This window comes from Actinoplanes sp. NPDC026619 (assembly GCF_040638295.1).
Taxonomy (GTDB): Bacteria; Actinomycetota; Actinomycetes; order Mycobacteriales; family Micromonosporaceae; genus Actinoplanes.
The window spans coordinates 109,207-164,669 of sequence record NZ_JBEZYA010000024.1 but is presented as its reverse complement, the minus strand read 5'-3'; the positions used below and the strand labels follow the sequence as shown (position 1 = coordinate 164,669).

At 70.2% G+C, this 55,463-nt stretch carries 54 protein-coding genes and 1 pseudogene (2 of these 55 only partly in view); 31 read left to right on the top strand and 24 right to left on the bottom strand.

Going from position 1 to position 55,463, the window contains the following annotated elements:
• Positions 1 to 808, bottom strand: partial view of a LacI family DNA-binding transcriptional regulator gene (locus AB0E90_RS39490; protein ID WP_360417279.1) — the 5' portion only. The gene continues 182 nt to the left of window position 1, outside the view; only the first 808 of its 990 coding nucleotides appear in the window; the start codon lies at positions 806 to 808; the stop codon falls past the left edge of the window.
• 169 nt (positions 809 to 977) lie between these two features.
• Between AB0E90_RS39490 and AB0E90_RS39485 the strand changes: the two genes are divergently transcribed.
• From AB0E90_RS39485 to AB0E90_RS39470, 4 genes are all read left to right on the top strand, one after another.
• Entirely contained in the window at positions 978 to 1,883 is a 906-nt protein-coding gene (locus tag AB0E90_RS39485) for a sugar ABC transporter permease (protein ID WP_360417277.1), read from the top strand.
• 116 nt (positions 1,884 to 1,999) lie between these two features.
• Positions 2,000 to 2,803, top strand: a complete 804-nt coding sequence (locus AB0E90_RS39480; RefSeq protein ID WP_360417295.1) for a carbohydrate ABC transporter permease — start codon at positions 2,000 to 2,002, stop codon at positions 2,801 to 2,803.
• A 25-nt stretch (positions 2,804 to 2,828) separates the two neighbouring features.
• Complete coding sequence (locus AB0E90_RS39475; protein ID WP_360417276.1) at positions 2,829 to 4,178, top strand: sugar ABC transporter substrate-binding protein; 1,350 nt, start codon at positions 2,829 to 2,831, stop codon at positions 4,176 to 4,178.
• A gap of 50 nt (positions 4,179 to 4,228) precedes the next feature.
• Positions 4,229 to 6,205, top strand: coding sequence for a beta-galactosidase (locus tag AB0E90_RS39470; RefSeq protein WP_360417274.1), 1,977 nt, complete (start codon positions 4,229 to 4,231; stop codon positions 6,203 to 6,205).
• A gap of 57 nt (positions 6,206 to 6,262) precedes the next feature.
• Here AB0E90_RS39470 and AB0E90_RS39465 read toward each other — a convergent pair whose 3' ends face one another.
• A complete protein-coding gene (locus tag AB0E90_RS39465) occupies positions 6,263 to 7,132 on the bottom strand; it encodes an NADP-dependent oxidoreductase (protein ID WP_360417293.1) in 870 nt (289 codons plus the stop codon).
• Positions 7,133 to 7,153: 21 nt separating this feature from the next.
• On the opposite strand from AB0E90_RS39465, the gene AB0E90_RS39460 reads away from it, so the two are divergent.
• Positions 7,154 to 7,993, top strand: a complete 840-nt coding sequence (locus AB0E90_RS39460) for an AraC family transcriptional regulator (RefSeq protein WP_360417272.1) — start codon at positions 7,154 to 7,156, stop codon at positions 7,991 to 7,993.
• Positions 7,994 to 8,008: 15 nt separating this feature from the next.
• Here AB0E90_RS39460 and AB0E90_RS39455 read toward each other — a convergent pair.
• Positions 8,009 to 8,257: pseudogene (locus tag AB0E90_RS39455) on the bottom strand (hypothetical protein); the annotation flags it as partial.
• Between the two features lie 258 nt (positions 8,258 to 8,515).
• On the opposite strand from AB0E90_RS39455, the gene AB0E90_RS39450 reads away from it, so the two are divergent.
• Entirely contained in the window at positions 8,516 to 8,893 is a 378-nt protein-coding gene (locus tag AB0E90_RS39450; RefSeq protein ID WP_360417271.1) for a nuclear transport factor 2 family protein, read from the top strand.
• A 36-nt stretch (positions 8,894 to 8,929) separates the two neighbouring features.
• Positions 8,930 to 10,198 carry an MFS transporter gene (locus AB0E90_RS39445; RefSeq protein WP_360417269.1) on the top strand — a complete coding sequence of 423 codons (1,269 nt, stop codon included), beginning with the start codon at positions 8,930 to 8,932 and terminating at the stop codon, positions 10,196 to 10,198.
• On the opposite strand, the gene AB0E90_RS39440 is transcribed toward AB0E90_RS39445, so the two are convergent.
• On the bottom strand, positions 10,199 to 10,768 hold the full coding sequence (locus AB0E90_RS39440) for a helix-turn-helix domain-containing protein (RefSeq protein WP_360417268.1): 570 nt from the start codon (positions 10,766 to 10,768) through the stop codon (positions 10,199 to 10,201). It abuts the gene before it with no gap.
• A gap of 93 nt (positions 10,769 to 10,861) precedes the next feature.
• Here AB0E90_RS39440 and AB0E90_RS39435 point away from each other — a divergent pair, with 93 nt between their 5' ends.
• The gene (locus tag AB0E90_RS39435; RefSeq protein WP_360417266.1) at positions 10,862 to 11,785 is read left to right on the top strand and encodes an NADP-dependent oxidoreductase; all 924 of its coding nucleotides are present in this window, start codon (positions 10,862 to 10,864) and stop codon (positions 11,783 to 11,785) included.
• Here AB0E90_RS39435 and AB0E90_RS39430 read toward each other — a convergent pair whose 3' ends face one another.
• Positions 11,786 to 12,385, bottom strand: coding sequence for a TetR/AcrR family transcriptional regulator (locus tag AB0E90_RS39430; RefSeq protein ID WP_360417264.1), 600 nt, complete (start codon positions 12,383 to 12,385; stop codon positions 11,786 to 11,788).
• 170 nt (positions 12,386 to 12,555) lie between these two features.
• Between AB0E90_RS39430 and AB0E90_RS39425 the strand changes: the two genes are divergently transcribed.
• Positions 12,556 to 13,911 (top strand): DUF1996 domain-containing protein, encoded by a 1,356-nt coding sequence (locus AB0E90_RS39425; protein ID WP_360417262.1) that lies wholly within the window; start codon positions 12,556 to 12,558, stop codon positions 13,909 to 13,911.
• Between the two features lie 42 nt (positions 13,912 to 13,953).
• Here the strand turns inward: AB0E90_RS39425 and AB0E90_RS39420 are convergent, their stop codons facing one another.
• Positions 13,954 to 14,595 (bottom strand): MBL fold metallo-hydrolase, encoded by a 642-nt coding sequence (locus AB0E90_RS39420; RefSeq protein ID WP_360417260.1) that lies wholly within the window; start codon positions 14,593 to 14,595, stop codon positions 13,954 to 13,956.
• 67 nt (positions 14,596 to 14,662) lie between these two features.
• On the opposite strand from AB0E90_RS39420, the gene AB0E90_RS39415 reads away from it, so the two are divergent.
• Positions 14,663 to 15,154, top strand: coding sequence for a MarR family transcriptional regulator (locus AB0E90_RS39415; protein WP_360417258.1), 492 nt, complete (start codon positions 14,663 to 14,665; stop codon positions 15,152 to 15,154).
• Here AB0E90_RS39415 and AB0E90_RS39410 read toward each other — a convergent pair.
• The gene (locus AB0E90_RS39410; RefSeq protein WP_360417256.1) at positions 15,145 to 16,026 is read right to left on the bottom strand and encodes an SDR family oxidoreductase; all 882 of its coding nucleotides are present in this window, start codon (positions 16,024 to 16,026) and stop codon (positions 15,145 to 15,147) included. The genes AB0E90_RS39415 and AB0E90_RS39410 overlap by 10 nt on opposite strands.
• A gap of 88 nt (positions 16,027 to 16,114) precedes the next feature.
• Here AB0E90_RS39410 and AB0E90_RS39405 point away from each other — a divergent pair, with 88 nt between their 5' ends.
• The gene (locus AB0E90_RS39405) at positions 16,115 to 16,684 is read left to right on the top strand and encodes a helix-turn-helix domain-containing protein (protein WP_360417254.1); all 570 of its coding nucleotides are present in this window, start codon (positions 16,115 to 16,117) and stop codon (positions 16,682 to 16,684) included.
• 3 nt (positions 16,685 to 16,687) lie between these two features.
• Here the strand turns inward: AB0E90_RS39405 and AB0E90_RS39400 are convergent, their stop codons facing one another.
• A complete protein-coding gene (locus tag AB0E90_RS39400) occupies positions 16,688 to 19,003 on the bottom strand; it encodes a bifunctional diguanylate cyclase/phosphodiesterase (RefSeq protein WP_360417252.1) in 2,316 nt (771 codons plus the stop codon).
• Between the two features lie 203 nt (positions 19,004 to 19,206).
• Between AB0E90_RS39400 and AB0E90_RS39395 the strand changes: the two genes are divergently transcribed.
• A complete protein-coding gene (locus tag AB0E90_RS39395; RefSeq protein ID WP_360417249.1) occupies positions 19,207 to 21,045 on the top strand; it encodes an arabinofuranosidase catalytic domain-containing protein in 1,839 nt (612 codons plus the stop codon).
• 347 nt (positions 21,046 to 21,392) lie between these two features.
• Here the strand turns inward: AB0E90_RS39395 and AB0E90_RS39390 are convergent, their stop codons facing one another.
• Positions 21,393 to 22,178: a DUF1684 domain-containing protein gene (locus AB0E90_RS39390; RefSeq protein WP_360417247.1), complete on the bottom strand. Its 786-nt coding sequence runs from the start codon at positions 22,176 to 22,178 to the stop codon at positions 21,393 to 21,395.
• Positions 22,179 to 22,237: 59 nt separating this feature from the next.
• Between AB0E90_RS39390 and AB0E90_RS39385 the strand changes: the two genes are divergently transcribed.
• The gene (locus AB0E90_RS39385; protein WP_360417246.1) at positions 22,238 to 23,740 is read left to right on the top strand and encodes a class I SAM-dependent methyltransferase; all 1,503 of its coding nucleotides are present in this window, start codon (positions 22,238 to 22,240) and stop codon (positions 23,738 to 23,740) included.
• A gap of 19 nt (positions 23,741 to 23,759) precedes the next feature.
• On the opposite strand, the gene AB0E90_RS39380 is transcribed toward AB0E90_RS39385, so the two are convergent.
• Positions 23,760 to 25,094: a beta-1,3-glucanase family protein gene (locus tag AB0E90_RS39380; protein ID WP_360417245.1), complete on the bottom strand. Its 1,335-nt coding sequence runs from the start codon at positions 25,092 to 25,094 to the stop codon at positions 23,760 to 23,762.
• An 85-nt stretch (positions 25,095 to 25,179) separates the two neighbouring features.
• Positions 25,180 to 26,214 (bottom strand): LLM class flavin-dependent oxidoreductase, encoded by a 1,035-nt coding sequence (locus AB0E90_RS39375; RefSeq protein ID WP_360417244.1) that lies wholly within the window; start codon positions 26,212 to 26,214, stop codon positions 25,180 to 25,182.
• A gap of 180 nt (positions 26,215 to 26,394) precedes the next feature.
• Between AB0E90_RS39375 and AB0E90_RS39370 the strand changes: the two genes are divergently transcribed.
• Both AB0E90_RS39370 and AB0E90_RS39365 read left to right on the top strand, forming a co-directional pair.
• A complete protein-coding gene (locus AB0E90_RS39370) occupies positions 26,395 to 26,622 on the top strand; it encodes a hypothetical protein (protein WP_360417243.1) in 228 nt (75 codons plus the stop codon).
• A 15-nt stretch (positions 26,623 to 26,637) separates the two neighbouring features.
• Positions 26,638 to 26,838 (top strand): VOC family protein, encoded by a 201-nt coding sequence (locus AB0E90_RS39365; protein WP_360417241.1) that lies wholly within the window; start codon positions 26,638 to 26,640, stop codon positions 26,836 to 26,838.
• On the opposite strand, the gene AB0E90_RS39360 is transcribed toward AB0E90_RS39365, so the two are convergent.
• The 4 genes from AB0E90_RS39360 to AB0E90_RS39345 form a co-directional block, all read right to left on the bottom strand.
• Complete coding sequence (locus tag AB0E90_RS39360; protein WP_360417239.1) at positions 26,835 to 27,341, bottom strand: hypothetical protein; 507 nt, start codon at positions 27,339 to 27,341, stop codon at positions 26,835 to 26,837. The two genes, AB0E90_RS39365 and AB0E90_RS39360, sit on opposite strands and share 4 nt — an antisense overlap.
• Before the next feature lie 134 nt (positions 27,342 to 27,475).
• Positions 27,476 to 27,880 (bottom strand): DUF6855 family protein, encoded by a 405-nt coding sequence (locus AB0E90_RS39355; protein ID WP_360417238.1) that lies wholly within the window; start codon positions 27,878 to 27,880, stop codon positions 27,476 to 27,478.
• Positions 27,881 to 27,926: 46 nt separating this feature from the next.
• A complete protein-coding gene (locus tag AB0E90_RS39350; RefSeq protein WP_360417235.1) occupies positions 27,927 to 28,751 on the bottom strand; it encodes a GNAT family N-acetyltransferase in 825 nt (274 codons plus the stop codon).
• 46 nt (positions 28,752 to 28,797) lie between these two features.
• Positions 28,798 to 29,913, bottom strand: coding sequence for a MerR family transcriptional regulator (locus tag AB0E90_RS39345; protein ID WP_360417234.1), 1,116 nt, complete (start codon positions 29,911 to 29,913; stop codon positions 28,798 to 28,800).
• A 118-nt stretch (positions 29,914 to 30,031) separates the two neighbouring features.
• Here AB0E90_RS39345 and AB0E90_RS39340 point away from each other — a divergent pair, with 118 nt between their 5' ends.
• Positions 30,032 to 30,949: an MBL fold metallo-hydrolase gene (locus tag AB0E90_RS39340; protein WP_360417233.1), complete on the top strand. Its 918-nt coding sequence runs from the start codon at positions 30,032 to 30,034 to the stop codon at positions 30,947 to 30,949.
• A 42-nt stretch (positions 30,950 to 30,991) separates the two neighbouring features.
• Here the strand turns inward: AB0E90_RS39340 and AB0E90_RS39335 are convergent, their stop codons facing one another.
• Positions 30,992 to 31,225, bottom strand: coding sequence for a hypothetical protein (locus tag AB0E90_RS39335; RefSeq protein ID WP_360417232.1), 234 nt, complete (start codon positions 31,223 to 31,225; stop codon positions 30,992 to 30,994).
• 211 nt (positions 31,226 to 31,436) lie between these two features.
• Between AB0E90_RS39335 and AB0E90_RS39330 the strand changes: the two genes are divergently transcribed.
• Positions 31,437 to 32,303, top strand: a complete 867-nt coding sequence (locus tag AB0E90_RS39330) for a helix-turn-helix transcriptional regulator (RefSeq protein ID WP_360417291.1) — start codon at positions 31,437 to 31,439, stop codon at positions 32,301 to 32,303.
• Entirely contained in the window at positions 32,300 to 32,509 is a 210-nt protein-coding gene (locus tag AB0E90_RS39325) for a DUF397 domain-containing protein (RefSeq protein WP_360417230.1), read from the top strand. The genes AB0E90_RS39330 and AB0E90_RS39325 overlap by 4 nt, the downstream gene beginning before the upstream one ends.
• Positions 32,510 to 32,524: 15 nt before the next feature.
• Here the strand turns inward: AB0E90_RS39325 and AB0E90_RS39320 are convergent, their stop codons facing one another.
• Positions 32,525 to 33,535, bottom strand: a complete 1,011-nt coding sequence (locus tag AB0E90_RS39320; protein WP_360417228.1) for a LacI family DNA-binding transcriptional regulator — start codon at positions 33,533 to 33,535, stop codon at positions 32,525 to 32,527.
• Between the two features lie 66 nt (positions 33,536 to 33,601).
• On the opposite strand from AB0E90_RS39320, the gene AB0E90_RS39315 reads away from it, so the two are divergent.
• The 10 genes from AB0E90_RS39315 to AB0E90_RS39270 all read left to right on the top strand — a co-directional run bounded on the left by AB0E90_RS39315 (position 33,602) and on the right by AB0E90_RS39270 (position 46,644).
• Positions 33,602 to 35,170, top strand: coding sequence for an alpha-N-arabinofuranosidase (locus AB0E90_RS39315; RefSeq protein ID WP_360417226.1), 1,569 nt, complete (start codon positions 33,602 to 33,604; stop codon positions 35,168 to 35,170).
• A gap of 9 nt (positions 35,171 to 35,179) precedes the next feature.
• Entirely contained in the window at positions 35,180 to 36,508 is a 1,329-nt protein-coding gene (locus AB0E90_RS39310; RefSeq protein WP_360417224.1) for an ABC transporter substrate-binding protein, read from the top strand.
• Positions 36,509 to 36,639: 131 nt separating this feature from the next.
• The gene (locus AB0E90_RS39305) at positions 36,640 to 37,452 is read left to right on the top strand and encodes a sugar ABC transporter permease (protein ID WP_360417222.1); all 813 of its coding nucleotides are present in this window, start codon (positions 36,640 to 36,642) and stop codon (positions 37,450 to 37,452) included.
• Positions 37,449 to 38,273, top strand: a complete 825-nt coding sequence (locus AB0E90_RS39300) for a carbohydrate ABC transporter permease (RefSeq protein ID WP_360417220.1) — start codon at positions 37,449 to 37,451, stop codon at positions 38,271 to 38,273. The genes AB0E90_RS39305 and AB0E90_RS39300 overlap by 4 nt, the downstream gene beginning before the upstream one ends.
• A gap of 4 nt (positions 38,274 to 38,277) precedes the next feature.
• Entirely contained in the window at positions 38,278 to 40,476 is a 2,199-nt protein-coding gene (locus tag AB0E90_RS39295) for a family 43 glycosylhydrolase (RefSeq protein WP_360417218.1), read from the top strand.
• A gap of 68 nt (positions 40,477 to 40,544) precedes the next feature.
• Positions 40,545 to 41,498: a glycoside hydrolase family 43 protein gene (locus AB0E90_RS39290; RefSeq protein WP_360417216.1), complete on the top strand. Its 954-nt coding sequence runs from the start codon at positions 40,545 to 40,547 to the stop codon at positions 41,496 to 41,498.
• Positions 41,499 to 41,514: 16 nt separating this feature from the next.
• Positions 41,515 to 43,191 carry an ABC transporter substrate-binding protein gene (locus tag AB0E90_RS39285; RefSeq protein WP_360417214.1) on the top strand — a complete coding sequence of 559 codons (1,677 nt, stop codon included), beginning with the start codon at positions 41,515 to 41,517 and terminating at the stop codon, positions 43,189 to 43,191.
• On the top strand, positions 43,188 to 44,072 hold the full coding sequence (locus AB0E90_RS39280) for an ABC transporter permease (RefSeq protein WP_360417212.1): 885 nt from the start codon (positions 43,188 to 43,190) through the stop codon (positions 44,070 to 44,072). The genes AB0E90_RS39285 and AB0E90_RS39280 overlap by 4 nt, the downstream gene beginning before the upstream one ends.
• Positions 44,069 to 45,058, top strand: coding sequence for an ABC transporter permease (locus tag AB0E90_RS39275; RefSeq protein WP_360417210.1), 990 nt, complete (start codon positions 44,069 to 44,071; stop codon positions 45,056 to 45,058). Before AB0E90_RS39280 ends, AB0E90_RS39275 begins: the two co-directional genes overlap by 4 nt.
• Positions 45,055 to 46,644 carry an ABC transporter ATP-binding protein gene (locus tag AB0E90_RS39270; RefSeq protein ID WP_360417208.1) on the top strand — a complete coding sequence of 530 codons (1,590 nt, stop codon included), beginning with the start codon at positions 45,055 to 45,057 and terminating at the stop codon, positions 46,642 to 46,644. Before AB0E90_RS39275 ends, AB0E90_RS39270 begins: the two co-directional genes overlap by 4 nt.
• On the opposite strand, the gene AB0E90_RS39265 is transcribed toward AB0E90_RS39270, so the two are convergent.
• Complete coding sequence (locus AB0E90_RS39265; RefSeq protein ID WP_360417206.1) at positions 46,633 to 47,022, bottom strand: helix-turn-helix domain-containing protein; 390 nt, start codon at positions 47,020 to 47,022, stop codon at positions 46,633 to 46,635. The two genes, AB0E90_RS39270 and AB0E90_RS39265, sit on opposite strands and share 12 nt — an antisense overlap.
• A gap of 73 nt (positions 47,023 to 47,095) precedes the next feature.
• On the opposite strand from AB0E90_RS39265, the gene AB0E90_RS39260 reads away from it, so the two are divergent.
• Positions 47,096 to 47,959: an aldo/keto reductase family oxidoreductase gene (locus AB0E90_RS39260; RefSeq protein ID WP_360417204.1), complete on the top strand. Its 864-nt coding sequence runs from the start codon at positions 47,096 to 47,098 to the stop codon at positions 47,957 to 47,959.
• Here AB0E90_RS39260 and AB0E90_RS39255 read toward each other — a convergent pair.
• The 4 genes from AB0E90_RS39255 to AB0E90_RS39240 form a co-directional block, all read right to left on the bottom strand.
• A complete protein-coding gene (locus AB0E90_RS39255; RefSeq protein ID WP_360417202.1) occupies positions 47,954 to 48,298 on the bottom strand; it encodes a hypothetical protein in 345 nt (114 codons plus the stop codon). The genes AB0E90_RS39260 and AB0E90_RS39255 overlap by 6 nt on opposite strands.
• Positions 48,291 to 48,491: a hypothetical protein gene (locus AB0E90_RS39250; protein WP_360417200.1), complete on the bottom strand. Its 201-nt coding sequence runs from the start codon at positions 48,489 to 48,491 to the stop codon at positions 48,291 to 48,293. Before AB0E90_RS39250 ends, AB0E90_RS39255 begins: the two co-directional genes overlap by 8 nt.
• Before the next feature lie 36 nt (positions 48,492 to 48,527).
• Positions 48,528 to 49,775 (bottom strand): vanadium-dependent haloperoxidase, encoded by a 1,248-nt coding sequence (locus AB0E90_RS39245; RefSeq protein WP_360417198.1) that lies wholly within the window; start codon positions 49,773 to 49,775, stop codon positions 48,528 to 48,530.
• A gap of 98 nt (positions 49,776 to 49,873) precedes the next feature.
• The gene (locus AB0E90_RS39240; protein ID WP_360417196.1) at positions 49,874 to 51,337 is read right to left on the bottom strand and encodes a benzaldehyde dehydrogenase; all 1,464 of its coding nucleotides are present in this window, start codon (positions 51,335 to 51,337) and stop codon (positions 49,874 to 49,876) included.
• A gap of 193 nt (positions 51,338 to 51,530) precedes the next feature.
• On the opposite strand from AB0E90_RS39240, the gene AB0E90_RS39235 reads away from it, so the two are divergent.
• A complete protein-coding gene (locus AB0E90_RS39235) occupies positions 51,531 to 53,204 on the top strand; it encodes a sulfatase-like hydrolase/transferase (RefSeq protein ID WP_360417194.1) in 1,674 nt (557 codons plus the stop codon).
• A 136-nt stretch (positions 53,205 to 53,340) separates the two neighbouring features.
• Here the strand turns inward: AB0E90_RS39235 and AB0E90_RS39230 are convergent, their stop codons facing one another.
• Complete coding sequence (locus tag AB0E90_RS39230) at positions 53,341 to 54,033, bottom strand: phosphotransferase (RefSeq protein ID WP_360417192.1); 693 nt, start codon at positions 54,031 to 54,033, stop codon at positions 53,341 to 53,343.
• Positions 54,034 to 54,102: 69 nt separating this feature from the next.
• On the bottom strand, positions 54,103 to 55,128 hold the full coding sequence (locus AB0E90_RS39225; RefSeq protein ID WP_360417190.1) for a PQQ-binding-like beta-propeller repeat protein: 1,026 nt from the start codon (positions 55,126 to 55,128) through the stop codon (positions 54,103 to 54,105).
• Positions 55,129 to 55,397: 269 nt separating this feature from the next.
• On the opposite strand from AB0E90_RS39225, the gene AB0E90_RS39220 reads away from it, so the two are divergent.
• Positions 55,398 to 55,463, top strand: partial view of a glycosyl hydrolase gene (locus AB0E90_RS39220; RefSeq protein ID WP_360417188.1) — the 5' end (the start) only. 1,401 nt of this gene lie beyond the right edge of the window; only the first 66 of its 1,467 coding nucleotides appear in the window; the start codon lies at positions 55,398 to 55,400; its stop codon lies beyond the right edge, outside the window.

Below are 55,463 nucleotides of genomic sequence, written 5' to 3'. Positions count from 1 at the left end.
GCAGGTCGTCGAAGCCGATCACGCTGACGTCGGCCGGCACCCGGCGCCCGTTCTCCTGCAGGGCGCGCAGCACGCCGAGCGCCATCTGGTCGTTGGAGGCGAACACGGCGGTGCACTCCGCGACGGCCGCGAGCTTCAGCCCCGCGCGGTACCCGGATTCGGCCGACCAGTCGCCGCGCAGCACCTCGGGGACCGGCCGCCCGGCCTCGGCGAGCACCGATCGCCAGGCCCGCTCGCGACGCTCGCTGGCGAAGGACTCGGCCGGCCCGGTCACGTGCCAGACGGTGTGATGGCCGAGGCGGATCAGCTCGCGGACGGCCTGCCGGGCGCCGTCGGCCTGGTCGGTGTCGACGACCGGGTAGCGGTTGCCGGCGTCGGAGTCGACGACCACCACCGGCACGCCGACCGGCAGGGTCAGGTTGGCGGAGTCGAGGAGGTGCACTTCCATGATCACGATGATGCCGTCGACCGCGAGCTCGCCGAGCCGGGTGAACGCGCCGAGCACGCCGTCCTGGGTGGGGATCGCGACCGGGATCAGGGTGATCGCATATCCCTCGCGGGCCGCGTGCGACGCGATCGCCTCGACGGTGCGGCTGTTTCCGGTGGTGGCGAGCGTGAAGACGATCACGCCGAGGGTGCGGAACGCGCCGCGTTTGAGGGCCCGCGCCGCGCTGTTGGGGCGGTACCCGAGTTCCTTCATCGCGGCCAGCACCTGCTGGCGGGTGGATTCGACGACGCTCGGGTGGCCGGTGCTGACCCGGGAGACGGTCTGCGACGACACGCCGGCGAGCCGCGCGACGTCGGCCATCGACACCCCGCGACGTCGCTGCGGACCTGCGGCCGAGTCCCTTGACGATCTATCCACGCGGTGAAACTATCACCACGATGTTTACGTAAACATAACTCCGGTCACCTGCAGGCAACATTGCTGTGTATGGCCTATGTTTGCGCAAACATCCCGACAAGGATGAGGTCCCATGACAGCACCACCGATCGCGGCGCCTGCGAGTGTGCGCCGGCGACGCCGCCCCTCGTTCCGGGGTTGGCAGTTCGTCGGGCCGTTCATGCTCGTGTTCGCGCTCGTGTTTCTCGCCCCGATCGCGTACTCGATCTACCTGAGCCTGTACCGGAACAGACTCATCGGTGGCAACTCGTTCGTCGGGCTCCAGAACTACAAACAGGTCGTCAACGACCCGAACTTCTGGTCGTCGGTCGGCCGGGTCTCGCTGTTCCTGGTCGTCCAGGTCCCGATCATGCTCTTCCTGGCGCTGCTGATCGCGCTCGCGATCGACAGCGGCCGGCTCTACGGCGCCGGGTTCTTCCGGGTCGCCGTCTTCCTGCCGTACGCCGTGCCGGCCGTCGTCGCCGCCCTGATGTGGGGCTTCATCTACGGCTCCCAGTTCGGCCTGATCGGCAACATCAACGACGCGCTGAACGTGTCACTGCCCGACCCGCTGAAGCCCAGCCTGATCCTGGCTTCCATCGGCAACATCGTGACCTGGGAGTTCGTCGGCTACAACATGCTGATCTTCTACTCCGCGCTGAAGGTCGTGCCGAAGTCGCTCTACGAGTCGGCCGAGATCGACGGCGCCGGACAGTACCGGATCATCTGGTCGATCAAGCTCCCCGCGATCCGGGGCGCCCTGGTCATCGCCACGATCTTCTCGATCATCGGCAGCTTCCAGCTGTTCAACGAGCCGGCCATCCTGCGGGCCTCGGCGCCGAACGCGATCACCACCTACTTCACGCCGAACTTCTACGCCTACTCGCTGACCTTCTCCGGGCAGCAGTTCAACTACTCGGCGGCCGTGGCGGTCGTGATGGCCGTGATCACGATGATCGTCGCCTACGTGGTCCAGCTCCGCGGAACGAGGGACCTCTGATGACGACAACCACGGTGCCCGGCTCCGCCCGTACACCCGCAGATGAAGTGACCGCGAGCAAGCCGCCCAAGCGCAAGCGCCAGGGCAGTGTGATCCTGACCGTCCTGACCTCGCTCATGGCGCTCTACGCGCTGGTCCCGCTCGCCTGGCTGGTGATCAACGCGACCAAGACCCCGGAGGGGCTGTTCAGCTCGTTCGGGCTGTGGTTCGACGACGGGCACTTCGCGCTCTTCGACAACATCAAGACCACGTTCACGTACGACAACGGGATCTTCTCGCGCTGGCTCGGCAACACTTTGCTGTACGTCGTTCTCGGCGCGGGCGGCGCGACGTTCCTCGCCGTGCTCGCGGGTTATGGCCTGGCCAAGTTCCAGTTCTTCGGCAAGAAGGCCGTCTTCGCGATCGTGATCGGCGCGGTGGCCGTGCCGCCGACCGCCCTCGCGGTACCGACGTTCCTGATGTTCAGCAAGATCGGCCTCACCAACACCCCGTGGGCCGTGATCATCCCGTCCCTGATCTCCCCGTTCGGGCTGTACCTGATGTGGACCTTCGCCGCGCAGGCCATCCCGACCGAGATGCTCGAGGCCGCCCGGGTCGACGGCGCGAGCGAGTTCCGCACCCTGTTCCGGATCAGCGTCCCGCTGCTGGCCCCGGGCATCGTCACCACCCTGCTTTTCACGATGGTCTCGACCATGAACAACTACTTCCTCCCGTTGATCATGCTCAAGAACCCCGACTGGTACCCCCTCACCGTCGGCCTCAACGCCTGGAACGCGCAGGCCGGCACCGCGGGCGGCGAGGCGGTCTTCAACCTCGTCATCACCGGATCGCTCATCACGATCGTGCTGCTGCTCGCCGCGTTCCTCATGCTGCAGCGCTACTGGCAGTCCGGCCTCGCCGCCGGCTCCGTCAAGGAATAGCCCTCCCGAAAGAAAAGGACCCTCCATGTCCAGATTCCGCACAGTCGCGGCCGTCGCCTCAGCGGCCGCACTGGCCCTGTCGATGGCAGCCTGCGGCTCGTCCGACTCCTCGTCGTCCGGCGACAGCTCTTCCGGCAGCAAGACCATCTCCGACGCCGACGTGACGGCGGCCCTCGAGAAGGGCGGCAACCTGACCGTCTGGGCGTGGGAGCCGACGCTCAAGCAGGTCGTCGCGAAATTCCAGGAGAAGTACCCGAAGGTCAAGGTCGACCTGGTCAATGCGGGCACCGGCGACAAGCAGTACACCGCCCTGCAGAACGCGATCGCGGCCGGCAAGGGCGTCCCGGACATCGGCCAGATCGAGTACTACGCGCTGCCGCAGTTCGCCCTCGGCAAGTCCCTGACCAGCCTCGGCACGTTCGGCGCCGACGGCATCAAGGCCGACTTCACCCCCGGCCCGTGGAACTCGGTCAACAGCGGCGGCCAGGTCTACGGCCTGCCGATGGACTCCGGCCCGATGGCTCTCTATTACAACAAAGAGGTCTTCGACAAGTACAAGATCGCGGTGCCGACCACCTGGGACGAGTACCTCGACGCGGCCCGCAAGCTGCACGCGGCCGACCCGAAGGCGTACATCACCAACGACACCGGCGACGCCGGCTTCGTGACCAGCATGATCTGGCAGGCCGGCGGCAAGCCGTACACCGTTGACGGCACCAACGTCACGATCAACTTCACGGACGAGGGCACCGCCAAGTTCGTCAAGGTCTGGCAGACGCTGATCAGCGAGAAGCTCGTCGCGCCGGTCTCGTCGTGGAGCGACCAGTGGTTCCAGGGCATCGCCAGCGGCTCGATCGCGTCGCTCGCGACCGGCGCCTGGATGCCGGCCAACTTCCTGTCCAGCGCCCCCGGCGGCTCCGGCAAGTGGCGCGCCGCCGAGCTCCCGCAGTGGACCGCCGGCGCGACCGCCAGCGCCGAGAACGGTGGCTCCTCGCTCGCCCTGATGGACAAGGGCACCGCCGACAAGGCCCTGGCCTACGGCTTCCTGAAGTACGCGACCGACGGTGACGGCGTGCAGACCCGCGTCGACAACGGCGCCTTCCCGGCGACCACCGCCCAGCTGTCCGACTCGAAGTGGCTGAACACCGAGTTCCCCTACTTCGGCGGCCAGAAGGCCAACGAGATCTTCGCGAAGTCGGCGAACAACGTCGTGACCGGCTGGTCGTACCTGCCGTTCCAGGTCTACTCGAACAGCATCTTCAACGACACGGTCGGCAAGGCGTACGTCTCGGGCACCACGCTCACCGACGGCCTCAAGGCCTGGCAGGACCAGTCCGCGAAGTACGGCACCGAGCAGGGCTTCACCGTCAAGTGACACCCGGGGGCCCGCCTCCCGGGGCGGGCCCCCGTTTTAAGGAGATCGTGTTGAGTTCCCCCCGATGGCTGCGTCGCGCCGGTGCACCGCGCTTGGAGTTCGGCGCCGACTACAACCCTGACCAGTGGCCCCGTGCCGTGTGGGACTCCGACGTCCGGCACATGCGCGAGGCCGGCGTGACCATCGTGTCGCTCGCGATCTTCTCCTGGGCCAAGATCGAGCCGGCCGACGGCGTCTACGACTTCGCGTGGCTCGACGACGCGATGGATCTCCTGCACGCCAACGGGATCTCGGTCGACCTGGCCACCGCGACCGCCTCGCCGCCGCCGTGGCTGACCGCCGCGCACCCGTCCATCCTCCCGGTCGACCGGGAGGGGCACACGATCTGGCCCGGTGGCCGCCAGCAGTGGCGCCCGACCTCGCCGATCTTCCGTTCGCACGCGTTGCGCCTGGTCGAGGCGCTCGCGTCCCGCTACTCCGACCACCCCGCGCTCGTCGCCTGGCACGTCTCCAACGAGCTGGGCTGCCACAACGTCTACGACTACTCCGACGACGCGGCGGCCGCCTTCCGGGTGTGGCTGCGCGACCGCTACGCGACGCTGGACGAGCTCAACGACGCCTGGGGCACCGCGTTCTGGTCGCAGCGTTACACCGACTGGGCCGAGATCATCCCGCCGCGGCTGGCCGCGACCCACCCGAACCCGGGGCAGCAGCTCGACTTCAAGCGGTTCTCCTCGGACGCGCTCAAGGATTACCTGGTCGCCGAGCGCACCCTGCTGCGCGGCATCACCCCGGACGTGCCGATCACCACGAATTTCATGGTGATGGGCGAGACCAAGGGGATGGACTACGCCGACTGGGCGGCCGAGGTCGACTTCGTCTCCAACGACCACTACCGCCAGCCCGGCCCGCAGTCGCTCGACGAGCTGTCCTTCTCGGCCAACCTGACCGGCAACATCGCCGGCGGCCGGCCGTGGTTCCTGATGGAGCACTCGACCAGCGCGGTCAACTGGCAGCCGATCAACGTGCCCAAGAAGCCCGGCGAGCTGGCCCGCGACTCGCTCACGCACGTCGCGCACGGCGCCGACGCGGTCTGTTTCTTCCAGTGGCGGCAGTCCCGGGCCGGCGCCGAGAAGTACCACTCGGCGATGCTGCCGCACGCCGGCGCCGACAGCGACCTGTTCCGGTCGGTCGCGGCGCTCGGGCATCAGCTGGCAACGTTGTCCGAGCTCGCCGGCACGCCGCGCACCCGGGCCCGGGCCGCCATCGTGTTCGACTGGCCGTCGTGGTGGGCGTCCGAGCTCGACTCGCACCCCACCGACCGGCTGCGCTACCGCCAGGAAGCCCTGGACTGGTACACCGCGTTCCTCGGCCTCGGCGTCCGCGCCGACGTGGTGCCGCTGTCGGCGCCGCTGGAGGAGTACGACGTGGTGATCGCCCCGGTCCTGCACGTCATCCCGGCCGACCTCGCGAAGCGCCTCGACGCGTACGTGTCGGCGGGCGGTCACCTGGTCACGACGTACTTCTCCGGGGTCGTCGACGAACATGACCACGTGTGGCTCGGCGGTTATCCGGGCGCGTTGCGCGACCTGCTCGGCATCCGGATCGAGGAGTTCGCCCCGCTGCTCGACGACGAGAGCGTCCAGCTCACCAACGGCACCGTCGGCACGCTGTGGACCGACCGGGTCGACCTGGCCGACGACGCCACCGAGGTGCTCGCCGCCTACGAGTCCGGCGAGATGGCCGGCCGCCCGGCGGTGACGCGCCGTGCGGTGGGGGCGGGCTCCGCGGCGTACGTCTCGACCCGCCTCGGACCTTCGGGTCTGAGCCCGGTCCTCGGCGCCCTGCTGGAGCGGGCCGGGGTGGACAGCGAGCTGCCGGCCGCGTTGCGTGGCCGCGTCGAGCTGGTGCAGCGGGGCGAATTCCGCTTCGTCATCAACCGCACCGACGTCCCGATCGACATCTCGTCCCTGGGATCGGCCGAGTCCACTCTCGCCGCCAGGGGAGTGGCGGTGATCCGCGCCTGACCGTTCCAGGCGCACGGAACGACCCGGCGGCCGCTCGCCGGGTCGTTCCGCGTTTTCCTACGGCACAATGATCGTCTTGCCGCGGAGCCGGCCGGCCTCGGCGTCGCGGTGCACCGACGCCAACTCGGCGAGCGGCCGCCGAGCGGCGATGTCGAGCCGGACCACACCGGCGTCGATGAGCCCGACCAGCGCGGCGAGCTGCGTCGTGTCGTTGCGGGCCACGAAGTGCGACGTCGTCACCGGTAGATCGGCGTCGGCCGGGCCGGTGGCTTCGACCGGGCCGGTGACGGAAACGATGACGCCGCCCGGCCGCACGGCGGCGACCGGGGCCGGACCGGGCACCAGGTGGAGGAGCACGGCGACCGGCTCGGCCACCGTCAACGGCGCGGCCGTGTAGTCGATGACCTCGTCCGCGCCGAGACTCCGGACCGTTTCGGCGCTGCGCGGGCTCGCGGTGGCGATGACGTACGCCCCGGCGTGCTTGGCCAGCTGCACCGCGAAGCCGCCGACCCCGCCGACCCCGCCGCCCGCGCCGTTGACCAGCACCCGCTGGCCGGGTTCGACCTGGGCGTGGTCGAACACCGCCTGCCACGCGGTGAGCCCGGCGATCGGAATGGCGGCGGCATCGGGCAGCGGGACCGTCGTGGGCGCGGCGACCAGGGTGCCGGCGGGGGCGGTGACGTACTCGGCCGCCGTTCCGCCGGTGTCGACCCGGCCGATGACCCGGTCGCCGGTTGCCACCACGGTCCCGGCCAGGTCGATGCCGAAGGCGTACGGCAGATCAACCCGCAGGAATCCACGGCGGATCCCGATGTCGGACGGGTTGAACGAGGTCGCGGCCACCTTGATCAGCACCTCGCCGCCCGCCGGCAAGGGGACTTCGTCGAGGCGGATCACGTCGGCGTCGCCGTACTCATGAATTCGCATTGCCTTCACGACGATGAAGCTATGCCCGACACCCCCGCGGTCCGGCTGGGGCCGGGCGACGTCGTGTTCCGGCCGCACGGTCACGGCCACACGCTCGCCGGCGGTCCGGCCACCCCGGTCACCGGGCCCGCCTGCCACCCGGACGACCCGGGCGTGCCCCCGAGATTCGACGGAGAGCCCACCGCGGTCCTGCTGTGCGGCGCCTACCAGGTCGATCCGGTCCGGGTGCATCCGCTGCTGCACGATCTGCCCGCGCTGGTGCGGCTCCCGCCGCTGGGCGCCCCGGTCGATCTGCTCGCCGCCGAGCTCGAACAGTCGCGCCCCGGCGCCGACGCGATCATCCCGGCGCTGCTGGACACGCTCCTGGTCCACATCCTGCGCCGGTGGCTCGAGCAGAACCCGGCGCACGCTGGCTGGCCGGCCGCCCTGAACGACCCGGTCACCGCGGCCGCCCTGCAGGCGATGCACCGCGACCCGGCCCGCCCGTGGACGGTTGCCACCCTCGCCGCCGGGGCCGGCCTGTCCCGCGCGCCGTTCGCCCGCCGCTTCGCCGCCCTGGTCGGCCGGCCCCCGCTGACCTACCTGACGTGGTGGCGGATGACCACTGCCGCCCGGCTGCTGCACGAGTCCGACGCGCCGCTGAGTCTGATCGCCGGCCGGGTCGGTTATTCCTCGGAGTTCGCGTTCGCCAACGCCTTCAAGCGTCAGTACGGGATAGCCCCGGGCCGTTACCGCTCCTCACCCGATCCGCCACGACCCGACCGGGTCGGCGTAGAGGCCGCCCGGAGCCCATTCGATCGAGCCGGCCGGCGACAGCACGTCGAACACGATCTCGCCGGACCGCTCCTGCCCGGTTCGTAAATCGTTCGTGGAGTCCAGCACCGTGGTGTCGCATCCGGAGTACGTGCCCGAAACGGCGTCGGCGGTGGTGCCGTTCGCCCCGACGAACGTGAAGTCCAGCGGGTTGACGGTGCCTTGGCCGGAGCGCTGCGCGACCGTCACCTCGACGACCAGGTAGACGCCCTGTTCCGGGTCCGGAAAGTAGTGTTTGCACGGCTTCCGGTAGGTCTTCGCGAACCTGATGGTGCCGTCCTGGACGCCGCGGGCGGGATCGGTGACAGTCATGGTGGAGCCGAGTGGCACGCCGTACCCTCGGTCGGCGCTGCCCACCTTCGGCCCGGGCCGGACCGGAGCGCCGTCGCCCAAGCCGCCGAACGCGGCGGCAAACAATCCCACGCCGACCGCCAGCGTGACGACGGTGACGATCACGGGCAGCGGGTTCCTCCGCCGGGGCGGCGTGAGCTGATCGTCTGACACGCGCTGCTCAACGGAGCTCGCCGGGTGCGCGACGTCGCCCGAACGGCCATCGTGGGACGATAGAGAGTGGAACTCACTCATCAAGAAGTCTTCCAGCGGTACATCTACGCCGGCGCGATCAGCCGGAACCCGGACGCGGTCGCCGAGCTGTTCACCTCCGACGGCGTCTACGAGGTGCCGCTGGAGCCGCGCCGGCTCGAGGGCCGCGAGGCGATCCGGGCCGGCATCGTCGATTATCAGCGGCAGCCCGAGGGCCTCGGCACGGTGAACATGGAGCTGTCCCGCGCCGTCCTGCACGACACCACCGACCCGGCCGTCTTCATCGCCGAGATCGACACCGTCCTCGACCGGCCGGACGGCACCCGCGGCACGATGTCGCTGGTCCAGATCTTCCGGGTCCGCGGCGACCGGATCGCTCACCTCCGCGATTACTTCACCCTCTAGGTTTCGATAGCTGCATTATGCAGCTATGCTGGTGGAGTGTTCAAGCAACCCAAGGCCGTCTACGCGGTCGCCTTCGCCTGCGTCGTCAGCTTCATGGGGATCGGCCTGGTCGACCCGATCCTGCCGGCGCTGTCCAAGCAGCTGGAGGCCACGCCCAGCCAGGTCAGCCTGCTGTTCACCAGCTACCTCCTGGTGACGGCGGTGGCGATGCTCTTCACCGGCTGGGTCTCCAGCCGGATCGGGGCCAAGCGCACCCTGGTCACCGGCCTGGCCGTGATCGTGGTCTTCTCCGCGCTCGCCGGCCTGTCCGGCTCGATCAACGGCATCGTCGGCTTCCGGGCCGGCTGGGGCCTGGGCAACGCGATGTTCATCGCGACCTCCCTGGCGGTGATCGTCGCCTCCGCCTCCGGTGGCTTCGCCGGCGCGATCATCATGTACGAGGCCTCGCTCGGTCTCGGCATCGCGGCCGGCCCGCTGATCGGCGGCCTGCTCGGCAACATCAGCTGGCGCGGCCCGTTCTTCGGTGTCGCCGTGCTGATGGCGATCGCGCTGCTGGCCACCGTCGTGCTGCTCGACCCGACGCCCAAGCCCGACCACCGCACGTCGGTCCTCGCGCCGCTCAAGGCGCTGCGCCACCGCAGCCTGCTCACCATGAGCCTGACCGCGGTGCTGTACAACTGGGGCTTCTTCACGATGCTCGGCTACGCGCCGTACCCGATGGAGCTCAGTGCGATCAAGCTCGGCTTCGTCTTCTTCGCGTGGGGCCTGCTGCTGGCGTTCTTCTCGATCACCGGCGCGCCGTGGCTTCAGCGCAAGTTCGGCACGGCGCCCTCGATGTACGGCGCGCTGACCGTCTTCGCGCTGCTGCTCCTGTTGATCGGCATCCTCACCGACAACCGCTGGGCGGTCATCGTCTGCGTGATCGCCTCCGGCATCGTCGCGGGCATCAACAACACCCTCACCACCCAGGCGGTCATGCTGGTCGCGCCGGTCGAGCGGCCGGTCGCCTCGGCGGCGTACGGTTTCGTCCGGTTCATCGGCGGCGGCCTCGCACCCTACTTCGCGGGCAAGATGGTCGACCACTGGAACATGCACGTCCCGTTCGTGGTCGGCGCCGTCGCGGTGCTCGTCGGCGTCGGGATCCTCAGCACCGGCCACCGCATGCTGGCCGTCGCCGACGCCTCCATGGCCGGTGGCGGGCACGGCACGCCGGACGAGGTGGCCGGCGAGGTCGCCGACGAGTTCGGCGGCGCCCCCGACGCGATCGACTTCGAGAAGGAAGCTTCGCGCAGCACGCAACGGTGATCAGTGTGGCCGGAGGCCGTCCATCAAGAGGTTCAGCAGGCGGGCGGCCTGGGCTTCGCGCGCCGGTTTCGAGGCGACGGTGAAGATGCCGACGAGGGCGGCGGCGATGTCCTCGGCGGTGACGTCGGGGCGGAGGTCACCGGCCACGCGGCCGGCGTCGAGGATCGTGGTGATGGCGGTCAGCAGTTCGGCGCGGGTGTCGGCGTGGGCGATCTCGCCCGCCTGGATCATCGAGAGCAGCGTGTCGAGCATGCCGTTCTTGGCCGCGATCCAGTCTCCGAACAGGTCCGTCCAGCGCCGCATCGCCGCGGCCGGCGGCATCTGGCCGAGCAGGTCGCGGGCGCCGGTGGTGAGGCGCACGACCTGGTCGCGGTAGACCGCGTCGACCAGCGACTCGCGGGTCGGGAAGTGCCGGTAGAGCGTCGCGATGCCGACGCCGGCCTCGCGGGCGATCGCGCGCATCGACGGCTCGCCGCCGGCCGACATGAACACCCTGGTCGCCACCGCGAGCAACTGGTCGCGGTTGCGGGCCGCGTCCGCTCGCGGCGCGCGGGTTTCCGCCTCAGTCAAAACGGATCACGCTCCGGTTGTGCTAGGTTCGATCAAGCAAACGGAGCATAGTCCGTTTCACCCACGGAGCGGAGCGGTCAGATGCCGGCGAGCATGAGCAAGGCGGTCCAGCTCGATTCCTTCGGCGGACCCGAGGTCCTGAGCGTTCGCGAGGTGCCCGCGCCGCAGGCCGGCCCGGGGCAGATCCGGGTGCGGGTCACCGCGGCCGGGCTGAACCCGATGGACTGGATCATGACCGCCGACGCGGACACCGCCGCCCGGTTCGGCCTGAGCCTGCCGGCCGGGTTCGGGACCGATTACGCGGGAGTGGTGGACCAGGTCGGTGACGGGGCGACCGGGTTCGCGGCCGGCGACCGGGTCTTCGGTTCCGCCCTGTCGCGCGCGGTCGCCGGCTTCGTGGTCGTTGACGCGGCCGGGAGCGTTGCGGCGAACGAGGCCCATCGCACTCCGGACGGCGTCGACGACCCGACCGCCGCCACGCTGGCGATCGCCGGCCGCACGGCGGCCGCCGCCCTCGCCGTCGTCAGCCCGGGGCCGGGCGACACGGTGCTGATGGGTGGCGCGGGCGGCGGGGTCGGGGTGTTCGCGGTCCAGTTGGCCCGGCTGGCGGGGGCGCGGGTGATCGGGACGGGATCGGCGACGTCGGCCGACTTCCTGCGCGGCCTCGGGGCCGAGCCGGTCGCCTACGGTGACGGCCTGGCCGACCGGGTGCGGGCTCTCGCCGGCGATGGGGTCACCGCCGCGATCGACCTGCACGCGACGGAGACGGTCGACGCCGCCCGGGCGCTCGGCGTCGAGGACAAGCGGATCTGCACCATCGCCGCCCAGGTCGACGGGGTCATGGCGGCCAACGGCGCGAGCGCCGCACCCGGCGCCCTGGCGGAGATCGCCGGCCTGGTCGCGGCGGGCCGGCTGCGGGTGCCGATCGCGGCGACCTTCCCGATCGAGGAGATCTGCGCCGCGGTCGAGCTCCAGGCGGGCCGGCACGCGCGCGGCAAGATCGTGATCGATATCTGATCAGCTGCCGGTGACCGCGCGCAGCAGGAAGTCGACCAGGCGGCGGGCGTGGTCGGCGGTGTTCGCGGCGAGCGCCGCGCGTTTGCCCGGCGGGGTGCTCAGCGCGTGCATCATCGCGCCGCCGGCCAGGGTGTCCAGCAGCAGCGTGACCGACGTGCCGGGGGGCAGCTCGCCGCGGGCGATGCCGCGGCGCACGATCGCCCGGGCGGCGAGGGTCTGCGCCGTACGCATCGCTTCGTAATTTTCGCCGACGCCCGGGATCGCCCCCGCCTCCAGGGAAAGGCGCAGCGCGGCCCGGCTGGCCGGGCCCGAGTAGAGGTCGAGCATCTGCGTGGCCAGCTCGACCATGTCGCCGTGCAGGGTGCCGGTGTCGACGTCGCTGACCCGCAGCAGCCCGGTGGTCAGGGCGTCGGTCAGCAGTGATTCCTTGCTGCTCCAGCGCAGGTAGAGGGAGGCCTTGCCGACGCCGGCCCGTTTGGCGACGACCTCCATGGCGAAACCGGCCCAGCCGAGCTCACCGAACACGTCCAGGGCGGCGCGGGCGATCCGCCGGTCCACCTCCGGATCGCGGGGCCGCCCCGGCGCGCTGGTCGTTGTCATAGGACCACTCTATTTCCTGAACGAAACCCGTCTCGGTGAGGAAGCGCTTCCCCGGCAGAACCGCTTGTTTCAACACATGATGCTGATCGTTACGGGTCGATGTTGAGAAAGCGCTTCCCGAGCGTCGATACTCCCTGCACTCCTTATCCCCGTTCCCCAAGGGAGTGTTGATGCATTCATCCCCACGAATCCGCGTGCTCGCGGCCGTGACCCTCACGGTCGCCGCCACGCTGTTCATCGCCCCGGCCGTCGCCGAGGCGGCCACCGTCACGGTGCAGGCCGAGGCCTACGCCGCGCAGTCCGGCGTGCAACTGGAGAACACGGCCGACTCGGGCGGCGGCCAGAACGCCGCCTACCTCGCCAACGGCGACTGGATGCGGTACGACGGCGTCGACCTCGGCGCCGCCGGCTCGCTCACCGTGCAGGCCCGGGTCGCGTCGGCGACCGGCACCGGCACCATCGAGCTGCGCACCGGCTCGCAGACCGGCCCGGTGCTGGCCACCCTTGCCGTCGCCAACACCGGCGGCTGGCAGGCGTGGACCACCCAGACCACCACCGTGGCCAGCCACCCGACCGGCGCGCAGACCGTCTTCGCGCTGCTCAAGAACTCCACCGGCGGCGACTTCGTCAACATCAACTGGTTCTCGTTCGGCGACGGCACGTCGACCGACGGGCCGGGCTGGGTCCCGATCGACCAGGCCGCCTGGAACGCCCAGCTGGCCCAGTTCAGCGCGCTGGTCCCGAAGCCGGTGCCGGCCGGCAATACCCGCGTGTCGGAGTTCAACGCCTCCTGCGTGTACAGCCACTCGCACCCGGACGACCCGATCATCTTCCCGGGGATGCCGGGCGCGTCGCACATGCACACGTTCCTCGGCAACGACAAGACCGACGCCAACACCACCACCCAGACGCTGCTCGCCAACGCCGGCACCAGCTGCAAGCCGGCGCCGGACCTGTCGGCGTACTGGATTCCCACCCTCTTCAACGGCGACCAGGCGATCGAGCCGAAGGACGTGGTCGTCTACTACGGCTCCCGGCTCACCGACCCGAGCGTCACCAAGCCCTTCCCCCAGGGCTTCCGGATGATCGCGGGCGACGCCAAGCTGCAGACGCCGACACCGGAGGGCTCGGTCAACGCGTTCTACTGCGCCGGCCCGGGCGGTCAGATCGGCCGCAGCGCCGACGGCAACTGGCCGATCTGCGCCTCCACCGCGGTGCTGATGTTCCACCTGGTCTTCCAGGACTGCTGGGACGGCAAGCACCTGGACAGCCCGACCCACAAGGCGCACGTCTCGTACAGCTACACCGGCACCTGCACCGGTGACTACCCGATCGCGATCCCGAACCTGTCCTTCCTCATCTCCTACCCGACCCAGGGCTCGGCCAACGGCTTCCGGCTGGCCTCGGGCATGGCGTCGTCGATGCACGGCGACGCGTTCTTCGCCTGGGACAACCTGGCCCAGAGCCAGCGGGTGAAGAACTGCCTGGTGCAAAAGGCCAAGTGCAACACCGAGGGCAATTTCTGACGTACGGCCGGGGCCGGCGCCCTCTGACGCCGGCCCCACTTTTCAGATCTCGGTCGACTCGCCCCAGGGCAGGTTCTCCAGGGGCAGGCCGGCCAGCCCGTTCTCGCCGAGCAGCATGCGGTACGAGTTCTGGCCCAGCTCGCTGAGCATCAGCTCGTGGATCTGGATCGCGCGCCCCGGCCGCACCGCCCGCACGAAGTCGGCGGCGTCGCCGAGCCTGGTCCACGGCCCACTGGTCGGCAGCAGCAGCGTCTCGACCGGCGCCGCCGGCGCCACATAGGAGTCGCCCGGGTGGAAGACCCGGCCCTCGACCAGGTAACCGACGTTGTCCGGCCGCGGGATGTCGTCGTGGATGAGCGCGTGCCGCTCGCCGTGCACGGTGACGCCGAAACCGGCGGGTTCGATGCGGTCGCCGGCCGTGACCGCGACGACCCGCCCGTCGCGCTCGCCGAGCTTGTCCACGACCGCCGCCGTGCCGAACACCCGCAGGCCGGGCCGCCGATCGAGCTCGGCGGCCAGCGCGGCGTCGTCGAAGTGGTCGAAGTGCTCGTGCGTGATCAGGACCGCGTCGGCGGCGGCGATCAGCTCCGCCGCGTCCGGCGTGAACGTGCCGGGGTCGATCAGCAGCGTCCGGTCGCCGTCGGTGAATGTGACACAGGCGTGAGCGTGCTTGGTGAGGCGCATCGCGGGCTCCATCTATACAGCGGTGTTGTACAACTCAAACTATACAACGGTGCTGTATATTCTCCGCATGGTGCCGGACGAGGACTTCGCCGAACAGCTCAGGCACGCGATCGGCCGCTTCGTGCGCGCCACCCGCGCCCGGGCCGACACGGTCCCGGCCACGCATGCCGCGGCCATGGGCGCCCTCGATCGCGAGGGCCCGCAGACCATCGCGGGGCTGGCGGCCGGTCGCGGCGTCAAGCACCAGAGCATGAGCCGCACGATCGGTGAGCTGGAAGCACTCGGCCTGGTCGGCCGGGCCCCGAACCCGGCCGACGGGCGGGCGTTCCTGATCACCATCACGCCGGCGGGGGCGGCGGCCCTGGAGGCCGACCGCGCTTCCCGCCGGCACTGGGTGGCGGATGCCATCGCGGCCGAGCTGACCGCCGACGAGCGCCGCATCCTGCTGGCCGTTCCGGGCCTGCTCAACCGCCTGTCCGCGGCGGGCGAGGCCAGCCGCCTTTCTGCAGCGGGCGAGGCCGGCGGCGTTTCGGTAGCGGGCGAGGCCGGTCAGGGCTGAATGTTCTCCAGATCGGCCAGCAGGCTCGGGTGCGTCGGCTCCCAGCCGAGGGCCTCGCGGGTGTGCGCGCTGGACGAGGGCTGGTCGGTCGCGAAGACCGGGCCGAGCGGGCCGTAGGTCTCGGCCGGCACCGACTGGACCGGCAGGCCGAGCCGCCGGCCGATGACCGCGGCGATGTCGCGCACCGCGTCGCCCTCGTCGTCCACGGCGTGCCAGGAGCTGTCGGCGGGCGCCTTCTCCAGGGCGAGCCGGAACAGCACGGCCGCGTCAAGCGCGTGCACAGCCGGCCAGCGCTGGGCGCCGTCGCCCGGGTAGCCGGACACGCCGCTCTGGCGCGCGATGTTGGTCAGCAGACCGGCGAAACCACCGTTGCCCTCGTTGTGCACCGTGCGCGGCAGGCGCACCGCGGTGGCCCGCACCCCGCGCTCGGCCAGGCCCAGGGTCGCGATGACGGTGCGGCCGCGGCCGCCGACCGGCCCGTCGGTCGGCAGCGGGTCGGCCTCGGTGGAGGCGCGGCCCGGAATCCAGGGGGTGCCGGAGACGACGACGAAGGGCCGGTCGCTGCCGGCGAGCGCCTCGCCCATCGTGGTGATGGCGGCGGTCTCCTCGGCGATCGCCTGCGCGAGGGCCTCGGGGCTGCTGAAATCGTTGGCGAAGGCCAGGTGGATCACGCCGTCGGACTGGGTGGCGCCGGCCCGCACGGCGTCCAGGTCGGCGAGGCCGCCCCGCAGCGTTTCGGCGCCGGCCGCCTCGGCGGCCTTCGCGGAGTCGTCGGAGCGGGCGAGGGCGAGGACGGTGTGGCCGTTGCCGAGGAGCTCGGCGACGACGGCGGTGCCGATCAGGCCGGTGCCGCCGGTGATGAAGACGCGCATGGGAACTCTCCCGCAAGTGATGGGACTCTTGTCCCGTCAGACGCTACCAGGTGACGGGACAGAAGTCCCATCACCTATGATGGAAACCATGGCTCGATGGGAACCGGGAGCGCGCGAACGCCTCGTGATGGCGGCCGTCGACCTCTTCACCGAGCAGGGCTACGACGCGACCACGGTCGCGCAGATCGCCGAGCGGGCCGGGGTCACCAAGAGCACCTTCTTCCGGCACTTCCCCGACAAGCGCGAGCTGCTGGTCGCCGGGCAGGAGGCGCTGAGTCTGCTGCTGGCCGAGGGGATCGCCGAGGCGCCCGCCGAGGCCGGCCCGCTCGACGCGGTCGCGGCCGGCCTCGAGCGCGCCTCGGCCGCGTTCGGCGAGGTGAGCCGCGAGATCGCCCCCCGGCTGAAGGCCGCCGTCGCCACCAGCACCGAGTTGCAGGAGCGGGACGCCCTCAAGAGCGTCAGCCTCGCGGCCGCGATGACCGCCGCCCTGATCGGCCGGGGCGTGCCCGACCCGATCGCGGCTCTCGCCGGCGAGCTGGGCCTGCTGGCCTTCAAGCGGGGCTACACGACCTGGGCCGGCGACGCCAAGGGCGACTTCGCCCCGCACGCGCTGGCCGCCCTGGCCGAGCTGCGGGCGGCGAGCGCGGCGCTGGGCTGATCGTCACCCGGCGGCCGGGATGCCGGCGGGTGCGTCGATCAGCAAGGCGATGTCCTCGGCCGGCATCGGGCGGGCGAAGTGGAACCCCTGGGCCAGCTGGTAACCGACCCGGTGGAGCCGTTCCGCCTGCTCGGCGGTCTCGACGCCCTCGGCGACCGCCTCGATCCCCAGCCCCTGGGTGATCGCGATCAGGCTGTCCACGATCACCGCCTGCGGGCTGGCCGTGGTCACGCCGTCGACGAAGGACTTGTCGACCTTCAGGATCTGCACCGGGCAGTCCACCAGCAGGCTCAGCGAGGACTGGCCGGTGCCGAAGTCGTCCAGCGCCACCCGCAGCCCCATGGTGTTGAGCGCCTTCACCGCGTCCAGCGCCGCGCCGGTGCCGAGCACCGCGGTCTCGGTCACCTCGGCGACCAGCCCGCGCGGGTCCGCGCCTTCGCGGGCGAGCAGCGCGGCCATCTCGGCGGGGAAGTCCGGCTCCTGCAGCTGCCGGGCCGAGATGTTGACGCTCACCTTGGCCGGCGCGCGATCGCCGTACTCCCGTTGCCAGGCCGCGGCCTGCCGGATCACCTGCTCCAGCACCCATCGGCCGAGCTCGACGATGTAGCCGTTGCGCTCGGCGAGGGGGATGAAGACGGCCGGCGAGATCAGCCCGTGATCCGGGTGCCGCCAGCGCACCAGCGCCTCCACCCCGGCGAACCGGCCGTGCGGCAGCTCGACGATCGGCTGGTAGAGCATGAACAGCTCGTCGCGGGCGATGGCCTGGCGCAGGTGCGCGCCGAGCCGGACGTCGGCGGCGGCGAGTTCGTCCATGAGCGAGTCGAACCAGGCCCAGCGGTCGCCGCCGACGCTCTTGGCCGCGTACATCGCGACGTCGGAACGGCGCAGCAGCTCCTCCGGGGTGTCGCCGGTCCCCGCCGCCGTCGCGCCCAGGCTGACCTGCGGCGTCATCTCGTTGCCGCCGACGAACAGTGGCTGGCGCACGACGTCGAGCAGCCGGTCCAGCAGGGCGGCCGCCTCGCCGGCGGTGCGGCCCCGCAGCAGCACGGTGAACTCGTCGCCGCCGAGCCGGGCCGCGGAGTCGGCCGGGCCGATCGTGGCGGCCAGGCGAGCCCCGATCTCCCGGAGCATCTGATCGCCGGTGTTGTGCCCCATCCGATCGTTGATCACCTTGAAGTCGTCCATGTCCAGCAGCGCCATGTGGAACGGCTCGCCGGTGGCCAGGACGTCGGTGAGCGTCTCGGTGAACAGCGTCCGGTTCGGCATGCCGGTCAGCGGATCGTGGGTCACCTCGTGGTCGAGCTGCTCCTGGTAGCCACGCATCTGGCGCATGTTGCCGTCGACCGTGTCGAGCAGCCGGTTGTTCTCCCGCAGCGCCGACACCTGCCGGAACGCAACCAGCCCGCTCACGATCGCCGCGCAGATCGCCAGCAGCAGGAGCTCCCCGCCGGTCGGCGCGGCGGCACCGATCACAGCGAGACAGACGGCCGCGAGGGCGAGGTAGGGGAGAGCGGTGAGCCGGCGTGCGGGCTGCCGGGGCGGCGGGGTGGCCGGCGCACGGAGCTGACGCTCCGCCGCGAGCTGGGCGGTCAGCGAGATGAAGGCGGCGGCGAGCATGGTTCCGGACAGGTGCGGGTGGGCACGCAGGTGCGGGGCAAGAGCGCCGCCGGCGGCCGCGAGCGACACCCCGGCCGTGATGATGCCCAGCGCCTGCCGGTCGAGGTGACCGGCGCCGGCGAAAGTCATCTTGATCATGGCCAGAGCCGCGAGCAGCACCAGCAGGATGACGCCCGCCATCGGCAGGATCGCCCCGTCGCCGGTCAGCCCGATGTGGCGCAGCGAGTAGTGCCAGACCAGCACTCCGGCGGTGACCAGCACGATGGTCGCGTCCACCCCGAACCGGATCCACTCCGGCCGGGTCCGGTGCCAGGAGGTGAGCCGCAGCATCGCGCCGAAGGCGAAGAACAGCAGCCCCAGCAGCAGCGCCGAGGTGAGTGGACTGACGTGCCGGGAGGGCGCATCCGGTCCGGCGGTGGCGTCGGCCGCGTTGCTGACCACGCCGGCCACGAGCACCGCGCAGGCCAGGCCGATCCGCAGCCAGAACGCGCGGCCGACGGCGCTGAGTTCGCCCCGCCGCCAGACCCGCAGGCAGGCCCGGGCGGCCAGGGCGGCCATGAACGGCAGTGCTGCCCAGCCCACGACCGGGTGGGACCAGACGTGGCCGAGCCCGATCAGGAACCAGCCGGCGCTGAACAGGAACAGGGCGGCGCCCACGATCATGGACGCGTTGATGCCTCGGGGGAGGACCGCTGTGGGCACGAGCCGACGATCGGTCGCCGCGCGCCGGACTTGACGGATTGTCAGGCCGATCCCCGTATCCGATAAGAGTGTTGCCCATTAGTGCAAACAAAATCGAACATGATTCAGCGCTTATTGACGCGTTCGAGCGTTCGGGCGTAATTTCCGGCTCGGGATGTCGACACCCATGAATATCAGCGCCGTCCTTTCCCCCGGAGCGCCCCATGCTCAGACATCGTCCGTCCCCACTCCTTCTCCGTGTCGCCGCCGTGCTGGCCCTCATCGCCGGCACGATCGTCGGCCTGGCCGGCGCCGCCAGCGCGGCCACCTCCCAGTCCTGCGACATCTACGCCGCGGCCGGCACCCCCTGCGTGGCCGCACACAGCACCGCCCGGGCCCTGTTCGGTGCCTACAGCGGCCGTCTCTACCAGGTGACCCGGGCCTCCGACGGCGCCACCCACGACGTCGGCACGCTCGCCGCCGGCGGCTACGCCAACGCCGCCGACCAGGACGCCTTCTGCAACGGCAGCACCTGCCGAATCACCAAGATCTGGGACCAGACCAGCCGGCACAACGACCTCTCGGTCGCGCCGGACGGCAGCGCCGGCAGCGGCGACCGGGGCGCGAACGCGAGCGCCATCGCGGTGACGGCCGGCGGCCACAAGGTGTACGGCATCTGGGGCACCCCCGGTGTCGGCTACCGATACACCGGTGTCGCCTCCGGCGTGGCGGTCAACGGCCAGCCCGAGGGCGTCTACATGGTGGCCAGCGGCACCCACGTGGGCTCCGACTGCTGCTTCGACTACGGCAACGCCGAGTCCACCCCGAACGACACCGGCAACGGCCACATGGACGCCGTCAGCATCGCCACCACCTGCTACTTCGCGCCTTGCCAGGGCTCCGGCCCGTGGATCGAGGCCGACCTGGAGAACGGCATGTTCCAGGGCGGCAACGGCTCCAACCCCAACGCGGGCAACAACTCGGCGTTCGTCACCGCGGTGCTGAAGAACAACGGCCAGACGACGTACGCGCTGAAGGGTGGCAACTCCCAATCGGGCGGCCTGACCACCTGGTACAACGGCTCGCTGCCGACCGACAAGAGCGGCTACAAGCCGATGCACCAGGAAGGCGGCATCATCCTGGCGATCGGCGGCGACAACAGCAACCGCAACCGGGGCACCTGGTTCGAGGGCGCAATGACCTCGGGCTACCCGACCGACGCGGCCGAGAACGCGGTGCAGGCCAACGTGGTGGCGGCCGGCTATGCGGGCCAGACCAATGTGATCAACGGCCCGGCCGGCACGGTGACCGGTCCCGGCGGCAAGTGCATGGACGTGGCCGCCGACGACACCGGTGTCAACGGCGCGGGCGTCCAGCTGTGGGACTGCCAGACCTACGCCGAGGACCAGCACTGGACACACCTGGCCGACAACACGCTGCGGACACTCAACCGCTGCCTGGACATCGTGGGCAACGGCACCGCCGGCGGCGCGCAGCTCGAGCTCTGGGACTGCAACGGCGTCGGCGGCCAGAAGTGGATCCAGCAGGCCGACGGCTCCCTGAAGAACCCCCAGTCGGGCCGCTGCTTGGATTCACCGAACGGCGCCACGGCCAACGGCACCCGCCTGCAGATCTGGGACTGCAACGGAGCAGCCGCCCAGAAATTCGCGGTCAACGGCGGCGGCGCCACCCTCGGCCCCGGCAGCAAGTGCGTCGACGTGGCGGCCGACGACACGGGGGTGAACGGCACCGCGGTGCAGCTGTGGGACTGCCAGTCCTACGCCGCCGACCAGCACTGGTTCCACAGCGCCAACGCCTCGCTGCGTGCGCTCGGCCGCTGCCTCGACATCGTGGGCAACGGCACCGCGAACGGCGCGCAGGTCGAGCTGTGGGACTGCAACGGCGTCGGCGGCCAGGTCTGGCAGCAGCAGGCCGACGGCTCCCTGCTCAACCCGCAGTCGGGCCGCTGCCTCGACTCGCCGAGCGGCTCGACCGCCAACGGCGCTCGGCTGCAGATCTACGACTGCAACGGCAGCACAGCCCAAAAATTCGCCCTGACCTAAAACCCCAGCCCCACGCGGTGCAAACCCCAGCCCCACGCGGTGTTAAAGCTCCGCCCCGCGCGGTGTTAAAGCTCAGCCCCGCGCGGTGTTAAAGCTCCGCCCCGCGCGGTGTTAAAGCTCAGCCCCTACCCCATTTTTGTAAAGAAGCACGTATCCAGGGGACGACCCGCGCGGTCGCCGTCAATGAGTTGAGCCCGGTTTTCGACATCGCGGGGTGTGCGACGTCGAAAACCGGGCTCAACTCATTGACCTCAAAGGCGACCGCGCCCGCGGAGCGAAGCGGAGCCAGCAAGCTCAGCAGCCATGTGCACCACCCCAGCCACGCACCCCGCAAGAAGACCCCCACCTCACCCCCGCTCGTAGGGAATCTTCTCCCCGGCCTCAACCGCAACCGGAAGCCGATTCTCCGCAGGAGGCAGCGGACAGGTAGCAAAGTCCGTATAGGCGCAAGGCAGGTTCGTCGCCCGGGTGAAATCGAGCACCACACTGCCGTCGACACGGGCCGGGGCAATGGCCAGGCTCCGATTGGCCGCGTAGGTAGTGACACCGGACGTCTCATCGGTGAACAGCGCGAAGAACGACCCCGGCGTCCGCCCATTGAAAACAGTCAGCGCCAGCGAAGTGCCGAGCGCCTCGAACTCAACCCGCCCAGGCGACGAGTAGACATGCTCCAAACCCTCGACGGCCGCCCCCACGGTCACATCACGAGGCGAGTCAAAAGGAACGAACCGCCCACGAAGCACCCACTTCTCGTCAGGCTCATAGGCCGGCGTGCCGCGGAATCCGGCACGCAGCGAGTGCGACGGATGCCGCGGCCGGACGATGTCGAAGCCGCCACGCTTGGCCACCTCGATCACCGCGTCGCCGGCGCCGACGTCGATGCCGCCGCGCTCGGCGATGACCCCGAGCGAGACGTGCCCGGTGAGGTCGGCGCCGTCCACGGTCACCGACTCGCCCTCGGCCAGGTCGACGACCACCCCGCCCGGACCGGTCGACCACTCACCGGGCGCGTCCGGAAACCGCTGTGGTGTCGAGGAAAGGAAGTTCAGGCTGGTGATGGCCAGGAACCCGTGCGGGGCGGCCAACTGCTGTTCATGCGCGGCGTGCCACTGCGCCCACTCATCTGTCGCCATGCCCGCCAGCCTATCCCTACTTCGAGAGTAGGAGATAGTCCCAAGTTACGATCTTGAAGGTGACCACCAGCTTCGTGCTCTTCCCGGGCCGCCACCACCTGCTGACCCGATTCCAGGCGGACTACCTGCAGAAGCAGCAGGATGCCACCGTCGTCTGGGCGGTGACGTCGGCGAACCACGAGAACACCAAGCGCAACCCGGTCCCGTACCACCGCCGGGAGGCCGCGATCGAGCGCCTCAGCGCCCGGACCGGCATCCGCTCGCTGGTGGTCCCGATCTTCGACACCGCCCCCACCACGGCGTTCGCCGAGGTGACGCTGAAGACGGTGGCGGTGGCGACGGGCCTGGACCTGACCCCGGCGAACACCATGGTCGCCTGCTCGACACCCGAGGTGGCGGCCCTCTACGAGAAGCTCGGCTTCCCGATCATCCCGGTGGAGGACGACCCGTCGCTCCCGGAGACTCCCGAGCGCCCCTGGGACGTGCTGCTGCGCCTGGCCGCCGGCGACGAGACCTGGCGCCAACTGGCCGACCCCGCCACGATCGACGTCTTCGAGCGCTACCACCTGGTGGCGGCCGTCCGCACCGCGGTGAACGACCCCCTGGTCGGCGACGAGGGCGGCCTGACGACCACCCGCGACTACCGGACGTACGTGGAGGCCTTCGCCGACGCGGCCGACCGCAAGTGGGAGGCGGTCCGCCAGTACGTCCGGCCCGGACGGATCGTCGACATCGGCTGCGGCGCCGGCTCGCTGCTCGAGCTGGCCGACCGCGAGCCCAGCCTGCACGAGAGCGACCTGATCGGCGTGGAAGTGGCGAGGCACCTCTATTCCGAGTGCGTGCACAAGAAGGCCCAGGGCGCCTTCCGCAACGCGAACGTGTACTTCTACCAGCGCAACGTCCTCGGCGGCGCGATCTTCGGCGACCGCTCGATCGACACCACGCTGACGTTCGCATTGACCCACGAGATCTGGTCGTACGGCAAGCAGCGTGAGTCGCTCCGCGAGTTCATCCGCCGGATCTACGACCACACCGCCCCCGGCGGCGTCTGGATCAACAGCGACGTCTGCGGCCCCGACGACCCGCACCGCGAGGTGCTTCTGAGGCTGACGACGGACGACGGCGAGAACCCGGACGAGCCGAGGCGGGACCTCGCGACGGAGGAGCACGTCGAGGCGTACGTCAAAAGCCTCTCGACCCGCGCGAAGCTGGACCAGTTCGCCGTGGATTTCGCCTTCCCGTTCGTCTTCGAGCCGATCGGCGAGGACACCGTGCGCATCGAGCTGGGCGCCGCGATGGACTACCTGACCCGCAAGGATTACCTGGACAACTGGCTGTCGGAGACCCGCGAGCAGTTCTGCGGCCTGAGCTTCGCCGACTGGCGGGAGCTGCTGGGCGAGGCCGGCTTCGAGCTCGACCCGTCGTCGCGGCCGATCCGCAACGACTGGGTGATCGACAACCGGATCGCCCCGGTGGCGGCGCTGGCCGACACCGACGGCACGCCGCTCGACTGGCCGACCACCCACCTGCTCACGGTGGCGAGGCGCGGCCGGGCGCTGTGACGGCCCGGCCGCGCCGAGCTCACCAGCCGACCGCGACCAGGAGGTACTGCGGGTCGCCGTGCGAGATGAAGGTGGACTGGCCGGCCACGTCGTCGTACGGGAAGCCGTAGGCCAGGTTGTTGATGCTGTTGTCGTGCCAGAACTTGGCGTAGTAGTTGGCCGGCGCGGCGCGATAGAAGTTGCTCACCGTCTGCTGCTGAGCCGCGGGCAGGTCGGCGGTGTGCCGGTTCAGCGACGCGCACTGGTTGGCGTTCGACGCGAGCGGCCCCGAACACCCGAAGATCTGCTGGGTGGTCGCGCTGACGCCGACCGACGACGCGTACGAGCTCATGTAGTTCTGGTATTGCCCGCCGGGCTGGAAGACCGGGTCGCTGCCCGGGGCCAGGATCCGGTAGGGCGAGGTGGCGGTGGCCGAGTGCTGGAACTCGGCCGGCACCGCCGCCGCGAACCGGGCGAACGTGGCCGTACGGTCCTCGGCGAAGGTCGCCTGGTTCTCACCGACCTGCTGGTCGGCGCCGTCGTGCGAGTGCAGCCGCAGGGCGAGCTTCAGGCCGAACGCGTCGACCCGGGTGGTGTTGCCGTTGAAGACGTCCGGCCCGACGGTGAACTCGATGAAGTCGAAATACTGGCTGGTGGCGGAGCCGAGGTAGAAGTACATCCGGCCGGCCGAGTTGGCCGGCATGTCCAGGTAGGGCTGCTCGGCGATGGAGTGGGTCTGCCCGTTGAAGTTCCAGTAGACCTGGCTGTCCGGGTACTTGCCGTTGGTTTTGTTGAGCACCTTCACCTCGACCACGTTCTGCGCGGCCGGGATGCTGCCGGTGTCGCCCCAGAACGAGTCGGACGGCGGCGGGGTGGTCGGGCCGCCGGCCGAGGTCCCGTAGACCTGGAACTCCCAGAGCGAGTAACCGTAGGGGGTGGCGCGGACGGTGCCGTTCAGCCGGACGTACCGCCCGGAGCCGCTCGCCGTGATTGTCTGCACGCCGCCGGCGCCGGTCGTGGTGCTGTAGATCGTGGTCCAGGTGCTGCCGTTGGCCGACGTCTGGATCTGGAAGGACTTCGCGTACGCGGCCTCCCAGTTCAGCGTGACCGAGGTGATCGTGGCCGTCGCGCCGAGGTCGACCTGGAGCCACTGCGGGTCGCTGAACGCGCTCGACCAGCGCGTGCCGGTGTTGCCGTCGACGGCCGCGCTCGCCGGGAACGACGCGTTCTCCGTACTGGATGAGGTGGCCGGTCTGCCCTGCGAGAGCAGGGTGTCGGCAGCGCTCGCCGGGCCTACGGACAGGGCGGCGTAGCCGCCGGCGAGGAGCAGGACGCCGAGTACGGCGGTGGCCAGCCGGGGGATGGAATGTCGCATGGGACTCTCCAGGGGAGTGGCGCGCCCTCGCGGCTAGGGGGATGCGAGAGCGCTCTCACCGTCCGAGTCTTATCGACAACCTTCTTTACCTCAAGGCGTCCTGGTTCCGGAACTTCGCCTTCCAGCCGATCGCCGGCGCGATGTGCTTCACGATCGTCTCCAGGATGCGGGCGTTGTAGGCGACGCCCAGCTGGTTCGGCACCGTGAAGAGAATCGTGTCGGCGGCCTGGACCGCCTTGTCGTTCGCGAGCTCCTCGGCGATGCGGTCGGGCTCCCCGGCGTACGTCCGGCCGAAGCGCGACCGGACCCCCTCGAGCAGGCCGACCTGGTCTTCGTTCTCCTGACCGCCGAAGTAGATGCGGTCGATCTCCTCGGTGATCGGCAGCACGCTGCGCGAGATCGACACCCGCGGCTCGCCGGGCCCTCTCCAGGCCTCCCGGTAGAGCGCGATCTGCTCGGCCTGGAGCTGGTCGAACGGCAGCCCGGTGTCCTCCGACAGCAGCGTCGAGCTCTGCAGGTTGAGGCCGAGGCCGGCCGCCCACTGCGCGGTCTGCCGCGTGCCGGCGCCCCACCAGATGCGCTCGCGCAGGCCGGGGGACTGGGGCTGGATGGCCAGGCCGCCGCTGATGCCGGTGCGGGCCGGGTCGGTGCGCGCCATCGCCTTGCCGCTGATCGCGTCCAGGAAGATCGTCGTCTTCTCCCGGGCCAGGTCGGCCACGCTGGTGCCCTCGGGCGGCTGGTAGCCGAACGCGTAGGCGCCGTTGAGCGCCGTCTCCGGGGATCCCCGGCTCACGCCGAGCTGCAGCCGGCCACCGCTGATCAGGTCGGCGGCCGCGGCCTCCTCCGCCATGTAGAGCGGATTCTCGTAGCGCATATCGATCACGCCGGTGCCGATCTCGATGTGCCTCGTGCGCGCGCCGATCGCCGCGAGCAGCGGAAACGGCGAGGCCAGCTGCCGCTCGAAGTGGTGCACCCGCACGAACGCGCCGTCGACGCCCAGCTCCTCGGCCGCCACGGCCAGCTCGATGGTCTGCACCAGCGAGTCACCGGCGCTGCGCGTCTGCGACCCGGCCGCGTCCCGCCAGTGCCCGAACGAAAGAAATCCGATCTTCTTGTCCACGCCCGCACCAACCCGGCCGGGCACGACCGGATTCCCCGGCCCTCCGCCGTACGGCATCATGGGCTCATGAATCCTTCGAGTTCGGATTGGATTTCCGTCCTGGGCTACGCGAACGGGCGGGGCTCTCGTCAGCCCCTGGCCGCTCTGCGGGTTTGACTGCGCGACCGCGGCATCGACTGGATGCCCTTCGCGATGACGGAGATCCGGTGGGGTCACGCCTGCGGCGTCGGCGCGGACGGACACTGGCATGGCTGGATCGACATCCAGGTGCGAGCTGATGCGCTTCGCCTTCTCGGCCTGCACCCCAGCCAGCCGACCGCGGCCATCACCGGTCCGCCCCGGCCCGGTTGGTGGCATGCCGCAGCGGAGCGCCAGCCGCTTTTTCCGGGCGTTCGTAACGGCCAGTGAGGCATGGAGACGCTGATGGCGATTCGGATCGAGCTGACCTTCGACACGCGTGACGCGGTGTCCCTCGCCGAGTTCTGGAAGGTCGCGCTCGGCTACGAGGACGAGCCGCCGCCGGCCCCGCTGGTGGCGGCGGGCGGCAGCGTGCAGGCGACGTTCGACGGCCACCACGTGGTGATGGCCGGCCCGGAGGGCAACGAGTTCTGCGTCGCCGCCTAGCTTTTGTCGTTCTCCCCGGCGATCAGCTTCTGCTGCCGGTCGACGAAGGCGGCCCATTTCGGGTCCTGCTTGGTGGTGGCGGGCCGGTAGAAGTCGGCGACCGAGGAACGCATCAGCATGATGACGACGGCGACACAGGTCGCGAGCACGATCAGGCCCAGGGCGGCGTGCACCGACGGGTACCACCCCGGAACGAGGTCGTAGTAAAGCCGGTTGGCCGGGTCGGCGCCGGGGCCGGCCGTCGAACCGGCCGGGTCGACGCCGGCGTTCAGGCCGGTGAACAGGGCGAAACCGAGAACGCCGAGAACAGCCCAGGCGGCCGGCCGGGCCCACCGCAGCGGACGCCGGACAACTGTCGCCAGCGCCGCGGTGGCCAGGACCACCAGCGCGGTGACGACCATGTTGAAGATGAGGCCGGCGCGCACCTGATCGGCGCCGCCGTCCCCGAAGTGCACGGCGGCCGGCCCGAAGTGCTGCCAGGCGATGATTGCCGCGATCAACATCAGGGCCGCCACCCCGCCGCACCCGGCAAGCAGGAGCGAAATCCATCGCACCAACGACGGCCGGCGCCGCTCATCCGAACTCATAGTCCCTGCCCCCGTGTCGCATTGTTCAGCGGCACCATAGTGGACAGGTATCAGCGGCTTCGCATCCGGTTGTTCCGGGCGTCGTGGGTGAGTTCGGCCAGCCCCAGCTCCTCCAGCAGCGGCGGCAGGTACATGCCGAAGCGGCCGCGGTAGCCCTTGCGGAGCCCGTACCACCCGCCGACCGGATTGCCGGCCGAGCGGCCCCACGCCTCGACCGTGCCGTCGGCGGCCGTCTTGTTCTCGTCGGCGGCCCCGAGCGGCACCCAGTCCTCCTGCTGCTTCAGCCAGGCGTGCAGGTCCTCGACGGCGCGCAGATGATAGGACAGCTTCGTGGCGCCGACCTGGCAGATCAGGGCGGGCGGGTCGGCTTCCGGGTCCCGGTACATCGTGTATGGCGACGACCCCGGCGGAGTGCGCAACATCCACGGATCGTCTTTGGTCCCGGCCGCCGTCATGGTTCGACCTTAGGCGGAGCGCAGCGAGCGGCAGGGCGAATCGGCGTCACCCGATCGCGTAGTAGTCCTCGGTGATCACCGGCCGGAAGCCGAGCGAGGTGTAGAGATTGAGCGCGCGGTCGTTGTCGGTGGCCACCTCCAGGTGAACGGAGGCCGCTCCATCGGCGCGGGCCATCACGCACAACCGGTGCAGCACGTCCCGTCCGATGCCGCGGCCCTGGAGGTCGGGGTGGACGACGAAGCCGTAGACGCCGGCCAGCCCCTCCTCGGGGAGCAGCCGGACGGAGCCGATCACCTGGCCGTCGCGCTCGACCACGAGGGTGTGCGGATCGTTCCCGGCGGTGGGCGGCGCCCAGCCGAATCCCAGGCGCATCAGCTCCTGCACCGTCTGGTGGTCGGCCGGAACGCCGGCGCGGAGGGTGATGCGAGGGTCGGCAGCCACCTCGGTGGGCTCGCCGAGCAGCTCCAGAGCATGCTCGCTGTGATCGAGCCGGCCGTTGCGGCGCTCGGCGAGGGCGCGGCCCCCGGCCGAGGACCGGGGAACGACCAGCAGCACGTCGGCGTGCTCGCGCTCCTGGCACACCCGCAGCGCGGCGTCCAGCAGCGCGCCACCGATCCCACGCTGCCGGGCGGCCGGGTCGACCATGCCGGCCAGCTCGAGGGTGGGCGCGCTGTGCGCATAGATGCCGAGGAAGCCGAGGAGCCGTTCGCCGTCCCACCACAGGATGTCCTCGACGTCCTGCCCGCTGCGGTGGCGCAACGCGTTCCACTCGAGCTTCAGCCGCCCACCGTCCGCCGCGACGACCCGGCGCTCCAGGTCGGCGATGGCGTCGAGGGTGGCCGGGGGCAGCCCCGCGGAGAGTTTGACCATGATGCCACCCCACCACCCCCGTCAACCGATTTCTGACCGGCGGTGTTCAGGCTATGAGCAGACGGAGGCCGAGCTCGGCCGCGTCGAGGCCGGTGAGGTCGCGGTTGCGCTCGGCCCATCGGCCTGAGGACAGGTCTCCGCGGAGTTTGCCTACTGCCCGCTGCTCAGCTTGCGGTCCGACCCTGGTCCATACCGACACCGCGCGGCGTACATGTTCGTCCAGGTAGGCCTCGGGCCGGCGCCAATGCGCCTCGAAGAAGCCGTCGGCGCAGTCCCACGGAATGGGCACCGGCTCCGCGCGGCCACCGATCGCCCGGGTGAGGTCGGCCAGGGACGGCCAGCCGACGAGAAGGCCGGCGAACTCGGGCAGGTAGTCGCGGGTGAGCCAGAACCGCTCGCGCCAGCCGGTGTTGTCGGCGTCGTAGGTGAACACGACCACGCGGCGGGCCACCCGTTTCATCTCACGGAGCCCGGCGACCGGGTCCGGCCAGTGATGCACGGTGCTGACCGCCATGGCCGCGTCGAACGACTGGTCCTCGAACGGCAGGCTCTCCGCTGCGGCCGCCACGCACGGTGCGGCGCCCGCCGGACGTTGTGCCCGCATGACCGCCGACGGCTCCACCGCCGTGACGTCACGGTCCGGTGGTTCGTAGGAGCCGGTGCCTGCTCCGACGTTCAGGACCGTGCGGGCGTCCCCGAGCGCGTCCCAGATGCGCGCGGCGATCCGGGGTTCGGTGCGCCGGGTGGCCGGGTAGGCGGATCCGATGGCGTCGTACAGCTGCGCGCCGAACATCTTCAGTTGCTCCTCGGGGGTTGTCCTGATTCCCATCGCTCGTGCCTGCAGCTCCCGGTCGATGGCCGTCACCATCGCGGCAGCGTGGTCACGCTGTTCCAGCAGCAGGCCCCGCAGCCGCCGCAGATGCGCGACCGCGTCGGTGGCCGGGTCGTCGACCAGATCCGCGATCTCCCGCAATCCGAAGCCGAGCCGCCGGTAGGCGAGCACTTCCCGCAGCCGTTCCACGTCGTCCGCGGAATAGGCGCGGTATCCCGCGACGGTCCGCGCCGACGGCTGCAGCAGGCCGATGTCGTCGTAGTGATGCAGCGTGCGGACGGTCACGCCGGCCAGCTCGGCCACACGTCCTACGGTCAGGTGCTCCTCCACGTCTCCGACTATGTGGCATGACGCCACGTGAGGGACAAGCGTTACCCAAGTAGTCTTCGGCCTATGTGGATCACTGCTCTGACCGCGGTCCGGGCCGTACGTAATGCCGAGGCCGCCGATGATTGAGTTCCGGACCGCGACGCCGGCTGCGGGTTCGCTCGACGTTGCCTGGAACCACGAGCGCCGCGGCGAGCCGGTGATCCAGACGCACTTCTACAACGAGCACACGGTGATCCTGCGGCAGAGCAAACGGGTCGAGTGCGAGGCGCCGTTCATCTACCTGCTGTTCGGCAACGAGCGGGCGCTGCTGCTCGACACCGGTGCCTCGGCCGACCCCGCGGTGTTCCCGCTGCGGGACACCGTCGACTCACTCGTGGACGCCTGGCTGCGGGAACACCCCCGCGACGGGTACGAGCTGGTGGTCGCGCACACGCACGGGCACGGCGACCACGTGGCGGCCGATCCGCAGTTCGCCGACCGCCCCGCCACGACCGTGGTGCCTCACGACCCGGACGCCGTGCGGTCGTTCTTCGGGCTCACCGGCGCGCTCGCCGAGTCGGTCGTCTTCGACCTGGGCGGCCGGGTCCTGGAAATCCTGAACTCGCCGGGCCATCACGCCGCGGCCATCACCATTCACGACCCCTGGACGGGCATCCTCTTCACCGGCGACACGGTCTATCCGGGTCGGCTCTACATCGCCGACTACCCGGCCTTCCGCGCGACGCTCGATCGTCTGGTCGACTTCGCCGCGAACCACACCGTGACCCATGTGCTCGGCTGCCACATCGAGATGACGAGCAAACCCGGCCGCGACTTCCCGCTTGGCGCCCAGTACCAGCCGGCCGAACATGTATTGCAGCTGCCCGCCGCCGAGCTGACCACCGTCCGGGACGCCACGGAGCAGGCCGACGGCCGGCCCGGCATCCACCGCCACCGCGATTTCATCCTCTTCAACGAGCCGGGCGAGAAGGAAAAACGCGCGCTCCTGCGACGGGCCAAGCTCCGCCGCCTCCAGGAGAAACTCCTCCGCCGCTGACGCCCCGACCAGCCGTGGCGGGTCAGGGGCGGCCGGCGCCCGTCACCGAGCCCAGCCCAGAAAACGCAGGTAGAGGTCGTCCGGCACCGGGCCGCCGGCGCACCTCATGTCGTCGATTGCGGCGCACATCTGAGCGGCCAGGTAGATCCGCAACACGGTGGGGAACCGTCGGTATTCGACCCGGAGATCCGTGCGGGCTGTCGAGCACGGCCAGGGCGCGGAGCACACCTGGCACTGCCAACCGGGACGGACACTCAGATGCTCCTGGTCTGCCATGCCAGCTCCCTGGTTGAAGCCCACGTCCCGCCTGGTGATCCAGGCACCCGACGGGACGCGGGGCCTAACTTCGATACAACCGATGTACGGCTATGCCGCGCAACGGTTACGCGGCAGACTGTCGCAAGTAGAGACGTTCAGCTGAGGGTGGGTTACGGCGCAGCTGTTCACGCGGTTACGCGGCGGCCGATGAGGGGGTTACGTGGTGAGTGTGGAGAACGGCGGATCCTCGGTCCCACGACGGCAGCTGGGCCGGAAGCTCCGAGAGCTGCGAGAGAGCGCGCAATTGACGGTGGCCCAGGCGATCGCCGCTCTGGAATGGAGCAAGCCGCGGCTGTGGCGCTATGAAACCGGGCAGGTTCCGGTCCACCCGAACGACGTGGACGCCATGTGCCGTCTCTACGGGGCGTCTCCCGACGTGGTCGAAGCGCTCAAGTCGCTCGCCCGTGAGACGAAGTCCAAGGGCTGGTGGCACGCCTACAGCGAGATCCCGGAGTGGTTCCAGCTCTTCCTCGGCATGGAGGCCGTGGCCAACCGTATCCGCCAATATGAGGCAGAGGTCGTTCCCGGCCTGCTTCAATCGCTGCCTTACGCGCGGGCGATCCTCGGTCAGAGCGTCACGCAGCCGACCGATGATCAGCTGGAGAAGCAGAGCCGTGTGCGAATGCAACGCCAGCACATTCTGACGCGTACCTCGCCGATCTTGGAGGTCATCCTGTCCGAGGCGGCACTGCTGCGCGGCTCCGACGGGCCGACGATGGTCGATCAGCTGACGACCTTGCTGGCTTTCGCCGAGCGACCCAACATCTCCATCCGGGTCGTGCCGCTCAGCGCCGGGCCGCACAAGGCCTACGCCGGCCCCTTCGTGATCCTCGACTTCCCGAGAGAAACCCCAGCCCGAGACCCCGAACCGACCACCGTGTACGTGGAGCAGCCCACGGGCGCCCTCTATCTCGACAAGCCCCACGAGGTGGCCGCCCACGAAGCTATTTGGCTGGACCTGGTGGATAGAGTTGCCCTTGGTGAGACCGAATCCAGGCGGCTCATCGAGCAGAGAGCAAGGGAGTGGTCACAGTGACAGCACGTGACCTTGACGGCGCCGTTTGGCGCAAGAGCGCCCGTTCCGGCGGCAACGGCGGAAACTGCGTAGAGGTAGCAACCAACCTCCCGCACATCGTCGCCATGCGTGACACCAAGGACCGCGCCGGCGGAACGCTGACGTTCAACAGGTCGGGCTGGACTGCGTTCCTCGAAGGCGTAAAGGGCGACACGTTCGACCGCTGAGCGACTTCAAGCCCATCAGACGTGGCCGGTGCTCTGGCGTACGAGTAGTTCGAATGGGGCGTAGCCCTCCTGGGGCTCGGTGGTGGCGCCGCCGTTGATGCGGCGTTCCAGCAGGTCCAGCGCCAGCCGGGCGATCTCCGCCTTGTCCGGGCGGATGGTGCTCAGGGCCGGGGTGTGGAAGTCGCCCTCCTCGATGCCGTCGAAGCCGATCACCGCTACGTCGCCGGGCACGCTGCGGCCGCGCTCGTGCAGGGCGCGCAGTGCGCCGATCGCCAGCAGGTCGTTGAAGCAGAACACCGCGTCCGGTGGGGACGGCAGGTCGAGCAGGGCGTTCATCCCCGCGTAGCCGTCGGCACGGTGGTAACTCTTGGCCGGCAGGACCAACGTGGCGTCGAAGCGGATCTTCGCTGCTCGCAGGGCGGTCCGGTAACCGCGCAGGCGCAACGCTGCGGTGCCGCCGGAGATGTGGGGCTGGCTGCCGATCGCGGCTATCCGGCGGCGGCCGAGCGCGATCAGGTGGGCCGTCGCGGTGCCGGCGCCGGCCACGTTGTCGATGCTCACGTGGTCGACCGGGGCCTTGACCAGGCGTTCGCCGAGCAGGACCAGGGGAGTGCGGTCGCGGCGCTGGTCGATCTCCTTGGCGGTCAGGGCGAGGGGGCTGACGATCAGGCCGTCGATCAGGTGCGATTTTATGCCGTCCAGGACCACCCGCTCGTTCTCCTTGGCGCCCTGGGTCTCGTCGATCAGCACCGTCCAGCCGTGGCCCTTGGCCTGCTGCACGAACTGGGCGGCGAGCTCGGCGAAGTACGGCGAGCTGATCTCGGGGACGGCCAGCGCGACCACGCCCGTACGGCCGCCGCGCAGCAGCCGAGCCGACAGGTTGGGGCGGTAGTCCAGTTCGTCCAGGGCCGCCTGCACCTTGCCCCGGGTCGCCGCGGAGACGAACGGAAAGTCGTTGATCACGTTGGAGACGGTCTTGACCGAGACGCCGGCGTGCGCCGCGACGTCCTTGATGCTGGCGCCCATGAACCACATCGTAGAGCTTGTTTCCCGCTCTTACAACGTAGTAAACAACGTTGTAAAACCAAGGCCATGCACAACGCGAGGCTGACTCTCGACCCGGCGTTCCGGATCGGGTCCATCGACCGCCGGCTGTTCGGCTCGTTCGTCGAGCACATGGGCCGCTGTGTCTACACCGGCATCTTCGAGCCGGGCCATCCGCGCGCCGACGACCTCGGCTTCCGCTCCGATGTGCTCGATCTGGCCCGCGAGCTCGGCGTCACCGTGGTGCGTTACCCGGGCGGCAACTTCGTCTCCAACTACCGCTGGGAGGACGGCGTCGGGCCGCGCGAGAACCGGCCCACCCGGCTCGACCTGGCCTGGCGCTCGATCGAGAGCAACCAGTTCGGGCTGGGGGAGTACATGTCGTGGGTGCGCCGGCTCGGCGCCGAGCCGATGCTCGCGGTCAACCTCGGCACGCGCGGCCTCACCGAGGCCGTCGACCTGCTCGAATACTGCAACTTCCCGGGCGGCACCGAGATGTCGGACCGCAGGATCAAGAACGGAGATCCTTCGCCGTACGACGTGAAACTGTGGTGCCTGGGCAACGAGATGGACGGTCCCTGGCAGATGGGACACCAGACCGCCTATGAGTACGGGCGGAAAGCCGCCGAAACCGCACGGGCGATGCGCCGCCTCGACCCCTCCGTCGAGCTCGTCGCGTGCGGCAGCTCCAACCGGCAGATGCCCACGTTCGGCTCCTGGGAGGCGAGCGTCCTCGAGCAGTGCTACGACCAGGTCGACTACGTCTCGATGCACGCGTACTACCAGGAGCACGACGGCGACGCGGACAGCTTCCTGGCCTCCGCCGTGGACATGGACGCGTTCATCGAGGAGGTCGTCGCCACCGCCGACCACGTCCGCGCGGTGGGGCGGCACGGCAGGCGGCTGCGGATCTCGTTCGACGAGTGGAACGTCTGGTACGCCTCCCGGTTCGCCGGCGAGTCGAGTCTCGAGTGGGCGCAGGCGCCGCGGCTGATCGAGGACGAGTTCAACGTGCTCGACGCGGTCGTGGTCGGCACGTTCCTGATCTCGCTGATCGGGCACGCCGACCGGGTCGCGATCGGCTGCCAGGCTCAGCTGGCCAACATCATCGCCCCGATCCGCACCGAGCTGGGCGGCCCGTCGTGGCGGCAGACCATCTTCCATCCGTTCGCGGCCGCCGCCCGCCTGGCCCGGGGCGACGCGCTGCGGGTCGAGCCGGTCGGGCCACTGATCGAAACGGCGAAATACGGGCCCGTGCCGGTCCTGACCGCCGCGGCCTCCCTCGACGCCGGGACCGGTGCGGCCGCCCTGTTCGCGGTCAACCGGGACCGCGTCAACCCGCTCTCGCTGACCGTCGACCTGCGTGCGTTGCCGGGCGCCTCGCTGCGCTCGCACCAAGTGCTCGCCGACGACGACCAGCGTGCCACCAACAACCAGCAGAACCCATCCCGGGTCGGGCCGCGCGCCGCGGCCGGGCGAGTTGTCGACGGCCGGCTGACCGTAACCCTCCCACCCGCCTCCTGGAACGTCCTCTCGATCGCCACCGACATCTCCGTCGGCCGTCCCGCCGACGTCGTCCCCGACTTCTCCACCGACTTCTCCACCGACGCGAAATAGGAGTCCGCAATGAATCCCTCCGCTCTCTCCCGTCGCCACTTCCTCACCATCGCCGGCGGCGCCGGTTCCGCCCTCGCCCTCGCCGCCTGCGGTGGCACCTCGAAGGCCCCGACCGCCGCCCCGGCCGGTGGCAACGGCGGCGCCGGCTACAGCGGCCCGAGCGTGACGATCAGTTTCTGGAACGGCTGGACCGGCAGTGACGGCCAGACCGCGCAGACGATGGTCGACCAGTTCAACAAGGCCAACCCCAACGTGCAGGTCAAGATGAACGTCTTCCAGTGGGCCGACTTCTATCAGAAGCTGCCGGCCGCGGTGCAGAGCGGCAACGGGCCGGACGTCGGCGCGATGCACATCGACGACATGCCGACCCAGGCCGCCCAGCAGGTGATCGTGCCTATCGACGACGTGGCCACGGCGCTCGGGCTGAAGGAGTCGGACTACGCGCCGGCGGTCTGGAACGGCGGGGTCTATCAGGGCAAGCGGTACGGCGTCCCGATCGACGTGCACAACCTCGGGCTCTACTACAACAAGACCGTGATGGAGAAGGCCGGCCTCGACCCTTCTAAACCACCGACCACCAAAGACGAATACATGTCGCAGCTGGACACCCTGAAATCCAAGGGCATCCAGGGGTCGTGGGTCTCGCCGTTCCAGTTCACCGGCGGGTTCCAGTTCGAGTCGCTGCTGTGGCAGTTCGGCGGCGACGTGTTCAGCGCGGACAACACCGGCGCCACCTGGAACTCCGACGCCGGCGTGCAGGCGCTCACCTGGATGGTCGACCTCGTCAAGAACGGCTACAGCCCCAAGAACGTCGGCCAGGACGCCGATTACCTCTCGCTCAAGAACGGCAGGAACGTCTTCAACTGGCAGGGCATCTGGCAGGTCAACGACGTCGCTGCCCTGACGGCGTACGAGATCGGCACCGCACCGCTTCCGAAGATCGGCTCGACCGGCGGGGTCTGGGGCAACAGCCACCAGTTCGTGCTGCCGCGCAAGAAGGACAACGACGCGAACAAGTCCAACGCCAGCCGGTTCTTCATCAACTGGTTCACCCAGCACTCGGCCGACTGGGCCAAGAGCGCCAAGGTGCCGGCCCGCAACGACCTCGCGCAGGGCGCCGACTTCAAGGCGCTTGCCGGGCTGCAGTCGTTCGCCGCGGACGTGCAGTACACCCACTTCCCGCCGTCGGTGGCCGGCATCGGCGACGCGATCGCCCAGCTCTACACCGGTGTGCAGAGCGCGGTGCTGCTCAAGCAGGACCCGGCCGCGGCCCTCAACGCGGCCGCCGACAAGGCCAACAAGATCCTCGCGGACAACAAGAAGAAGTACGGGGCCTGATCGTGGCCGTCGACGCCCGGGCCGCTCGGGAGAGTGCGGCACCCGTGGTTTTCCGTGGCGGTGGGACGGCCGTGCCCCGGCATGGGCGGCTCACGCCGTACCTCTTCCTGATGCCTTTCGGGGTGTTGTTCGTGGGGTTTGTGCTGGTCCCGGCAGTGTTCGGGTTCTGGGTGAGCCTGCACGACTACAACTATCTGCTGCCCGGCAAGCCGTGGACCGGGCTGCAGAACTACGTTGATCTGTTCACTGCGGGCAGTCGTGACAGCTCCGATTTCTGGCACAGCATGCTGGCCACCGGCATCTTCACGGTGTTCAGCGTGCCGTTCCTGATCGTCTGCCCGCTCGGCGTGGCGCTGCTGCTCAACCGTGCTTTCCGGGGGCGGTCGTTCTTCCGGGCGGTGTTCTTCGCGCCGTACGTGCTCGGGGTCGCTGTGGTCGGGCTGCTGTTCCGCTTCGTGCTCGACCCCAACATCGGGCTGGTCAACTACTACCTCGGCAGCGCCATCCCGTGGACCACCGACGTGCCGTGGGCGTGGATCTCGCTGATCGGCATGACCGTGTGGTGGACGCTCGGCTTCAACGCGGTCATCTACATGGCCGGTCTGCAGGACATCTCACCCGAGTTGTACGAGGCGGCCCGGGTCGACGGCGCGTCGCGCCGGGACGAGTTCCGCAACGTGACCCTGCCCGGGCTGCGGCCGGTGATGGCGTTCGTGACGACCGTGACGATCCTCGCCTCGGCCAACATGTTCGGGCAGTCGTTCCTGCTCACCAAGGGCGCCCCGGCGAATGAAACGCGCACCGCAATCATGTATATCGCCGAGACCGGACTGGTGAACAACCGGCAGGGCATGGCGGCCGCGATGAGCTACCTCCTGGCCCTGCTGCTGATGGCGGTCAGCGTGCTCAACCTGCGCCTGACCCAGCGACGGGAGGCGTCGTGAAACTCGGCCGGATCCTCTTCTGGATCACCCTCGGCGTGCTCACCGTGATCTTCGTGGCGCCGCTGCTGTGGATGCTGGTGACGTCGTTCAAGACCAGCAACGACGCAACCGCGGTGCCGCTGTCCTGGCTGCCGCACCCGTTCAGCGGCGACGCCTACTCCACGGTGCTCACCACGAACTCGGCAACGCCGGTGCTGCGCTGGTTCCTCAACAGCCTGATCGTTGCGATCGCCAACGCGGTGCTGATCATCGCGGTCGACGCGATGGCCGCGTACGCCCTGGCCCGCCTCCGCTTCCGCGGCCGCCGGCTGATCACCGCGACCGTCGTGGGCACGCTGTTCGTCCCGCCGTTCGTCTTCCTCATCCCCAACTTCCTGATCGTCAGCAGGCTGGGCTGGCTCGACTCGCTCTGGGCGATCATCATCCCGTCGGCGGGCGGCGCGTTCGGCGTCTTCTTCCTGCGCCAGTTCTTCGCCGCGCTGCCGGTCGAGCTGGAGGAGGCGGCCCTGATGGAGGGCGCCAACCAGTGGCAGATCTTCACCCGCATCGTGCTGCCGCTGGCCCGCCCCGCCCTCGCCACGCTGACCGTGCTGTCGTTCCTGACGAACTGGAACGACTTCCTATGGCCTTTGTACGTGTTGTACAGCGCCGAACATCTGACGCTGCCCGCTGGTCTGGGGAACCTGCAGAACGCGGCGACGACGAACTATCCGATCGCGATGGCCGGCGCGGTGGTGGCCAGCGTGCCGGTGCTGCTGCTGTTCGTTGCCGCCCAGCGGCACGTCATCCAGAGCGTCACGCACACCGGCGTGAAGGGGTGATGGCGTGTTCCGAGCACTGTTGCTGGCGTTCCTGCTGCCCGTCGCGGTAGTCCCGGTCCCGAACGTTAGTGGGACGAACGTTAGTGGGACGAACGTTAGTGCGGCTAACGGTTCGGCGTTCGTCAATCCGGTGTCGCGGTCGACAGCGGACACGTTCGCCGACCCGACGGTGATTCGGGGGCAGGACGGTTTCTGGTACGCCTACGCGACCAGCGACCCGCTTCGCTCGGGCGAGGCAACCGCCCACCGCATCCCGATCTCGCGCTCTTCCGATCTGGTTCACTGGGCATACGTCGGCGATGCGCTAACCGGACCGGCGGCGCCCTACGTAGCTCCCGGCGCCTCCTACTGGGCGCCCGATGTCCGTTACCTCGACGGCCGCTACGTCATGTACTACGCGGTCACCGACACAACAGTCTCGCCGGACGGCTCCGACTTCGCGATCGGCGTGGCGGTCGCGCCGACGCCGACCGGTCCGTGGACCCAGCAGACCGCGCCGGTGGTGGCGCCCCGCCCGGGTGCCGGCGGCGGCTATCTGAACACGATCGACCCGGCCGAACTGACTGCCGCCGACGGCACGCGTTACCTCTATCTCGGCAGCTACTACGGCGGCATCTCGGTGGTGCGGCTCAGCGTGGACGGCCTGTCGGCGGTGGGTGAGCCGACCATGGTGGCTCTCGACAACAAGTACGAGGGCGCCTACGTCGTTCGCCACGACTCCTTCTACTACCTGTTCGCCTCGTCGGCGAACTGCTGCGCCGGACCGGCCACCGGATACTCAGTTTCGGTCGGCCGTTCCAGCTCGCCGCTCGGACCGTTCTACGACGCGCACGGCGTCTCGCTGACCGCTTCGCGGGCCGGTGGCACACCGGTGGTCACCCAGAACGGCAATCGCTGGATCGGCGCGGGTCACAACGGTGTCGTCACCGATCTGCAAGGCCAGGACTACCTGGTCTATCACGCGATCGACCGCGATCTGCCCTACCTCGATCAGCCTTATGGAATCAACCGCCGGCCGATGCTGCTCGACCGCCTCGACTGGATAGACGGCTGGCCGCTGGTGCGGGCGGGCGCGGGCCCGTCGGACACGCCGCAGCCGGCGCCGGCCGGCACCGGCGCGGCAACCTTCGCCGAGCCGGTGCGCTGGCTGCCGCCGGGGTGGCGGGTCACCCCCGATGGCTACGCCACCGGCAGCGGCACCGTGCTGCGCCCCGCACCCGCCGGCGATGTGCGGGTCGAGGCCGATCTGCGTGTTCCGGCCGGCGGATCGGCCGGTCTGGTGACCGGCTCAGCCCGCGTGATGCTCGACCGCACAACGGGCCGGCTGACCGCCACCGCCGGAGCGGCCGCGGCCGCCGCGCCGCTGCCGGCCGGGGTCGACTTCGGTGCGTGGCACAACCTCGCCGTGTCGGTGCGTGGGCGGCATCTCGTCGCGGAGCTGACCGAAGCGCGCCAGAGCGGCCCGATCGTCTCCGTCTCGCTGACCGTGCCGCCCGGGCTTCCGCTCGCAGGCTTCACCGGCCGCGGCGACGTCGACAACTTCAGCGCGCAGCGCCTCTACCGGCCGGTCACTCACCCGGCGCCCGCCCCGGCGACCGGGCACGTGGTGTGGTCCGACGAGTTCAACGATGGAGCGCTGGGCGCCGGCTGGTCGTGGGTGCGGCGCGACGATGCGGTCACGGTCGGGGGCGGCAAACTGAACTGGCCGGTCGAGGCCGGCGACCTCACCGGCTCGAGCAACACCGCGTCGGTGCTGCTGCGTGACGCGCCCACCGGGAACTGGACGGCCGAGACCCGGCTGACGCTGGATCTCGGCACCGGCGACGTGCGCAACTATCAGCAGGCCGGCCTCATCGCCTATGCGGGAGACGACAACTTCGCGCGCCTCGACGTCGTGTCGATCTGGAACACCCGGCAGATCGAGTTCGGGCGGGAACTGCCCTACGCCGGTGCTCTTGCCTACGGCGGGATCACCGTGGGCACCCCGGCCACGACCACGTGGCTGCGGCTCGTGCACCGGGTCGGGCCCGGCGGCGAGCACCTGTTCCGTGAGGAGTCCAGCACCGACGGGCGCACCTGGACGCTCGGGGGAGTGTGGACGTTCCCGGCCGGCGCCCAGCCGAAGATCGGCCTGGACGCGCACGGCGGCGCCACGCCCGCGGTGACGGCGCACTTCGACTACGTGCGGATCAGCCGTCCATGACCCGCGGACTTGCCCTCGCAGCGGTTCTCCTGGTGGCCGCCTGCACCTCCGCACAACCGGGAGCATCAATGATGACCTTCGCCAATCCGGTCTACGACAAGAACTTTCCCGATCCCGGGGTGCTGCACGTGGACGGCACCTGGTTCGCCTACGGCACCAACAACGCCGTCGACAACGTCCCGCTGCTGACCTCGACCGATCTGGTGCACTGGACCGAACAGGGCGACGTGCTCCCGAAGGTCGGCGACTGGGCCGAACTCGGCAACACGTGGGCGCCGGAGGTGGTGCGCACCGACGCCGGCAAGTACGTCCTCTACTACACGGCTCGCTGGAAGAAGGCCGACCGTCAGTGCATCGGCGTCGCGGTGGCCGACGACCCGCACGGCCCGTTCGCCGACACCAGAGGCGAGCCGCTGATCTGCCAGGACGACGAGGGCGGCTCGATCGACGCGAGCCCTTTCCGGGACGAAGACGGCTCGCTCTACCTGTACTGGAAGAACGACGGCAACCACATCGGCGTGCCGAGCCATTTGTACGCGCAGCGCCTCAGCCCCGACGGCCTGCACCTGACCGGCGACCGCGTCCGCCTGCTCACCAACAACCAGCCCTGGCACGGCACGGTCGTCGAGGCCCCGGAGATGCTGCGCCACGACGGAAAGCTGTACCTCTTCTACTCCGGCGGCGCGTTCGACTCCGACGGATACGCCGTGGGCTACGCCACCTGCGACACGCCGATGGGGCCGTGCCACGACGCGCCGGAGAACCCGATCCTGCGCTCGTCGGCGACAGCCGCCGGACCCGGCCACTGCTACCCGATCACCCTCGACGACGGCACCACCTGGCTGCTCTATCACGCCTGGCCGCCGGACGGCATCGGCAGCATCAACCCCGGCCGCCAGATGTGGCTGGACCGCCTCGACTGGACCGGTGGCAAACCGGTGGTGCATGGGCCGACGGCCGGCGCGCAGCCGATGCCGGGACGACAAACTTCAATTAGGGGGGATAGCATACAAACCCCATAGATCTTGAGGAGTGTCAATGCGGCGAGCTCTGACCCTCGTCCTGCCCAGCCTCCTGCTGCTGGCCGCCTGCGACGGCGGCGGTGGTGGCACGTCGGCGTCGGGCGCGTTCGACCCGGCGACCTGCCAGGGCGGCACGCTGTCGGTGCTCAACCAGGGCGGCATCACCCACCTCGACCCGGCGCGGCTCTACACGTCCGGTGGTGGCAACATCCCGTCGCTGCTGTTCCGGACGCTGACCACCCGCAACCGGCAGCCCGGCGAGGCCGGCGCCAAACCCGCCCCCGACCTGGCCACCGACCTCGGCACGCCGTCGGACGGCGCGCGCACGTGGACGTACAAGCTGCGTGCTGATGTGTTCTTCGAGGACGGCACGCCGATCACCGCGGCCGACGTGAAGTACGGCATCGAGCGCTCGTTCGCCCCGGAACTGCCCGGCGGCGCGCCCTACCTGCGCGACTGGCTGCAGGACGCGGCGAGCTACCAGGGGCCTTACCAGCAGCCCGAGGGCATCAAGGCGATCGAGACGCCGGACGACAGGACGATCGTCTTCAAACTCAGCAAACCCGAGGGCGACTTCCCGTTCCTGGCCACCGCGACGCAATTCGCGCCGGTTCCCAAGGCCAAGGACAAAGGCGTGGGATACGAGGCGCATCCGGTCTCGTCCGGGCCGTACATGGTGGAGTCGTACGCGCCGAAGAAGTCCTTGATCCTGGTCCGCAATCCGCACTGGACGACCAAGAGCGACACGTTGCGCTATGCCTGCCCGGACCGCATCGAGGTGACCGCCGGCCTGGACGCCGCGGTGATCAACCAGCGGCTGATCAGCGAGCCCGACGCCGTCACCACCGATGCCGTGGTCGGGCCCGAGCAGCTCGCCCAGCTCGGCTCCGGTGGCCCGCTGGACAAGCAGGTCGCCCGGGGCGAGTTCCCGGCCACCTATTACCTGGCGTTCAACACGAAAAACGCCCCATTCGACAATCAAAAAGTGCGCGAGGCTTTGTCGTACGCCGTGAATCGCACCTCGGTCGTCAATGCGCTCGGTGGCAGCACCGTGGCCGGCGCCTCGACCACGTTCCTGCCGCCGCAGAAAGCGCTCGGCTACCAGCAGTACGACTTCTTCCCGGCCGGTGACAGCGGCGACGCGGCCAAGGCGAAGGCAGTGCTGGCCGAGGCGGGGGTGAGCAACCTGACGATCGAGCTGGCCCACTCCAACGAGGACGGCAACGGTTACGGCCCGAAGGTCGCGGCCGCCGTGCAGGAGGCGTTCAAGCAGGCCGGCGTCACCGTGAAGCTGACCGCGATCGACGACGCCACCTACCGCGACGTCACCGGCAAGCCGGCCACCGAGCGGGGCGCGTCGCTGCAATATTGGGGCGCCGACTGGCCGTCCGGCGGCCCGTTCCTCATCCCGATCTTCGACGGCCGGCAGATCATCACCGCGGGCGGCAACTTCAACCTGGCTCAGTACGACGATCCGCAGGTCAACGCCGAGATCGACGCGATCAACGCGCTCACCGACCAGTCCAGCGCCCAGCAGCGGTGGGGCGCCCTGGACGCGAAGGTCGGCGCACTGGCCCTGACCATCCCGCTCGCCCACGAGAAGGACGTCTTCCTGTTCGGCAAGAACGTCAAGAACGCCGTGCCGGACGGCTGGCGCGGCACCTACGACCTCGCCCGGATCTCGGTCAAGTGAGGGCGCTGCGGCGCGACCGCGGCTTCCTCTTCGGCGCCGCGGTCGCCCTGCTGATGGTCCTGGTCGCGGTCGCGGCCCCGCTGCTCGCGGCGGCAGCCGGCCAGGACTACACCACCTACCACGACAACCTGCTCGACTCGGCCCGCGGCGGGGTGCCGCTGGGCCGGCTCGGCGGGATCAGCGGCGAGCACTGGCTGGGCGTCGAGCCCGGCACCGGCCGTGACCTGTTCGCCCGGGTGGTGCACGGCGCGCAGACCTCGCTGGGCGTCGCGGTCGGCGCCACGATTCTTCAGGTGCTGCTCGGCCTGTTCGTCGGCACCGCGGCCGGGCTCGGCGGGCGCTGGGCCGACGCGATCCTGACCCGGCTGGTCGACCTGGTGCTGGCGCTGCCCATCCTGGTCCTGGCCATCTCGCTGCTGGCGATCGTGCCGTCGAACTGGCCGCGGCCGCTGCTGCTGGCGGCGGTCATCGCCGTACTCGGCTGGGGTGGCACCGCCCGGATCACCCGGAGCGAGACGCTGACCCTGCGCACCCGCGACTACGTGGCCGCGGCCCGGCTGGCCGGGGCCGGCTGGTCCCGGATCGCCCGCCGCGAGATCCTGCCGGGCCTGACCGCGCCGGTGCTGACGTACGCGGCCCTGCTGCTCCCGACGAACATGGTCGTCGAGGCCGGCCTGTCCTTTCTCGGTGTCGGCGTGCGGCCGCCCACCCCGTCGTGGGGTCAGATGCTGTCGAGCGCGACGACGTGGTTCCGCGCCGACCCGATGTACGTGCTCGTCCCCGGCGGCCTGCTGTTCCTGACCCTGCTCTCGTTCGTGCTGGTGGCCAACGGCCTGCGCCGCGCCCTCGACCCCCGCCAGCGGGAGGTGCTGCTCCAGTGATCGGCTACCTTTTCCGCCGGATCGGCGGCGCCGTGCTCGTCCTGTTCGGGCTGTCCCTGCTGCTCTACGGCCTGTTCTACCTGGCCCCGTCCGACCCGGCGATCCTCACCTGCGGCAAGGGCTGCACGCCGGAGCGGCTGGCCGAGGTGCGGCACGCGATGGGTGTCGACGACCCGATCCCGGCGCAGTACGCGCACTTCCTGACCGGCCTGGTGGCCGGCCGCGACTATCCGGCCGGCCCGGCCACCCGGCACTGCCCGGCGCCGTGCCTGGGCTACTCGTTCGAGACCGACCAGCCGGTGACCACGCTGTTGCTGGACCGGCTGCCGGTCTCGGCCTCACTGGCGCTGGGCGCCGAGGTGCTGTCCCTGGCCGCCGGCATCGGCGCCGGAGTGCTGTCCGGGCTGCGCCGTTATCGCTGGCTCGATCGGATCGTCAACGGCCTGGTCCTGGCCGGTTACGCGGTGCCGGTCTTCCTGGTCGGGCTCCTGCTTCTGCTGCTGTTCTGCGTCCAGTTGCAGTGGCTGCCGTTTCCCTCGTACGTGCCCTTCACGACCGATCCGCTGGCCTGGGCGCAGAACCTGCTGCTGCCCTGGGTGGCGCTCGCCGTGATCCAGACCGCCGCGTACGCCCGGCTCACCCGCGCCGGCATCCAGGAAACCCTGTCCGAGGACTACATCCGCACCGCCCGCGCGTACGGCCTGCCGGAGCGCCGGATCATCTGGCGGCGGGCGCTGCGCGGGGCCCTGCTGCCGCTGGTCACGCTGACCGCGATCGACCTGGCCTCGATCATGACCAGCGCGGTGCTGACCGAGACGATGTTCGGCCTGCCCGGCGTGGGTCAGCTGCTGGTCGGCGCGGTCAACCAGATCGACCTGCCGGTGGTCGTCGGCGTGACCATGCTGACCGGCGTGCTCATCGTCGCCGCCAACACCATCGCCGATTTCCTGTACGCGGCGGTCGACCCCCGGGTGGAGCTCCGATGACGGCCCTGGTGGTGGCGGACCTGCGCATCCGGTTCGGCGACACGGTCGCGGTCGGCGGGCTGTCGTTCGAGGTGCCGTCCGGGGGCGCGGTCGGCATCGTCGGCGAATCCGGCTCCGGCAAGAGCGCCACCGCCCTCGCCCTGCTCGGCCTGCACACCGGCGCCGCCGTCAAAGGCCGCATCACGTTCGGCGACGACGACCTGACGACGCTGTCCGACCGCCGGTGGCGGCAGGTGCGCGGAGCCAGGATCGCCATGGTGTTCCAGGAGCCGCTCACCGCGCTCAGCCCGTTCCACACGATCGGCGACCAGATCGCCGAGGTCTACCGCCTGCACACCGGGGCCACCCGGCGGGCGGCCCGCGATCGGGCGGTCGAAGTGCTGCGGCAGGTGCACATCCCCGACCCGGCGCGGCGGGCGGCGAGTTATCCGCACCAGTTCTCCGGCGGGATGCGGCAGCGGGCGCTCATCGCGATGGCGCTGTCCTGCCGCCCGCAGCTGATCGTCGCCGACGAGCCGACCACCGCGCTCGACGTCACGGTGCAGGCGCAGATCCTCGACCTGCTCGACGAGGTCCGGGCAACCACCGGCACGTCACTGCTGCTGATCAGTCATGACCTCGGTGTGGTGGCCGGCTCCACCGACCGGATCGTGGTGATGAGGCGTGGTGTTTCCGTCGAGCAGGGGGCGACCGCTGCTGTGCTCGGCGCGCCGTCCGCCGCGTACACCAAAGATCTTCTCCAAGCCGTGCCGCACGCCTCGCCGCCGCGGAAGATCGACGGAGAGCCGCTGCTGCGGCTCGACGGAGTCCGCAAGCACTTTCCGCAGCCCCGGCGCGGCTCGTGGCGGCGGCCGGCGCCGATCCGGGCGGTCGACGGTGTCACCCTCGACGTGCGGGCGGGGGAGACGCTCGGCGTCGTCGGCGAGTCCGGCACCGGCAAGACGACGCTCGCCCGGCTGATGGCCGGCCTGTTGGCGCCGACGTCGGGAACGATCCAGCTCGACGGCGCGGACATCGGGAAGCGGCGCGGCGGCTCGGTGCAGATGGTCTTCCAGGATCCGCTGTCGTCGCTCAACCCGCGACGAACGGTGGGCGAGAGCATCGCGGATCCGTTGCGGATTTCCGGTGTACGCGACCCGCGTGCCCGGGTCGAGGACCTGCTCCGGCGGGTCGGTCTGGAGCGGCGGGAGTACGACCGTTACCCGCACCAGCTCTCCGGCGGCATGCGGCAGCGGGTCGGCATCGCCCGCGCGCTCGCCCCCCACCCGCGGCTGATCATCTGCGACGAGCCGGTGTCCTCGCTCGACGTGACCACCCAGGCGCAGGTGCTCGCTCTGCTCGAGGACGTGCGCGCCGAGTTCGGCCTGACCATGGTGTTCGTCTCGCACGACCTGGCGGTGCTGCGCCAGATCGCCGACCGGGTGGCGGTGCTCGCCGAGGGCCGGATCGTCGAGCTGGGCGAGACCGCGTCGGTCTGGGCGAATCCGCAGCACCCGTACACCAAGGAGCTGCTGGCCGCGGTGCCGGTGGCCGACCCGGCCGAGGCGCGGCGCCGGCGGGCCCTGCGGCTGGCCTCACCCGGGTGAGCGGCGGGCGAGCACCTCGTCCATGTTCGCCTCGGCCCAGGACTTGAGGGCGCGCACCGTCAGGTGCAGTGAGCTGCCGAGGCGGGTCAGCTCGTAGGAGACGGTGACCGGCACGGTCGGCGTCACGGTGCGGGTGATCAGGCCGTCGCTCTCCAGGGCGCGCAGGGTCTGGGTGAGCATCTTCTGGCTGACGCCGGCCAGCTTGCGGGACAGCTCGGAGTAACGCATCGCCCCGCCGGCGCCGAGCGCGCACAGGACCAGCGTGACCCATTTGTCGGAGATGCGGTCGAGCAGCTGGCGGCTCGGGCAGGCGGCCAGGAAAGCGTCATATTCCGCCTTGGCCTGCGCCCTTCTCTGGGCCGCGGTCGTCGTCGCCATCGCTCGTTCCTCCCGTAACGCACCTGAAAGTGCCCACTTCCCATCAGGAAGCTACCCCACCAGAGTGAAGCGCATGAACGTTTCTCTCCCCGGCGGCTCGCTCCAGCTCGGCGATCTGACCGTGACCCGGTTCGGCTACGGCGCGATGCAGCTCGCCGGCCCATGGGTGATGGGACCGCCCGCCGACCTCGACGGCGCGCTCGCCGTCCTGCGCGAGGCCGTCGAGCTCGGCATCACGCACATCGACACCAGCGACGCGTACGGGCCGCACGTCACCAACCGGCTCATCCGCGAGGCGCTGCACCCCTATCCGGCGGCGCTGCACGTCGTCACGAAGGTCGGCGCGACCCGGGACGAGCAGGGCGGCTGGCCCCCGGCCCGGGACCCGGCGTTGCTGCGCCGCGCGGTCGAGTCGAACCTCGAGAACCTCGGCCTCGACGTGCTCGACGTGGTCAACCTGCGCCTCGGCAACGCCCAGGGCCCGCAGCCCGGCTCGCTCGCCGAGGCGTTCGGGACGCTGGCCGGCCTCCAGCGCGAGGGCCTGATCCGGCACCTCGGCGTCAGCAACGCGACCGCCGAGCAGGTCGCCGAGGCCCAGTCGATCGCGCCGATCGTGTGCGTGCAGAACATGTACAACCTGGCCTACCGGCACGACGACGGGCTGATCGACCGGCTCGCCGAACAGGGCGTCGTCTATGTGCCGTTCTTCCCGCTCGGCGGCTTCAGCCCGCTGCAGTCGACGGCGCTGTCGGCGGTGGCCGCCCGGCTCGGCGCGACGCCGATGTCGGTCGCCCTGGCCTGGCTGCTGCAGCGCTCACCGAACATCCTGCTGATCCCGGGCACCTCGTCGGTGGCGCACCTGCGCGAGAACATCGCCGGCGCCGGCCTGACGCTCGGCGCCGACGACCTGGCCGAGCTGGACAAGATCGGGCTATAGGCACCGGGCGCCGGCGTCGGTGATCCGGGCGGCCAGCAGCTCACTGTCCTCCCGTTCCGCCCAGATGCCGGCCCCGCGCAGCTCGCCCGCGCCCACCCGGACACCGTCGATCCAGGGCATCGGCCACGACGGAAACCGGTGCACCTCGATCAGGTCGCGGGCCACCGCGGAGCGCATCCCCGGCCCGAGAACGGCCGCCACCTGCGCCATCGTCGGCACGGTGCTCGCCACCAGGCGAATGAAGTCGTCCGCGATCTCGGACAGCGGCCGCGGCGCGCCCCCTTCCAGCGGAGCGAGCACGAGGTATTCGCCATCGGTCAACCCGTTCGTCTCAGCCACGCACCGCATTCTCCCGGGTGCCGTCTACCCGGTGCACCAGCCACGTCGTGTAGAGCAGCAGGAGCGCCAGCAGCACCTCGATGCCCAGGCCGGTGCCGACGCCGAGGGCGTCGCGCAGCGAGAAATCGCCGAAGTGCGAGGCGGCCAGCACGAGCAGGCCGCCCCGCAGCCACTTCTTGATCGAGGGAGTCATGCCATCAGGGCTGGCCACCTCGCGAATTTGTGACAGCTACCGGCGCCGGAACTCGTGGGCCAGGACGTAGCGGGCCACCCCGTCGCCGATCTTCACACCCTCCACGTCGGCCGTGCGGTAGTGGACGCCGCCCCAGATGCGGGCCTCGATCACCTCGTCGAGCGCCGCCGAGAAGCCGGCGAAGTGCCGGGTCGTGCCGGAGTCCGCGCTGTAGGCGCTGAACGCGATGTCGTCGCGGCCGAAGAACGCGCGCAGCGCCGCCATGATGGTCGACGTCGAGCAGGCGTGGCCGGAGGTGTAGTCGGGGAACGCCGGGGTGATCAGCAGCGGCATCCAGGCCGGGTCGGCAGTGGTGGCCGGGTTGCCGTCGGTGTCCGCCTCCTGCACGGCCGTCACCGGCCGCCAGAAGCTCCAGAACTTCTTCTCGTTGAAGCAGGCGATCAGCGAGTCGGCGTTCGCGATCTCGGCCATCGCGAACATCCTGGCCGCCTGCAGGGTGTTCAGGTGCTGGGTCTGCGCCACCTGGCGTTTGATCTCCCATTCGGTCAGGCGGCGGTCGTGCCACCACTTGGCCGACTCGGTCTGGTCCTGGGTGCGCACGGTGCTGGTCGCGCCGCCGATCGCCTTGACCTCGTTGAGGTCGCGCGTGTACTGCCTGCTGGTCAGCGCGGGCGGGCCGGCGGTGCGGAACATGTCGTTGCGCGGGATGACGAACGGCCGCATGTCGCCGACCCAGGCGCCGTCCTGGGCGTACGCCGGCGGGGTGGGCCGCCATTGACCGGGCGCCGTGCCGACGGTCCAGGTGGCCGGGCCGAAGGCGCCGTCGCCGACCCGGGCGGCGATCATGTCGGCGGCCGCCTGCTCGCCGACCGCGACACCGCCGCGCTCGGCCCGGCCGTCCGGGATCGCGGCCAGCGAGTCGGCATACATGGCGTCCAGTGCGGCGGACTGCGCCGGGAAGAGCGAGAGCAGCACGCGGTACGCGGCGGTGGCCACCGCCGCGTCGGCGGAGGCACCGCGGTGGGCCCGCGGCGCACGGAGATAGGGCTGGTAGGGCGTCCCCGCGATCGCGTTGACGGCGTCGTAGACCGCGCCGTGCACCATCGCGAAACTGCGCGGCGCAATGTACGGCGCCTGGCGCGCCACCTCGTAGATCGCGGTCTGTGCGTGGTCGTTCCAGACGACGACGGCGTTCGTGCCGCTCGCGGCCCGGGCGGCCGGAGCGGGCGCGAACGCCGTCAGCAGAACTATCGCGGTAGGTAAGGACAGGCCGAAGCGTCTCATGCGACTTTCCCCCCGTAGTCGTATCGCTTCGCATCGAAGCGGCTACGCAGGGTTTATGACAACCCCTCTCTTCGATGTGGAGGGAAGAGGCGAATCGCTCAGAACGGGAAAGCCGGCGGGGCGCTGCGGACCGTTACCCAGCGGGTGTCGGTGAAGGCGTCCATGTTGGCCTGCGCCCCGCCGAAGCGGGAGCCGGTGCCGGAGGAGCCGGTGCCGCCGAAGGGGGCGTTGGCCTCGTCGTTCACGGTCTGGTCGTTGATGTGCACGATGCCGGTCGGGATGCGGTCGGCCAGGGCGACGCCGCGCATCGCGTCTCGGGTGACGATGCCCAGGGACAGGCCGTACTCGGTGTCGGTGGCCAGGGCGACCGCCTCGTCGATGGTGCTGAAACGGGCCACCGGCGCGACCGGGCCGAAGATCTCCCGGGCGAACGCCGGCGTCGACGCGGTGACGCCGGCCAGGACGGTCGGGCGGTAGAAGAGGCGGTCGAACTCGCCGCCGGCGGCCAGCCGCACGCCGTTGCCGACGCTGGACGTGACGATGTCGTGGATCTTGTCGCGCTGGCCGGCGTCGATCACCGGGCCGAGCGCCACCTGCTCGCGGGCCGGGTCGCCGACCGGGAGTTTCGCGGCCTTGTCCGCGAGGCGCTCGACGAACTCGTCGAAGATGCGCTCGTGCACCAGGTGCCGGCCGGTGGTCATGCAGATCTGGCCCTGGTGGAACCACGAACCCCAGGCCGCGAGGCCGACCGCGGCCTCCACGTCGGCGTCGTCGAGCACCAGCATCGCCGAGTTGCCGCCGAGCTCGAGGTGGGCCCGCTTGAGGTGCCGGCCGGCGGCGGCGCCGACGTGCCGGCCGGCCTCGGTGGAGCCGGTGAACGAGATGACCGGCACGCGCGGGTCGGTGACGATGGCCTCGCCGACGTCGGCGCCGCCCGGCAGGACCTGCAGCAGGCCGTCCGGCAGGCCGGCCTCCTGGAAGATGCGAGCCATGATCAGCCCGCCGGTCACGGCCGTGCGGGGATCAGGTTTGAGGAGTACGGCGTTGCCGAGCGCCAGTGCCGGCGCGACCGACCGGATGCCCAGGATGATCGGCACGTTGAACGGCGAGATCACCCCGACGACGCCGACCGGGTAGCGCCGGGTCATCGACAGGCGCGGCTCCTCGGACGGGACCAGCTCGCCGTAGGGGCGGCTGGGCAGCGACGCGGCCTCCCAGCACTCCTGCTCGGCCACGTGCACCGCGAAGCCGGCCATGCCCGGGATCGCACCGACCTCGCGCACGTTCCACCAGGAGATCTCTTCGGCATGCTCGGCCCACAACTGGGCGGCCTTGCGCAGGACGGCGGCGCGGGCCGAGTGCGGCGCGGCGCCCCACTCGCGCTGAGCGGCGGCGGCGGCCCCGGCGGCGCGGGCCACGTCGTCGGGGGTGGCCAGGGCGATCTGGCCGAGGCTGTCGCCGGTGGCCGGTTCGGTGACGTCGATGGTGGCGCCGCTGCCGGGCCGCCACGAGCCGCCCTCGAAGATCAGATCTTGCCAGCGAGCTTGGTCCAGCAGGGCCATCGTCGGCCTCCCCTCGGTACGTGTCCCCACGCTATGCCGCGGTTTCCGCCCAATCAACGGAATGTTTCAGAATGGAACAAGTTCCCAGCGATCACTCAGTAATCGGACTTTCTGAACCCTTCGTCGTGCTCGCCCGTACTGCCCGAGAGGTGGGTGGTGAAACGTGCTGCCCCCGTACCGAAGGGCCTTGATCTTGCCGTCGACAACTCGGTCCCGGTTGCGTACCGCCCTCGGGGGAGTGCTCACCGCCGCTGCCGCCGTTTTCGTCTATCTGGCCCTGGTGGTTCCCGACGCGATCGGGCGGATGAAGGCCGGCACCCAGGTCGAGGGGGCGTTTCTCCGCGTCCCGATCGAGATCATCATCGGCGGGGCGATCCTGCTCGCCCTGAGCCCCCGCTGGCGGCGCCCGGCGTCCGCCGTGTTCGGCCTCGGACTCGGCTTCGTGGTGGTCCTCAAGATCGTCAACGTGGGCTTCCGGACGGTGCTGGGCCGGACCTTCAACGTGGTCCTCGACCCGCCGCTGCTCAAGGACGGCTACAACGCGCTCACCGAGACCGATGGCACGACGTACGCCAATCTCGCCGTTGTCGGTGCCGTGCTCTTGACCCTGGCCGCCCTGGCGGTCAGCGTCCTCGCGGTGATGCGGCTCGCCGCCGTGACCGCCCGCTACGCCAACCCGGCCCGGCGCACTCTCGTCGGCCTGACCGCGGTGTGGCTGGCGCTCGCGGTCAGCGGCATCACGCTGTTCCCGAACGCGCCGGTCGCCTCGGACAGCGCCGCCGACCTGCTCAAGAAGACCGTCAAGTCGGTGCCGCAGGCGATCCACGACCAGCGCGCGTTCGCCGTCGCGTCGGAGAACGACCCGTTCCGCGGCGTGCCGCCCGCCGACCTGGTCAGCGGCCTGGCCGGCAAGGACGTGGTGATCGGCGTGGTGGAGAGTTACGGCCGCGGCGCGCTCAGCGACCCGGCGATGAACGCGGTGGTCAGCCCGGTGCTGGCCGCCGACCAGCAGAAGCTCACCGACGCCGGGTTCGCGTCGAAGTCGGGCTGGCTGACCTCGTCGACCTACGGCGGTGGCAGCTGGCTCGCGCACGCGTCGTTCCAGTCCGGGCTGTGGATCGACAGCCAGCAACGCTACCGGCAGCTGACCGCGGGCGACCGGATCACCCTGACCAGCGCCTTCCACAACGCCGGCTGGCAGACCGTCGGCATGGAGCCGGGCAACACGGTGGCCTGGCCGGAGGCGTCGTTCTACGGCTACGACAGCGTCTACGACTCCCGCAACATGGGCTACAACGGGCCGCGGTTCGGCTGGTCCCGGATGCCCGACCAGTACACCCTGGCGTCGTTCCAGAAGAACGCCTACAGCAAGAAGACCAAACCGCTGTTCGGCGAGATCACCCTGACCTCCAGCCACGAGCCGTGGACCGTCATCCCCGACACGCTCGACTGGGACCAGATCGGCGACGGCTCGGTCTACCAGCCGATGGCCGCGAAGGCGCTCGACCGCAACGCCCTCTGGAGCAACCCCAAGAAGACCCAGAATCAGTACGCCAAGTCGATCGGTTACTCGGTCGACAGCCTGATCTCGTGGGCCACCAAGTACGGCGACAAGAACCTGGTCGTCATCATGTTCGGCGACCACCAGCCGTTCTCGGTGGTGAGCGGCAACAACGCCAGCCACGACGTGCCGATCACGATCATCGCGCACGACCCGAAGGTGCTCGACCGCCTCGCCGACTGGCACTGGGCCGACGGCCTCAAGCCGGACGCGCAGACCCCGGTGTGGCGGATGGACCAGTTCCGCGACCGGTTCTTCACCGCCTTCCGTGGCGACGGCGGCGTGGCGATGCCCGAGCACAAGTGAGGTCTACGGTTCGGGTGTGAACGCATCCGAGCCGGCCGAGGCGTTCGGCCTGGGCCGGGCCGCGCGCCTGTCCGACGGCTCGGGCCGGCTCCGCAGCGTGGATCGGCGAGCTGCTGGACGACCCGCACTCCCGTGATCAACTGGCAGGTCTGCTGTCGGCGATCTCGCCGCCGTAGCGGGCCATCCAGGCCAGCAGGTCCTCGAAGATCCGCACGGCACCGAGCAGCCCGTCGGCGCGATTCTGGTCGCGGGCCCGGCCGAACCGCGCGACCAGCGACGCCACCACCTCGGCCGGGGTGACACCGCCGTAGGCCGCACACGCCAGCCACGCCCGGCGGGCCTGCTCCGGCACCGCGACCGCCGGGTCGGCCAGACCGGCGAAGTCCCACACCGCCTGCGCGAAGTCGTCCACCCGCCGGCCCGGCCCGACGTCGTCCTCGAAGTCGATGATCGCGACCGCCCGCTCGCCGCGGAACACGGTGTTGTGCGGCCCAAGATCGCCATGGCACACCACCGCACCGTCCTCCAGCAGCGGAAACGACACGGTCGCGTCGTGAAAGGCCCGGTAGAGAGCGGCGGCGCTACGGATCTGCGCGTCCGAGACGACGGACGGGACGTCACCCTCGACGTACGTCAAAATCTGTCGCCCTTGATCGTCATAACCGAGCGGGCGGGGCACCCCGGTGAAGCCGGCGGCGGCCAGGTGGAGCAGCAGCGCATCCACGTAGTCCGACCGGCCGTGCCGCGGCCGGCGCATCGTCGCGCCCACCCGGACCGGCCGGGACGCCGCCAGCCGCGCCCGGCGCACCGACTCCGCGGAACCGCCCATCGCCCCAGTCTCGCCCAGCCCGCTCGGTCCTGTCACCGAGGGCGGAACCGCATCCGTCCGGTGATGGGTTCAGCGTTCACCGGCCGGCACGTCGAGTGCGGTGAGGTGGCCCTTGCCGATCACGTAAGCCAGGGTGCCGTCGCCGGTGAACGATTGCTCGGCGCGTGTCGGCAGCCGGAGATCGGCTCGGTTGCCGTTGCGGTCGATCATGACGAGGTTGCCGTCAGAGCGTGCGAACAGTGCCCCATCCGCGGTGGGAACGGGAGCGCATGCGGTGCCGGGCGACAGGGGCGTGATGTCCGTCCGGCCGCCCCGGGTCAGGTCGACCACCGTGATCCGGGAGTCCTCGGCCAGCATGAGCTTTCCGCCGATCAGGACGGGGGCCAGCGGCGGAAGGTCTCGTTCGTGTTCCCAGAGCGCCTGCACGCCGGTGGACGCATGAAAGGACATGACCGTGCGCCGGCCGCTGACGAACACCACGCGCCCGTCGTCGCTGTGGTGGAAGGCGTTGCCCGAGTCCGGGAACTGCACCGGTGCCGGCAGCCGCCACGTGCCCAGAGCAGTCCCGGTCTGCGGGTCCTCGAGCCGGAGTTCCGGCCGGCTGGCGCTGGCCAGCAACACCGCGCCGACAGCAGAATCAGGATCTGGTGGGAAGCGGACGACAGTTGGCCACGCCAGTGATTCGCCCGGAGCGTAGGGGGAATCGAACGGGTCGCAGGCACCGTCGGCGAGGCCGATCCGGGTCACCGGCTGATAGCCACGCCAACCGCCCAGCACGATGACGGACCCGCTGACGCTCAGATACCGATGGAACGGCAGACCGGGTCTCGACCACATCGGGCGACCACTCTGCAGCTCGAAGCAGTGCAGGACGCCGCGCTGGCTCAGGTAGAGGCATCGCCCCGGCGTGACGGCGGTCGTGCCCCAGCAGTCCTCGACGCGCTGTTCCCAGATCAGCGCCCCGGTCCGCGGGTCGAGCCGGACCAGGCGTGAGTGCCGTTCCGCCACCACGAGGACATCGCGCGCCGCCACCGTCGTCGCGCTCGACCGCAGGCACAACGACCGCGACCACAAGACTTCCGCACGCCGATCCACCGGCAAAGGCTATGCGCCGCGGTGGCCGGGTGTGCGAATCGGTGCCCAGCCGGAGCGGCGCCGCGCTCGGCTGCTCACCGCAATATGCCAATCGCCATACCGCAAGAATGCCGATCTTATTCCTCTTCATTCATCCCTGCTTGGCACACGGCAATCATTGCTGCGTCCTCGGTACGAACTTACCGTCGTGAATAGACGCCTTGCCGAAAACGACGACCGCCAAGGCCGAGAAATGGCGTGGATTGATTCACGTAGAAGGTTGGTTCCGTATGCGCAAGCTACGCTTCCGTGCCATTGCCGTGGCCGGCGCCCTGCTGCTGAGCGTCATGCTTGCG

Bases quoted from the DNA above. Each gene is read 5' to 3' on its own strand.
- AB0E90_RS39485 (WP_360417277.1), top strand. From the start codon at position 978: ATGACAGCACCACCGATCGCGGCGCCTGCGAGTGTGCGCCGGCGACGC.
- AB0E90_RS39480 (WP_360417295.1), top strand. From the start codon at position 2,000: ATGGCGCTCTACGCGCTGGTCCCGCTCGCCTGGCTGGTGATCAACGCG.
- AB0E90_RS39475 (WP_360417276.1), top strand. From the start codon at position 2,829: ATGTCCAGATTCCGCACAGTCGCGGCCGTCGCCTCAGCGGCCGCACTG.
- AB0E90_RS39465 (WP_360417293.1), bottom strand. From the start codon at position 7,132: ATGCGAATTCATGAGTACGGCGACGCCGACGTGATCCGCCTCGACGAA.
- AB0E90_RS39460 (WP_360417272.1), top strand. From the start codon at position 7,154: ATGCCCGACACCCCCGCGGTCCGGCTGGGGCCGGGCGACGTCGTGTTC.
- AB0E90_RS39435 (WP_360417266.1), top strand. From the start codon at position 10,862: ATGAGCAAGGCGGTCCAGCTCGATTCCTTCGGCGGACCCGAGGTCCTG.
- AB0E90_RS39430 (WP_360417264.1), bottom strand. From the start codon at position 12,385: ATGACAACGACCAGCGCGCCGGGGCGGCCCCGCGATCCGGAGGTGGAC.
- AB0E90_RS39425 (WP_360417262.1), top strand. From the start codon at position 12,556: ATGCATTCATCCCCACGAATCCGCGTGCTCGCGGCCGTGACCCTCACG.
- AB0E90_RS39420 (WP_360417260.1), bottom strand. From the start codon at position 14,595: ATGCGCCTCACCAAGCACGCTCACGCCTGTGTCACATTCACCGACGGC.
- AB0E90_RS39415 (WP_360417258.1), top strand. From the start codon at position 14,663: ATGGTGCCGGACGAGGACTTCGCCGAACAGCTCAGGCACGCGATCGGC.
- AB0E90_RS39410 (WP_360417256.1), bottom strand. From the start codon at position 16,026: ATGCGCGTCTTCATCACCGGCGGCACCGGCCTGATCGGCACCGCCGTC.
- AB0E90_RS39405 (WP_360417254.1), top strand. From the start codon at position 16,115: ATGGCTCGATGGGAACCGGGAGCGCGCGAACGCCTCGTGATGGCGGCC.
- AB0E90_RS39395 (WP_360417249.1), top strand. From the start codon at position 19,207: ATGCTCAGACATCGTCCGTCCCCACTCCTTCTCCGTGTCGCCGCCGTG.
- AB0E90_RS39390 (WP_360417247.1), bottom strand. From the start codon at position 22,178: ATGGCGACAGATGAGTGGGCGCAGTGGCACGCCGCGCATGAACAGCAG.
- AB0E90_RS39380 (WP_360417245.1), bottom strand. From the start codon at position 25,094: ATGCGACATTCCATCCCCCGGCTGGCCACCGCCGTACTCGGCGTCCTG.
- AB0E90_RS39370 (WP_360417243.1), top strand. From the start codon at position 26,395: ATGCCCTTCGCGATGACGGAGATCCGGTGGGGTCACGCCTGCGGCGTC.
- AB0E90_RS39365 (WP_360417241.1), top strand. From the start codon at position 26,638: ATGGCGATTCGGATCGAGCTGACCTTCGACACGCGTGACGCGGTGTCC.
- AB0E90_RS39360 (WP_360417239.1), bottom strand. From the start codon at position 27,341: ATGTTGATCGCGGCAATCATCGCCTGGCAGCACTTCGGGCCGGCCGCC.
- AB0E90_RS39355 (WP_360417238.1), bottom strand. From the start codon at position 27,880: ATGACGGCGGCCGGGACCAAAGACGATCCGTGGATGTTGCGCACTCCG.
- AB0E90_RS39350 (WP_360417235.1), bottom strand. From the start codon at position 28,751: ATGGTCAAACTCTCCGCGGGGCTGCCCCCGGCCACCCTCGACGCCATC.
- AB0E90_RS39340 (WP_360417233.1), top strand. From the start codon at position 30,032: ATGATTGAGTTCCGGACCGCGACGCCGGCTGCGGGTTCGCTCGACGTT.
- AB0E90_RS39335 (WP_360417232.1), bottom strand. From the start codon at position 31,225: ATGGCAGACCAGGAGCATCTGAGTGTCCGTCCCGGTTGGCAGTGCCAG.
- AB0E90_RS39320 (WP_360417228.1), bottom strand. From the start codon at position 33,535: ATGGGCGCCAGCATCAAGGACGTCGCGGCGCACGCCGGCGTCTCGGTC.
- AB0E90_RS39315 (WP_360417226.1), top strand. From the start codon at position 33,602: ATGCACAACGCGAGGCTGACTCTCGACCCGGCGTTCCGGATCGGGTCC.
- AB0E90_RS39310 (WP_360417224.1), top strand. From the start codon at position 35,180: ATGAATCCCTCCGCTCTCTCCCGTCGCCACTTCCTCACCATCGCCGGC.
- AB0E90_RS39290 (WP_360417216.1), top strand. From the start codon at position 40,545: ATGATGACCTTCGCCAATCCGGTCTACGACAAGAACTTTCCCGATCCC.
- AB0E90_RS39285 (WP_360417214.1), top strand. From the start codon at position 41,515: ATGCGGCGAGCTCTGACCCTCGTCCTGCCCAGCCTCCTGCTGCTGGCC.
- AB0E90_RS39270 (WP_360417208.1), top strand. From the start codon at position 45,055: ATGACGGCCCTGGTGGTGGCGGACCTGCGCATCCGGTTCGGCGACACG.
- AB0E90_RS39265 (WP_360417206.1), bottom strand. From the start codon at position 47,022: ATGGCGACGACGACCGCGGCCCAGAGAAGGGCGCAGGCCAAGGCGGAA.
- AB0E90_RS39260 (WP_360417204.1), top strand. From the start codon at position 47,096: ATGAACGTTTCTCTCCCCGGCGGCTCGCTCCAGCTCGGCGATCTGACC.
- AB0E90_RS39250 (WP_360417200.1), bottom strand. From the start codon at position 48,491: ATGACTCCCTCGATCAAGAAGTGGCTGCGGGGCGGCCTGCTCGTGCTG.
- AB0E90_RS39245 (WP_360417198.1), bottom strand. From the start codon at position 49,775: ATGAGACGCTTCGGCCTGTCCTTACCTACCGCGATAGTTCTGCTGACG.
- AB0E90_RS39240 (WP_360417196.1), bottom strand. From the start codon at position 51,337: ATGGCCCTGCTGGACCAAGCTCGCTGGCAAGATCTGATCTTCGAGGGC.
- AB0E90_RS39230 (WP_360417192.1), bottom strand. From the start codon at position 54,033: ATGGGCGGTTCCGCGGAGTCGGTGCGCCGGGCGCGGCTGGCGGCGTCC.